At 66.7% G+C, this 43,392-nt stretch carries 41 protein-coding genes and 3 pseudogenes; 25 read left to right on the top strand and 19 right to left on the bottom strand.

Annotated features, from left to right (window positions below; all coding sequences use genetic code 11):
• Positions 1 to 242: 242 nt before the first annotated feature.
• The 4 genes from BUB20358_RS28600 (at position 243) to BUB20358_RS20395 (ending at position 2,237) form a co-directional block, all read left to right on the top strand.
• Positions 243 to 374, top strand: a complete 132-nt coding sequence (locus BUB20358_RS28600) for a hypothetical protein (protein ID WP_258230475.1) — start codon at positions 243 to 245, stop codon at positions 372 to 374.
• 427 nt (positions 375 to 801) lie between these two features.
• The gene (locus tag BUB20358_RS20405; RefSeq protein WP_006767394.1) at positions 802 to 1,275 is read left to right on the top strand and encodes a universal stress protein; all 474 of its coding nucleotides are present in this window, start codon (positions 802 to 804) and stop codon (positions 1,273 to 1,275) included.
• Between the two features lie 71 nt (positions 1,276 to 1,346).
• Positions 1,347 to 1,622 carry a DUF1488 family protein gene (locus tag BUB20358_RS20400; RefSeq protein ID WP_035975875.1) on the top strand — a complete coding sequence of 92 codons (276 nt, stop codon included), beginning with the start codon at positions 1,347 to 1,349 and terminating at the stop codon, positions 1,620 to 1,622.
• A gap of 180 nt (positions 1,623 to 1,802) precedes the next feature.
• On the top strand, positions 1,803 to 2,237 hold the full coding sequence (locus tag BUB20358_RS20395) for an Hsp20/alpha crystallin family protein (RefSeq protein WP_035975873.1): 435 nt from the start codon (positions 1,803 to 1,805) through the stop codon (positions 2,235 to 2,237).
• Positions 2,238 to 2,334: 97 nt separating this feature from the next.
• Here BUB20358_RS20395 and BUB20358_RS20390 read toward each other — a convergent pair whose 3' ends face one another.
• On the bottom strand, positions 2,335 to 3,000 hold the full coding sequence (locus BUB20358_RS20390; RefSeq protein ID WP_006767392.1) for a nitroreductase family protein: 666 nt from the start codon (positions 2,998 to 3,000) through the stop codon (positions 2,335 to 2,337).
• 229 nt (positions 3,001 to 3,229) lie between these two features.
• Between BUB20358_RS20390 and BUB20358_RS20385 the strand changes: the two genes are divergently transcribed.
• On the top strand, positions 3,230 to 3,880 hold the full coding sequence (locus BUB20358_RS20385) for a BON domain-containing protein (protein ID WP_035975871.1): 651 nt from the start codon (positions 3,230 to 3,232) through the stop codon (positions 3,878 to 3,880).
• 53 nt (positions 3,881 to 3,933) lie between these two features.
• Positions 3,934 to 4,173 carry a hypothetical protein gene (locus BUB20358_RS20380; protein WP_035976218.1) on the top strand — a complete coding sequence of 80 codons (240 nt, stop codon included), beginning with the start codon at positions 3,934 to 3,936 and terminating at the stop codon, positions 4,171 to 4,173.
• A gap of 97 nt (positions 4,174 to 4,270) precedes the next feature.
• Here BUB20358_RS20380 and BUB20358_RS20375 read toward each other — a convergent pair whose 3' ends face one another.
• From BUB20358_RS20375 to BUB20358_RS20355, 5 genes are all read right to left on the bottom strand, one after another.
• Positions 4,271 to 6,037 carry a SulP family inorganic anion transporter gene (locus BUB20358_RS20375; RefSeq protein WP_045552371.1) on the bottom strand — a complete coding sequence of 589 codons (1,767 nt, stop codon included), beginning with the start codon at positions 6,035 to 6,037 and terminating at the stop codon, positions 4,271 to 4,273.
• A gap of 192 nt (positions 6,038 to 6,229) precedes the next feature.
• The gene (locus BUB20358_RS20370; protein WP_035975869.1) at positions 6,230 to 6,469 is read right to left on the bottom strand and encodes a hypothetical protein; all 240 of its coding nucleotides are present in this window, start codon (positions 6,467 to 6,469) and stop codon (positions 6,230 to 6,232) included.
• A 138-nt stretch (positions 6,470 to 6,607) separates the two neighbouring features.
• Positions 6,608 to 7,639, bottom strand: a complete 1,032-nt coding sequence (locus BUB20358_RS20365; protein ID WP_035975867.1) for an LOG family protein — start codon at positions 7,637 to 7,639, stop codon at positions 6,608 to 6,610.
• 20 nt (positions 7,640 to 7,659) lie between these two features.
• Positions 7,660 to 7,992 (bottom strand): c-type cytochrome, encoded by a 333-nt coding sequence (locus tag BUB20358_RS20360; protein ID WP_035975865.1) that lies wholly within the window; start codon positions 7,990 to 7,992, stop codon positions 7,660 to 7,662.
• A 50-nt stretch (positions 7,993 to 8,042) separates the two neighbouring features.
• Complete coding sequence (locus tag BUB20358_RS20355; protein WP_035975863.1) at positions 8,043 to 9,044, bottom strand: Acg family FMN-binding oxidoreductase; 1,002 nt, start codon at positions 9,042 to 9,044, stop codon at positions 8,043 to 8,045.
• 167 nt (positions 9,045 to 9,211) lie between these two features.
• Between BUB20358_RS20355 and BUB20358_RS20350 the strand changes: the two genes are divergently transcribed.
• A complete protein-coding gene (locus tag BUB20358_RS20350) occupies positions 9,212 to 10,201 on the top strand; it encodes a zinc-dependent alcohol dehydrogenase family protein (RefSeq protein WP_006767386.1) in 990 nt (329 codons plus the stop codon).
• 27 nt (positions 10,202 to 10,228) lie between these two features.
• Here BUB20358_RS20350 and fnr read toward each other — a convergent pair whose 3' ends face one another.
• Entirely contained in the window at positions 10,229 to 11,002 is a 774-nt protein-coding gene (gene fnr, locus BUB20358_RS20345) for a fumarate/nitrate reduction transcriptional regulator Fnr (protein ID WP_006767385.1), read from the bottom strand.
• 435 nt (positions 11,003 to 11,437) lie between these two features.
• On the opposite strand from fnr, the gene BUB20358_RS20340 reads away from it, so the two are divergent.
• Positions 11,438 to 11,980 (top strand): OsmC family protein, encoded by a 543-nt coding sequence (locus BUB20358_RS20340; protein ID WP_006767384.1) that lies wholly within the window; start codon positions 11,438 to 11,440, stop codon positions 11,978 to 11,980.
• 91 nt (positions 11,981 to 12,071) lie between these two features.
• Here the strand turns inward: BUB20358_RS20340 and BUB20358_RS20335 are convergent, their stop codons facing one another.
• Complete coding sequence (locus BUB20358_RS20335; protein ID WP_006767383.1) at positions 12,072 to 12,719, bottom strand: response regulator; 648 nt, start codon at positions 12,717 to 12,719, stop codon at positions 12,072 to 12,074.
• Complete coding sequence (locus BUB20358_RS20330) at positions 12,716 to 14,707, bottom strand: sensor histidine kinase (RefSeq protein WP_006767382.1); 1,992 nt, start codon at positions 14,705 to 14,707, stop codon at positions 12,716 to 12,718. The genes BUB20358_RS20335 and BUB20358_RS20330 overlap by 4 nt, the downstream gene beginning before the upstream one ends.
• Positions 14,708 to 14,965: 258 nt before the next feature.
• Between BUB20358_RS20330 and BUB20358_RS20325 the strand changes: the two genes are divergently transcribed.
• Positions 14,966 to 15,436 (top strand): universal stress protein, encoded by a 471-nt coding sequence (locus BUB20358_RS20325; RefSeq protein ID WP_035975858.1) that lies wholly within the window; start codon positions 14,966 to 14,968, stop codon positions 15,434 to 15,436.
• Between the two features lie 58 nt (positions 15,437 to 15,494).
• Here the strand turns inward: BUB20358_RS20325 and BUB20358_RS20320 are convergent, their stop codons facing one another.
• The 4 genes from BUB20358_RS20320 to BUB20358_RS20305 form a co-directional block, all read right to left on the bottom strand.
• Positions 15,495 to 16,328 (bottom strand): universal stress protein, encoded by an 834-nt coding sequence (locus tag BUB20358_RS20320; RefSeq protein WP_006767380.1) that lies wholly within the window; start codon positions 16,326 to 16,328, stop codon positions 15,495 to 15,497.
• On the bottom strand, positions 16,325 to 16,828 hold the full coding sequence (locus tag BUB20358_RS20315; RefSeq protein ID WP_035975856.1) for a universal stress protein: 504 nt from the start codon (positions 16,826 to 16,828) through the stop codon (positions 16,325 to 16,327). Before BUB20358_RS20315 ends, BUB20358_RS20320 begins: the two co-directional genes overlap by 4 nt.
• Positions 16,829 to 16,898: 70 nt before the next feature.
• Entirely contained in the window at positions 16,899 to 18,098 is a 1,200-nt protein-coding gene (locus BUB20358_RS20310; protein WP_006767378.1) for an acetate/propionate family kinase, read from the bottom strand.
• 3 nt (positions 18,099 to 18,101) lie between these two features.
• Complete coding sequence (locus BUB20358_RS20305; RefSeq protein ID WP_006767377.1) at positions 18,102 to 18,941, bottom strand: universal stress protein; 840 nt, start codon at positions 18,939 to 18,941, stop codon at positions 18,102 to 18,104.
• A gap of 186 nt (positions 18,942 to 19,127) precedes the next feature.
• Here BUB20358_RS20305 and BUB20358_RS20300 point away from each other — a divergent pair, with 186 nt between their 5' ends.
• From BUB20358_RS20300 to BUB20358_RS20280, 5 genes are read left to right on the top strand one after another with little or no spacing between them, the layout of a single operon-like run.
• Positions 19,128 to 19,667 (top strand): hypothetical protein, encoded by a 540-nt coding sequence (locus tag BUB20358_RS20300; RefSeq protein WP_035976213.1) that lies wholly within the window; start codon positions 19,128 to 19,130, stop codon positions 19,665 to 19,667.
• Positions 19,657 to 20,403: a beta-ketoacyl-ACP reductase gene (locus tag BUB20358_RS20295; RefSeq protein WP_035975853.1), complete on the top strand. Its 747-nt coding sequence runs from the start codon at positions 19,657 to 19,659 to the stop codon at positions 20,401 to 20,403. Before BUB20358_RS20300 ends, BUB20358_RS20295 begins: the two co-directional genes overlap by 11 nt.
• Positions 20,400 to 22,214 carry a PHA/PHB synthase family protein gene (locus tag BUB20358_RS20290; protein ID WP_035975849.1) on the top strand — a complete coding sequence of 605 codons (1,815 nt, stop codon included), beginning with the start codon at positions 20,400 to 20,402 and terminating at the stop codon, positions 22,212 to 22,214. The genes BUB20358_RS20295 and BUB20358_RS20290 overlap by 4 nt, the downstream gene beginning before the upstream one ends.
• Positions 22,211 to 23,254 carry a bifunctional enoyl-CoA hydratase/phosphate acetyltransferase gene (locus BUB20358_RS20285; protein ID WP_035975846.1) on the top strand — a complete coding sequence of 348 codons (1,044 nt, stop codon included), beginning with the start codon at positions 22,211 to 22,213 and terminating at the stop codon, positions 23,252 to 23,254. The genes BUB20358_RS20290 and BUB20358_RS20285 overlap by 4 nt, the downstream gene beginning before the upstream one ends.
• Complete coding sequence (locus BUB20358_RS20280; protein ID WP_006767372.1) at positions 23,251 to 24,291, top strand: zinc-dependent alcohol dehydrogenase family protein; 1,041 nt, start codon at positions 23,251 to 23,253, stop codon at positions 24,289 to 24,291. The genes BUB20358_RS20285 and BUB20358_RS20280 overlap by 4 nt, the downstream gene beginning before the upstream one ends.
• Positions 24,292 to 24,428: 137 nt before the next feature.
• Here the strand turns inward: BUB20358_RS20280 and BUB20358_RS20275 are convergent, their stop codons facing one another.
• Positions 24,429 to 25,895, bottom strand: coding sequence for an MBL fold metallo-hydrolase RNA specificity domain-containing protein (locus BUB20358_RS20275; RefSeq protein WP_006767371.1), 1,467 nt, complete (start codon positions 25,893 to 25,895; stop codon positions 24,429 to 24,431).
• A 92-nt stretch (positions 25,896 to 25,987) separates the two neighbouring features.
• On the bottom strand, positions 25,988 to 26,176 hold the full coding sequence (locus tag BUB20358_RS20270; protein ID WP_035976212.1) for a DUF2964 family protein: 189 nt from the start codon (positions 26,174 to 26,176) through the stop codon (positions 25,988 to 25,990).
• Between the two features lie 298 nt (positions 26,177 to 26,474).
• Between BUB20358_RS20270 and BUB20358_RS20265 the strand changes: the two genes are divergently transcribed.
• From BUB20358_RS20265 to ftsH, 3 genes are read left to right on the top strand one after another with little or no spacing between them, the layout of a single operon-like run.
• A complete protein-coding gene (locus BUB20358_RS20265) occupies positions 26,475 to 27,122 on the top strand; it encodes a BON domain-containing protein (RefSeq protein WP_035976210.1) in 648 nt (215 codons plus the stop codon).
• Between the two features lie 39 nt (positions 27,123 to 27,161).
• On the top strand, positions 27,162 to 27,671 hold the full coding sequence (locus tag BUB20358_RS20260) for a BCAM0308 family protein (protein ID WP_006767369.1): 510 nt from the start codon (positions 27,162 to 27,164) through the stop codon (positions 27,669 to 27,671).
• A gap of 33 nt (positions 27,672 to 27,704) precedes the next feature.
• The gene (gene ftsH, locus BUB20358_RS20255; RefSeq protein WP_035975845.1) at positions 27,705 to 29,612 is read left to right on the top strand and encodes an ATP-dependent zinc metalloprotease FtsH; all 1,908 of its coding nucleotides are present in this window, start codon (positions 27,705 to 27,707) and stop codon (positions 29,610 to 29,612) included.
• Positions 29,613 to 29,677: 65 nt separating this feature from the next.
• Here ftsH and BUB20358_RS20250 read toward each other — a convergent pair whose 3' ends face one another.
• Positions 29,678 to 31,471 (bottom strand): adenosylcobalamin-dependent ribonucleoside-diphosphate reductase, encoded by a 1,794-nt coding sequence (locus BUB20358_RS20250; RefSeq protein WP_035975844.1) that lies wholly within the window; start codon positions 31,469 to 31,471, stop codon positions 29,678 to 29,680.
• 183 nt (positions 31,472 to 31,654) lie between these two features.
• On the opposite strand from BUB20358_RS20250, the gene BUB20358_RS20245 reads away from it, so the two are divergent.
• The 3 genes from BUB20358_RS20245 (at position 31,655) to BUB20358_RS20235 (ending at position 34,772) form a co-directional block, all read left to right on the top strand.
• A complete protein-coding gene (locus BUB20358_RS20245; RefSeq protein ID WP_006767366.1) occupies positions 31,655 to 32,590 on the top strand; it encodes a 1-phosphofructokinase family hexose kinase in 936 nt (311 codons plus the stop codon).
• 119 nt (positions 32,591 to 32,709) lie between these two features.
• Positions 32,710 to 33,510, top strand: a complete 801-nt coding sequence (locus BUB20358_RS20240) for a polysaccharide deacetylase family protein (protein ID WP_006767365.1) — start codon at positions 32,710 to 32,712, stop codon at positions 33,508 to 33,510.
• Positions 33,507 to 34,772, top strand: a complete 1,266-nt coding sequence (locus BUB20358_RS20235) for a putative glycoside hydrolase (RefSeq protein WP_035975843.1) — start codon at positions 33,507 to 33,509, stop codon at positions 34,770 to 34,772. The genes BUB20358_RS20240 and BUB20358_RS20235 overlap by 4 nt, the downstream gene beginning before the upstream one ends.
• Before the next feature lie 25 nt (positions 34,773 to 34,797).
• Here BUB20358_RS20235 and BUB20358_RS20230 read toward each other — a convergent pair whose 3' ends face one another.
• Entirely contained in the window at positions 34,798 to 35,310 is a 513-nt protein-coding gene (locus BUB20358_RS20230; protein ID WP_045552369.1) for a lecithin retinol acyltransferase family protein, read from the bottom strand.
• 217 nt (positions 35,311 to 35,527) lie between these two features.
• Entirely contained in the window at positions 35,528 to 35,833 is a 306-nt protein-coding gene (locus BUB20358_RS20225; RefSeq protein ID WP_174905107.1) for a hypothetical protein, read from the bottom strand.
• Between the two features lie 29 nt (positions 35,834 to 35,862).
• Here BUB20358_RS20225 and BUB20358_RS20220 point away from each other — a divergent pair, with 29 nt between their 5' ends.
• The 5 genes and pseudogenes from BUB20358_RS20220 to BUB20358_RS20200 all read left to right on the top strand — a co-directional run.
• The gene (locus BUB20358_RS20220) at positions 35,863 to 37,086 is read left to right on the top strand and encodes a hypothetical protein (protein WP_223473333.1); all 1,224 of its coding nucleotides are present in this window, start codon (positions 35,863 to 35,865) and stop codon (positions 37,084 to 37,086) included.
• The gene (locus BUB20358_RS20215; RefSeq protein ID WP_123806777.1) at positions 37,083 to 37,553 is read left to right on the top strand and encodes a PM0498 family protein; all 471 of its coding nucleotides are present in this window, start codon (positions 37,083 to 37,085) and stop codon (positions 37,551 to 37,553) included. The genes BUB20358_RS20220 and BUB20358_RS20215 overlap by 4 nt, the downstream gene beginning before the upstream one ends.
• Before the next feature lie 139 nt (positions 37,554 to 37,692).
• Positions 37,693 to 37,995 carry an Imm45 family immunity protein gene (gene imm45 / locus BUB20358_RS20210; RefSeq protein WP_217456714.1) on the top strand — a complete coding sequence of 101 codons (303 nt, stop codon included), beginning with the start codon at positions 37,693 to 37,695 and terminating at the stop codon, positions 37,993 to 37,995.
• 75 nt (positions 37,996 to 38,070) lie between these two features.
• Positions 38,071 to 38,820 (top strand): annotated as a pseudogene (locus tag BUB20358_RS28465) (POTRA domain-containing protein); the annotation flags it as partial.
• A pseudogene (locus BUB20358_RS20200) lies at positions 38,781 to 41,897 on the top strand (hemagglutinin repeat-containing protein); the annotation flags it as partial. The pseudogenes BUB20358_RS28465 and BUB20358_RS20200, both read left to right, overlap by 40 nt.
• Positions 41,898 to 43,072: 1,175 nt before the next feature.
• On the opposite strand, the pseudogene BUB20358_RS28070 reads toward BUB20358_RS20200, so the two are convergent.
• Positions 43,073 to 43,392 (bottom strand): annotated as a pseudogene (locus BUB20358_RS28070) (hypothetical protein); the annotation flags it as partial.

Raw genomic sequence — 43,392 nt, 5'->3', positions numbered from 1 at the left:
ATGTCTCCCGTTCCGTTGACGTCAACATGCTACGTGAACATAGATCAGTTAACAACGGAACGGGACACTAGCTCCGTATTAACGGAGGACGCTGCGCTCGTGTCGAGACTTGGTCATGCCGGCATGCCGTTACCTTTCGTGTCGTCAGTTGGACGGACGTCGTCCCCGATAGCCAGGTGCCTCGACCGGGGGCCTGTCAGGAATTTCGCGTTTAAGGCATAACATGCTCTCAAGGAGCGTTTATGCCTCGCAAACCGAAAGCCCAGCCGGTGGACCTGCCGGCGATACCGGCCGAACTGCTTGAGCAGTTTGGCAACGGACCGATGACAGCAGAAGCGATCAATGCCGCGACGCTGGTCCTCTCTCCTTCATGATCTCGCAGCGGCGCGGGTACGCTATTTCCGAATGCGACGCACGACTCGTTGAACGTCTGGGCGATCGCCAGAGCTGCCCGAAGGATGCTTTCCGGAGTCCCAGACAAAACCAAAAATCCCCGAAAGGCCGCCAAGCCAGCGGAACGATGAAGTACCTCGCCAGTGAACTGCCGCTGGTCACTTCCTCAGCTTGACGTTCGCCGCCCGCATTAGCGCAATCACTGGACACGATCAGCACACGAACGGACACCATTAGCAGTATCTAAGAACTTCAACGTCGACAGTGCCGCGTCGTTCGTCGTCGCTCACCTCCACCGCTTTGCGGTCGCGAACCATTGACGTCGGTCAACGCCCGTTTCCGACAAGCGGCAATGATGAAGACTCATCCCGGTGACGCAAGCGCGTCGCTTACAGCAGCGAGGTCGGCATGTACACGAACATCATGGTTGCCGTAGACGGCAGTCCTTCATCGAATCGGGCACTCGACGAGGGTTTGAAGATGGCGCAGTTATGCGGCGCCCGCCTGTTCGCCGTGTTCGTCGTCGACAAATCGATCCTGTTCGCATATGGCGGCCACATGGAGCCCGAAGCGCTGCTCGATGAAATCCGGCGTCACGGCGCGGCGCTTCTGCGAAGCGCCCGACGCACCATTTCGCACGCGGCGGTGAACGGCGACACGGAACTCGTCGAGACCGAAATCGGCGAGGAACTCGTCGAACGCCTGCGCCGCTATGTTGTCGATCGCTCGATCGATCTCGCCGTGATCGGCACTCACGGAAGACGCGGCGTCCGGCGGCTGCTGCTCGGCAGCGTCGCCGAGCGTTTCCTGCGCGAGTCGACCTGCCCGGTTCTCCTCGTGCGCAGCGACGATGCTGGTCTTCGCGCGGCTGCGGCGGCGTAGCGCCGGCGGGCGACGCGACAGGCGACAGGCCGGAAAGCGATCCCGGCTCACGTGTCGATGAGGTGACCATCATGCAGATATCTTTCCCTGCGGAGCTGCCGGCGTACTGCGGCCTCAATCCGTCCCTCCGCTTTCCGGCGCTGGTGAATGGCACGCGCGTGCGGTGCACGATCACCGCGGAAGCGCTGGAGGACCACTTTCATGCGGCGTCCTCGCGAGAACAGGATCTCGTCAACGCCTTTTGCCGCCACCGCCCGGCGATCGAGCGCGCGGCGCGCTGTCTGCTCGAGGAGGTCGGCGGGCGGCCGGTCCTGCTGCACAGCGGATACTTCCGCTTCTGCACGTGATAGCGGGCGGCCGTTGATGCGTATCAACGCCGCGCCGCGACGTACGAATACGCTGAATGCGGCAGGATCGTTCGGCCGTCCGGCGGTACACGCTGCCGTGCCGCTTCGATCCGCATCACGGCTCTGCGCAGGCGGGACGGCAGCGTAGAGCGCACGTCAACCGTTCGAGGAGTGCACATCATGAGCCAAGTCACGCGTTACGATCCATTTTCGATCGAGCCCGTTTCCGACCTGTTCCAGGGATTGTTCCGGCCGCTGCGCGGGATGGCGATCGCAAACGAGCCCGACCTTGCGTCGATGAAGATCGATGTCACCGAGAGCGACGGCGCGTATAACGTGAACGCCGAACTGCCCGGCGTCGCGAAGGACGACATCGATATCCAGATCGCCGGTCGGACCGTGTCGATCAATGCGAAAGTCGAGCGCGCCAACGAGCAGAAGGATGGCGAGCGTGTGATCCGGCGTGAGCGGTACAGCGGCGCGGTCAGCCGCTCGTTCTCGTTCGCGCGAGAGATCGACGATGCCGGCGCGACGGCGACGTACCAGGACGGCATCCTGTCGCTGACGCTGCCGAAGAAGGTGCCGATCGGGCAGACCAAGGTGGCGATTCGTTGACAGGCTGACTGCCGGCGGCGATCCATGTGTCGCCGCCCGAAACGGCACGCGCGCGCTCGCGCGCCGTTTCAGGCTGGAGCGCACCGCGCCGCGTCGCTCACGCATCCGGGATGGTGGCGTTGGCCCGATAGCCGACGGTTTGCGCGAGGATCGGCAGTTCGTCCTCGTTTAGCCGGAGCGCATCGGCAAGCGCGCGGTGATTGATCCAGCCACGTACGACCGTTCCGAGTCCGACCGCTGCGCAGTACAGCGACACATTTTGGGCGATCGCGCCCGCCGCGATGGCGGAGAACACGTCGCGCTGCTGCGGCGGCATTTCGAGTGTTACGGCAGTGCGCACGACGTAGACGAGGTCCACCGGCGCACTGCCGACGAAGTCCTGATAGCCGGTCAGATTTCGCGCATCGGCGGCGTGCTTGAGCACGAGCCGATGCGTGGGCGCGTCATATCGATAAACGCCGCACGACAGCGCGACATGGATATCGATTTCATTGAATGCATGCGCAGACGGCGCCGTACGGCCGCCGCTCGCCGGCCGATTCACGCCGTCCGCGGCCCACAGCATCGTCGCGAGCATATCGAGCGGCAGCGGCGTGGCGGCGAATTCGCGCGAACTCATCCGTGCCGACAGGGCGGCGAGCAACGAGATGCGTGCGTCGAGACTCGGAGCGGGCAGGTCGATGCTCGCCGGCGACTCGCCGATTGGCGGCCGCGGCTGCGCCGCAGGCGCAGCCGAATATTTCAGCAGTTGTCGCTGGTTCATCTGGATCTCCTTGAGGTCGCGCCGTGCATGCGTCGAACGTCGCGTATCGACGGACCCACGATAAGGCGCTCGACGCACGGGCGCTTGACCTTCGTCAAGCGATACGTCGAGGCATGGACGCGTGCCGCGCGAAGCTGCCGTTGACCTGCATCAGCGAACCGGCGCCGCACGTGTGCAAATCTGGCTGCGTGCGGCCCACGGGCGGGCCGTCGTCACTGGAGTGCAGACGATGAAAACCGACAAGCAGTTGAAGCAGGAAGTTCAGGAGGAGTTGGAGTCGGATCCGGCGATCGACTCGACGCGCATCGGTGTCGAAGTGTCCGACCGGATCGTGACGCTTTCGGGCCATCCGCCCAGCTATGCGGAGAAGCTGGCGATCGAGCGTGCGGCGAATCGTGTGGCCGGCGTCAGGGCGGTCGTGGTCGACATGACCGTGCATCTGCCCAACGACGACGTGCGCACCGACGAGGACATCGCGCATGCCGTGCGCTCGGTCCTGCACTGGACGGTCGGCCTGCACGAAGATGCGGTCAAGGTGCAGGTCGAACACGGCTGGATCACGTTGTCCGGCAAGGTCGATTGGGCATACCAGAGCCATCTTGCCGTCCGCGCGATTTCGCAGATGCGCAGCGTGACGGGCGTGACGAATCACATCAGCGTGCAAGGCGCGGTCGGATCGGCGGACATCGGCGCGAACATCCGTCGCGCGATCATGCGGCACGCGGAGCGTGAAGCGAAGCACATCGGCATCGACGTGCGTGACGGCACGGTGCGGCTGTCGGGCAAGGTCGGGTCGTTCTCCGAGCGCAAGGCAGTGCGCGGCGCCGCCTGGTCGGCGCGCGGCGTGCGGGCAGTCGTCGACGATCTGGTCGTCGAGTGAGCGGTGAACCGCGGCGGACGTCGATGTCCGTGCAACCGAAGGAGGTCGATCAAATGGCGCTTTCAGGCGAGCTTCACGACGCCGACTGGACGGTGGCGGTCGAAACCGTCGCGGCAGAAGCGGGCGGCTATCGTTGCCGCGTACATGTGACGCTTACGGCGCCGAACGGCGCGTGCGAGCGCACGTTCGCGCACAGCAGGACGCATGCGACCGAGCACGAGGCCGCGCTCGAAGGGCTCCGTGCCGGCATGACGTGGATCGAAATGAAGAGATCGGACACGTTCACGATCTGAACTGCCGCGTGACAGGCGCGGATCGCATCGAAGGCGACGCGGTGCCGTCGCACGATGCGGCCCGCGCCAATCCGTACGCATCGCGGCTTTGACGCGCTCACCGGTCCGCTCGATCGCGCGCATGGCGCGCGGCTTCTTGCGGCATCGGACGACCGACCGGGCGTCCGGGCGGGCTTTTCCGCTGCACGTGATGGGCGACGGCATCGGTCACGGTCGGAAAGAAGCTGGCCGGCCCGAAAGCGTCGAACAGTCCGTACGCGCGCAGCCGGTCCTTCACCGGCCCCTTCATCTCCGCAAAATTCAGTGCGATCCCGCGTTCGGCGAGTTCGTTGCGAAGCGCTACGAGGCGATCGGCGGCGCTCACGTCGATATCGGTGACGGGTTCCGCCGCAACGACGACGCGTACGACGGGCCGCGCCGCCTGCGCGAGCGCGGCGTGCAGATGCTCGCAGAAGATTTCGACGTTCGCATAGAAGAGCGGCGCGTCCCAGCGAAACAGCACGAGCCCCGGCGTCTGCACCGCGTCCGGATGCCGCGCGATGTCGTGATAGCCGCGCACGCCGGCCAGCCGGCCGAGCACGGCATCGTACGGATGCCACGCCCGCCACACGAACGACAGCAGCGACAGCGCGCTCGCAAGCAGGATGCCGGGCACGACGCCGATGCCGACGACGCCCGCGAAGCACAGCACCGAGATCAGGCATTCGCTGCGCCGCATCCGGTACAGTCGCACGACGCTGCGCACTTCGGCGATGCCGAAGGCGGCGTACATCACGACCGCGGCCAGCGCCGCGCGCGGAACGAGCGTCAGCAGCATCGGCGCGGCCACGAGCAGTAACGCGATGCATGCGGCCGCGACCAGATTCGTGAGCTGGCTCTGCGCGCCTGCCGCGATCGCGACAGGCGTGCGCGACGCGCTGCTGCTGACCGCACAGCCCTGCATCGCGCCGGCCAGCAGGTTTGCCGTGCCGAGCGCAACGAGTTCCTGGTTGCGATCGGGTGTGTCTCCCGCACGTGTGGAAAGCGCACGCGACAGCATGCTGATGTCGGCGAACGACACGAGCGCGACGGCCACTGCACCGGACGCGAGCGCAGTCAGGTCGGCGAGCGACACGCGCGGCAGATGCGGTGCGGGCGCACCGGCCGGCAACGCGCCGACGGTTGCGATGCCCTGCAACGGCAACAGCTGCGCGAGCGCGGTCGCAGCGACGACGGCGATCAGCACGCCGGGCCAACGCGGGACCGTTCGCTTCATCAGCGCGATGCCGGCAAGCACGCTCACGCCGAGCAGGGCGGCGTGAGCCGAGAACCGGTGCCCGGCGAGCGCTTGCAGGATCTGCGGAATGCTCGAGAACACGTCGGTGCCGTAGACGGACATCCCGAACAGCTCGGGCACCCGGCCGATCGCGAGCGCAATCGCGATGCCGTTCAGGTAGCCGTATTGAATCGGACGCGACAGCAGGTCGGTGACGAAGCCGAGCCGCAGCGCGCCGAGCAGGATGCAAATCGCTCCGGACGACAGCGCGAGCGCGCCGGCGAGCGTGACGGCACGTTGCGGATCGTGACCCGCAAGCGGCGCGATGGCGCCGGCGATCAGCGCGGCGAGCGCGGAATCGGGACCGAGCACGAGGATCCGGCTCGGCCCGAACAGCGCATACGCGAGCAGCGCGGCGATCGATGCATAGAGCCCGGTGACGGCCGGCAGTCCGGCCGCCTCTGCGTAGCTCATTCCGACCGGAACCAGTACGGCCGACAGCGCGATGCCCGCATACAGGTCGCGTGCGAGCCACGCGCGCCGGTACTGTGCGATGAGCGCAATGCCGGGGAGCAGGCGTGCGACGCGGGCGGAAAGGGGCCGGCTCATCGTGGTTTCATCCGGCATCGGCGCAGACGCGATCGTATCGGCACGTGCCGTTGTGCCGAGAAGTGGCGCGACGTGACGGGCAACGACGGAGCCACGAAACGGCCAGCCCCGGCGATCCATTGCATCAGCCGGCGATGCAAGCGCCGCCGCACGGCATGCGCGGTCGATAGCATCGCGCAGCGGCACCCAGCGTCACGCCGCATCGAGCGCCGAAAGCTGCAGTGCCCGTGCGAAGCGGGCGAGCGTCGCGATCGAGCCGGTCACGCTTTCGTAGCGCTCGCGCCCGATCTGACCGTCGAGTATCACGAGCATGCCGGCTTCCCGGGCAAGTGCGACGAGCGCCTGCGTGTCGAGGGCGGCGGCGCCGGGTTCGCTCGCGCGACGGGCGGCGCCGGTGTCCGATCCCGAACGAGGGGTGGCAGCGTATGACATGGCGTGTCTCCTGACGGCTGCGGCCGGTCTGCGATGCAGCCGGCGTCTACGGTTTCAGTATCGTCGCCGCGTCCGGACGATTCAATCAGCGAGTCCCGAAGCTGCGGTAGGAATCGCGCAAACGGCGTCGGCGGATTCCTACAGGGCGCGCGGCTTCGATGAGGGGCGCCGGCGTATCGTCCGCTGCGCACGGCGCTGCGCATACCAGCATCCGATCGCGCGCCAGATGTCGGCTGCGGACTCGCAATAGGTGAACAGCGCGAGGTCGCGCCGGTCGATCATCCCTTCGTCGGCGAGGAACGCGAAGTCGACCGCCCGACGCCAATACGCCTCGCCGACGAGGATCACCGGCAGCGGCGCGATCTTTCGCGTCTGCAGCAGCGTGAGTACCTCGAACAGCTCGTCGAACGTCCCGTATCCGCCGGGAAAGAAGACGGCGGCTTTCGCGCGCTCGAGCAGGTGCAGCTTGCGGATCGCGAAGTAATGAAACCGGAAGCAGAGCTTCGGTGTGATGTACGGATTGGGCGCCTGCTCGCGCGGCAGCTCGATATTGAAGCCGATGCTCGGCGCGCCGCGCTCGTATGCGCCGCGGTTCGCCGCTTCCATGATGCCGGGCCCGCCGCCGGTGACGACTGCGAGCCGCGCGTCGCGCGTGTGCCGGTCCGCATGCGCGACGATGCGTCCGAACTCGCGCGCGACGCGGTAATACGCGCTTTGCTCGACGAGCCGGCGGGCGGCTGCGACCGCACGGCGTCGCGCCGCATCGTGCGGCCGTTGCGCAAGCAAGCGGTTCGCATCGCCCAGCCGTGCATTCGCGATCGCCGGCGCGACGATGCGCGTACTGCCGTAGATCACGACCGCATGACAGATGCCCGCGTTCTGCAGCCGTTCTTCCGCCTTCCAGTAGTCGAGCTGCAGCCTGATGCCGCGCATGCTCGAACGCTGCAGAAGGAACGCGTCGTCGTCGGCAGGCGCGCAGCGGCGGCGCGTAGTCGCTGCGCGCCGCGCAGCGCACGCACGATGCGCGCCGGTGCCGTTGCCGGCGGCGTCGCCCGAACGCGCGTGCGCCCGTTCGACGCGGGCCGGTGCGACCGTTGCGTCGGCTGCGCTGCGCAGCTCGGCGCCGCCCGGACCGTCGACGGCCCGCGCGCGCTTCGCTATGGTCGGCATGAGTGGACGATGTGCCCCGATCACTGACTCAGCACCCATTGCACGAGCCGATGCGCATCGTCGGCGGACAGCGGGCCGCCGCGCTCGACGGCGGCCGGCATCGGTGTGTCTCCCCAGTGTGCCGGGCCGCCGACGCGCAGCTTGCGCTCGAGTTCGTCGGCAGCGCTCGGCACGCCGCGGTATCGCTGCGCAATCTGATGAAACGACGGGCCGAGGAACGGCATGTCGGACGTGTGACAGAACATGCAGTGCTGCGCGTCGACGAGCTCCGTCGGCTCGGGCACCGTCGCCTGTGCGGAGGCGATGCCGGCAGCGGCGATCGTGCAGAAGGGGAGGAAACGGACGACTTTCATGTTTTTCTTCCTTGTTCGGGCGACGGCGGCGAACCCGTCGCCGCGTGCGCTCACGAAATCACGTCGTCGAGCGGGCGACGGGGCGAATGCGCGGTATGCGGCCCGCGTCCGACGCGCAGCAGCAGCTGGGGCTCGCCGCGAAGGCCGAGCATGTGGCACAGATGTGCGCGCAGTCCGGGCGTTTCGATCGGCTGATTCAGGTAGGACGCGGTGTAGCCGGCACGCGTCGCGACGAGCAGGATCCGCTCCAGCGCCTGCCCTGTCGCGAGCCACGCATCGCGGTGGTCGCGTACGGTCGAAAGGCAGACGATCAACGGCGATGCGCCGACGAGCTGGTGATGCAGCGCGGCCAGCCCGTTGCCGAGATCGAACGTGCGTACCGCCATCGTGACGATCGGCGCGGCGAAATCCAGCAGCACCGGCACGCCTGCCGCGAATGCCGGCATCCCGTCGACGCGCCGGCGCGGATCGATCCAGCTCGCGAGCTCGCGCCGGAAGCGCGGGTCCGCGAACTGCTGTCGGTCGGCCTCCGCGACCAGCTCGGCGACCCGAGCGCGATGCGCGATCGAATCGACGCACACCACATCGACGCCTTCGGCGACGCCCGCCGCGATCAGCTCGCGCTGCAGCTCGCCGGGCACCGCGGTCGATTCGAACGGCGCACGCGTCGTCACGCGCTTCGGAATCGCATCGAACAGCGTGCCGAGAAACGGGTCAGAATAGCCGTCGTTGCAGATGCGCACGAGCGCAAGCAGATCGGGATCGATATCGGAAGGAAACGTGCTGATCGTGTGCGCGAGTCCCGCGTGATCGAGCGCGACGCGCAGGTTCAGCAATGCTGCGCCGCAACTGATGATCAGCTCGCGGTCGAACGGATCGACCACCGGCAACGCGCGCACACGGTCCGCGCAGACGGCGATCGTATTGCCGTCGACGATGAACCGCCACGGCTGCGAGTTATGGCTGGACGGCGCCAGCACCGCGTAACGCAGCAGCGACTTCAACTGCTCGTCGGGATGGGCGCTTGCGGCAAGCGGGGTAGCGGACATCATGCGGACATCTCCTGGTAGCCGGCCGGCGGCATGCGATTTCATCGTGTCAGCAACCGCGCGGCGGCCGTTGACTCACGTCAAGCACGGGCGACAGGGCGGCATGCACGCCGCGCACCGGCGGCTACGCTTGGAGAACGAAACGCGAACGATCGCACCCGGAGGCCGGCATGCTTGCGATGACGTTTGACGGCACGACGCCGACCCTGCGCGCGACGCAGGTTCCCGACCCGCAGCCCGCGCCGGGCCAGCTGTCGATCGACGTGCTCGCATGCGGCGTATGCCGGACCGATCTTCACGTGATCGACGGCGATCTCGCGTACCCGAAGTTGCCGCTGATTCCGGGGCACGAAATCGTCGGCACCGTGCGAACGCTCGGAGCAGGCGTGACCGGCTTCTCCATCGGCGACCGGGTGGGCGTGCCATGGCTCGGATCGACGTGCGGTCGTTGCGCGTATTGCGCATCGGGCCGCGAGAATCTGTGCGACCGCCCGGCATTCACCGGCTATACGATCGATGGCGGCTATGCGGAACGGGTCGTCGCCGACCATCGGTATTGCGTGCCGCTGCCGCCGCGCTATTCGGCGCTGGAAGCCGCGCCGCTGCTGTGTGCGGGACTGATCGGCCATCGCACGTTGCGAATGGCAGGCGATGCGCGGCGAATCGGCATTTACGGCTTCGGCGCGGCCGCGCATCTCGTTGCACAGGTCGCGCATCTCGAAGGCCGCAAGGTGTTCGCGCTGACGAAGCCGGGCGATACGGCGGCTCAGCAGCTTGCGCGCTCGTTGGGCGCGACGTGGGCCGGCGGCAGCAACGAGACGCCGCCGGAGCCGCTCGATGCGGCGCTGATTTTTGCGCCGGTCGGCGCGCTGGTGCCGGCGGCGCTGCGTGCGGTCGAAAAAGGCGGGATCGTCGTGTGCGGCGGGATCCACATGACGGACATTCCGGCTTTCCCGTACGCGTGGCTGTGGGGCGAGCGCCGCATCGCGTCGGTCGCGAACCTGACGCGCGCGGATGCCCGCGAGTTCATGCGGATCGCCGATGCGATGCCGCTGAAGGTCGAAGCCGTGCGCTATGCGCTGACCGATGCGAACCGCGCGCTCGACGATCTGCGCATGGGGCGCGTGTCGGGAGCGGCGGTGCTGAGCGTGCGCGCTTGACGTCCGGCACGCACGCGCGGACTCGCGTCAGATGCGGCGGAGTCCATCCGGGTCGACGATGCTGATCTGCTTGCCGTGCGCCGCGACCAGCCCGTTGCGCTGAAACTTCGACAGCATGCGGCTGACCGTCTCGAGCTTCATCCCGAGGTATTCGCCGATTTCGTCGCGCGTCATCCGCAGCACGAACTCGGCGGCGGAGTAGCCGCGCGCCTTGAAGCGCGCGGAGAAATTCAGCAGAAACGCGGCCACGCGCTGTTCGGCGCTCATCGTGCCGAGCAGCAGCATCAGCGCGGATTCGCGGACGATCTCGCCGCTCATCAGCTGATACACGTGATGCTGCAGCGTGCGCACTTCGCGGCACATCTGCTCGAGCTGCCCGAACGGAATGATGCAGACCGTGCTGTCTTCGAGCGCGATCGCGTCGCCGTTGTGCCGTCCGGTGTGAACGCCATCCAGTCCCAGCGATTCCCCGACGATCTGAAAGCCGGTGATCTGCTCGTCGCCGTCGCGATGCATCATGACGGTCTTGAACGATCCCGTTCTCACTGCGTAGATGCTGTTGAACGTATCGCCGGCGCGGTAGAGCGTTTCACCGCGCTTGATGTGCCGGGTCGTGCAGATCATCGCGTCGACGCGCGCGAAGTCCTCAGTCGAAAGATTCGTCGGCAGGCACACCGTGCGCAATGCGCACGACGAACAGCGGGACGCCGCACGCTTGGGCTGGTCCGTCCGCTCGACCGGATGCAACGGGATGAACGGACGCGACGGGATGGTTGGCGAAACATCGGCATGGCTCTGCATGATCGGCTCCAATTCACAGGGCGGCGCATCGCTTTAGCGCAGGATCGCGCGGGCCGCCGTACCGGCGGCCTGGACATCTGCCGCCTTCCTTGACAGGGAACCACGCCGGGCGGGTCGGGAGGCCGATATGCCGGTCTCGACCGTGATGCAGCCTTTGCTCCGCGTGGCACACGTACTTGTTTTTCTTGATACGGAGTATGGATGCCGGATGGCGTGAAGAAAATCAGCGGGAATTGAAGATGCGGTAGGGGACGCGGAAGTGCTGTAGGACGTTTCCTACAGCGATGCGGCAACGTGTCGCGACCGGCGCGGCGTGCGGTAGCGCGATATCTGCGCAGTCCGCGCAGTCCGCGCCAACGGGCCGGCGATGGATGCGACCGCGGTCTCGTTGACGTCGCTCAACGGCCGCACCGTCGCGTCGAACTATCTTCGACGATGCGGGCACGGCTTCGCTGCACCGGATGCCGGCAGCTACGCTGCGTTTGTCATACGATCGGCTTCGGCCGCGGGAGGGAACGGAAAATGGACGAAGGACGCGTGACGGTCGATGTGATTCAGGTCGAGCGATTTCGTTTTCGGGTCGAATTTCCGGAAACCGGAGCACTGCCGATCGTCACCGACGAACAGCAGCCGCTCGGCGACGGCGGCGCACCGAATCCCGTTCGGCTGCTCGGTGCGGCGGTGGCCAACTGCCTCGCGGCGAGTTTTCTGTATTCGCTGCAGAAATATCGGAACGATCCGCATCCCGTCACCGCGCACATCGAGATCGGGCTGATCCGCAATGCGGCGGACCGGCTGCGGGTGGGCAGCATGCGCGTCGAGCTGCGGGCCGGGAAGAAGTGGGCCGAACTGTCGCACGCGGCTCGTGCGCTCGACCAGTTCGAGGCCTTTTGCACCGTGACCGAAAGCGTCCGCCACGGCATTCCGGTGACGGTGAGCGTTACGGATATCGCCGGCCTGCCGTTCGACGGTGCATGATGGGTGCGATCGCCATGCGCGTGCCGTTCGTTCGCGATCCTTTCGCGGCCGCGCGTACACCGCTAGACGGCGGCCCGTGCGGCTCGCGCCGTCAGAGATCGTCCGGATCGTCGAACAGCTTGTGGCGCATCGCGTAGCGCACGAGCGCCGTGTCGTTCGGCATCTGCATTTTTTCGAGTATCCGCGTTTTGTACGTGCTGACGGTCTTCACGCTCACACACAGCGCCTGAGCGATTTCCGAGATCGACTGCCCGCTCGTCACGCGCCGGAACACGTCGAACTCGCGATCGGACAGGCGCTGATGCGGCATCAGATCGGTCGGCTCGTTCAGACTCTGCGCGAACTGCTCGGCCATCGCGAGACTCACATAGACGCCGCCCGCGGCGATCTTGGTCAGCGCCGCGACCAGTTCCGCACTCGCGCTTTCCTTGGTCATGTATCCGGATGCGCCCGCCCGGAACGCGCGAACCGCGTACTGCTGTTCCGCATGCATCGTCAGCACGAGGATATGCAGTGCCGGCTTCTCGTCCTTGATCTGCTTGATCAGCTCGACACCGTTTCGGCCGGGCATCGACAGGTCGAGCACCAGCACGTCGGCGTCCGTGTCGCGCACGAGCGCGATCGTGGACGCACTGTCGCGCGCTTCGCCGGCTACGTCGAAGCCACGTGCGTTCTGCAGGATGTGCCGCAGGCCGTCCCGGACGAGGGCGTGGTCGTCGGCGATGAGTACCTTGGTCATGACAGCACGTCTCCTTGGCAGATCGCATGAAGCGGTAGCGTGACGGTAATCGTGAAGCCCTCACCAGGCCGGTTGTCGATCGTCACCGTGCCGTCGAGCATGTGCGCGCGCTCTCGGATGCCGATCAGCCCGAATGACGGGCGATCGGGCGCGTCGTGCGTGTCCTGCGGCACGCCGTGCCCGTTGTCGGCGATGCGCAGCGTGCAATAGCCGTCGTCGAGCTTCAGCACGAGCTTCACGTGCGTCGCGTCCGCATGTCTGGCGACATTGTTCAGCGCCTCCTGAACGATTCGGAACAGCGTGGTGGCGCCTGCATTGGTGAAAACCGTATCCACGGGTGCGATGTCCTTGTCGACCGTGATCCGGTAGCGGTGCGTGAAATCGTTCGCGAGCCACTCGATCGCCGGCACGAGGCCGAGGTCGTCGAGCATCACGGGCCGCAGGTCGGCTGCGATGCGCCGCACCGACGCGACGGTCGAATCGATCAGCCGGTGCATGCCGCCGAGCTGCTCGCGTACGCCGCTGTTCGGTGCGACGACGCCCGACAGCCCGAGTTCGACGGCCGAAAGATCCATCTTGAGCGCGGTGAGTTGCTGCCCGAGATCGTCATGCAGTTCGCGGGCGATCCGGGTTTTCTCCTCCTCGCGCACGTTCTGCAGGTTGGCGGACAGCTCGCGCAATTCCTCGCGCGACTGCTTCAGCGCATTGTCGGCCCGGACCCGCTCGGTGACGTCGCGCAACATGACCGTATACAGCTTCGCGGTGCCATCGCGAATCTGCGATATCGACGCTTCGATCGGAAATTCGGTGCCGTCGCCGCGCAGGCCGAACAGCACGCGCTGCCGCCCCATCTGTCGGTCGGACACGCCGGTCACGCCGAATTGCTCGACGTGCTTCGCATGCGCGGCGCGAAAGCGTTCCGGAATGAAGCGCGACAGCGGCGCGCCGATCGCTTCCATCGCCGACACGCCGAACACGCGTTCGGCCGCCGGGTTGAAGATCACGATGGTCTGACTTTCATCCACCGTAATGATGGCTTCCATCGACGAGCGGATGATTCCCATCATCCGGGCTTCGGTCGGCTGACCGTCCGCCGACGGGGCCGCGACGGGCGTGCGCATCGCGGCCTGCCGCACCAGCGCCGCCAACGCGCATGACAGCGCGATGCCGGTCAGCAGAGCGGCAATTGCCGATGTCGGCACGTCGGGGCGCAGCGCGCGATAGCGCAGCGACAGCGCGGTGCCGCCGAAGATCAGCGAATCGGTCCGCTCGAACGTTTCTTCCGACACGGCGGAGTCCGCGCCGCCGAACCCGCCCGCATAGACCGGCGCCGCGGGACGGTTGGCCGCGATCTCGACGTGCAGCCGGTCGAGAATCGCCGGATCGACGAGGCGGTCGGGATCGAGGGCAGCGTACACGTACGCGGTCGCGATTTTTTGCGACGGTGCTCGCGATACATTGTTTTCAGCGGCCGCTTCAATGGGCAAATAGAGCACGAGTCCCGAGCGGGCGCCGGTCACATCGGTGCTGTCCGGCATTGCGCTGGCCGCCAGCGCGACCTTGCCGGTGTCGGTTGCCCGCTGCAGCGCGCTGCGCGTCGCCTGATCGTCGGCGATCGCATTCGCGCGGATTGCGCCTAAACGGCGGACCGGCGACTGGAGGCCGTCCAGATCGAGACTCGCGACATATTCGCGCCACGCATCTGCGGACGGCTCCGCAGTCGATGCGGAAGCGAAGCCGCGCGCGCCGCGCACTATCGCCGCGGCATTGAGGAGGCTGCGCCGTGCGCTGGCCGTCGCGAGCGTGGCGCGTTGCGCGAATTGCGCGCGCGCGTCCGCCTGCGTGTCGTTTCGCAGGAGTCGGGCGGCGGCGAACGACGCGCAGAGCCCGAGCGCCAGCGTCGCGAGCGCCGCGACGGCCGCGCGTCGTGCAGACCGCGCCTGGCCGGAAGCCGGTGCGGCCTTCGAAGAGGGCGCATTGACTGTCATTGCCGTTCATCCTGACGGACATCCCAGCGGCGCGCCGATGGCGGGCCGAATGCGAGGCGTGAGGGGCGACGCTGATCGGAAGCTGCGATCTCGTGCGCGATTGTGCGCCGCTTTGCCGGTTTTCGCCAATCGGGACCGACGCCTACCCGCCGGCGGTCCGTCGCCGCACGTGCACGCTTGACCGACGTCAACGCGGCCAGCCGGCCCGGGTCCAGACTGGTTTCGCGACGGATCAACGCAATGCAAACGGGAGGCGCGATGTACGAACGAATCTTTGCAGCGCTCGACGACAGCCGCGGCGCGCGACTGGCGCTCGACGAGGCCATTTCACTGGCGCGTGCGTCAGGCGGTACGGTGATCGCCGTTTGCGTCGTGTCCGACTGGCCGCGGCTGACGAGCGTCGACAGCGGCTACATCGAGCAGCGCGACCCGGCCGGACTCGACGCGGACAAGGCCGCTATCGCGATCGCCGATGCGCAAGCCGCATTCGCGCTGTCCGGCGTGCGCGGCTCCGCGCAGACGATCGACGCGTGCGGCGAGGACACGTCGGTCGTCCTTGCGCGAGCGGCGGCCGAATGCGATGCGGACCTGATCGTGATGGGCACGCACGGTCGCCGTGGCGTGCGAAGGGCGCTGCTCGGCAGCGTGACCGAATCGCTGCTGCGTGACGCCGACCGGCCGGTGCTGGTCGTGCGCGACGGTCCGGACGCCTGTGCGGGCGGATTGTGAAAAAAGCATGGGGCGCCCGTAAGCGGCGCCCCGCGGCCGGCTGTCCGGCGAGACCGCTTCAGTGCGACAGCAGAACCGGCACCGTCATGGACTCGAGGATCGTGCGCGTCGCCCCGCCGAGCACGCGCTCGTGCATGCGCGCGTGGCTGTACAGGCCCATCACGAGAAGATCCGCGTGCAGGTCGGTGATCCGGTTCAGTAGCGTCACGCCGACGCCGGCAGCTGGATCGTGCGGCGTCGACGAGAACGCGGCGCGGATGCCGTGACGCTCGAGATACGCGGCGACATCGACGCCGGCGGGCGTCCTGTCGGGGTCGGGGTGCCCGTGAACGATCGTCTCGACATTCACGAACCGTGCACGCGCGAGCAGCGGCAGTGCGTCGCTCATCGCGCGTGCGGCTTCGCGTCCGCCGTCCCATGCGATCAGCACGTTTTCGCCGAATGTACGCAGGTCGCCGGCATACGGCACGACGATCGCCGGGCGTCCGCTGCCCATCACGACGTCCTCGACGAAATGGCGCGCAACGTGCGTCATGCGATCGTTGGGGTCCTCCTGGCCGAGCAGCAGCAGGTCGGCGTGACGCGCATGCTGGAGCGCCGCGTCGATCGCCACGCCGGACGGTGCCTGCCATTCGACCGTGCGTCCGGCCCGTTCCGCAGCCGCCAGGAATTTTTCCTCCGCCTCCTTGCGCCGCTGGTCGCACAGGCGCTCGTACACGGCGAGCTTCAGCGGCTCGTCCGGGCGACGCAGCGGCTCCAGCAGATCCTGGCAGACGACATAGAGGCCGATCAGGTGCGCGTTCCAGCGTCCCGCGAGATCGAGTGCGAGCGCGACGCGCGTCGCGCAGCGATCGCTGTCGTCGAGATGAACGAGCAGGGTCTTGTAGCTCATGACGATTCCTTTTCGGTTGATGCCGCAACGGTTTGGGCCGGCTGCTTCGCTGCGCAGCCCGCGGTGATCATCAGAACGGGACACGTCGCGTGACGCAGCACCCGTTCCGCCACGCTGCCGAGCACGACGCGCCGAAAGCCGCGCCGGCCGTGCGTGCCCATGACCAGCAGATCGGCGCCCATATCGTGCGCGACGCGCACGATCCGCTGTGCGACGTCTTCGCCGGCCGGCTCGACGTTGGCGATCTGCGGCGTGCCGCGCACGCCGCGCGCGGCCATCCGGCGCGCCGCGTCTTCGGTGACGCGCAGTCCTTCCTCGCGGAACGAATCGATCAGGATCGACGGGTCGTATCCGAACGTGTCGTAAGCCGGCACGAGGAAGTCGACGACGTAGACCGGCGTCAGTTGCGCACCCGCTTGCGCCGCCACGTCGAGTGCGGCATCGAGTGCCCGCGACGACGTTTCGCTGCCGTCGACCGCGACGAGAATGTTCGAGTACACGATGGTCCCCTTGAAATGATGGTGCACGCTTCCATCATCGGCGCGTGCACGCCGGTCGCGCTGATCTGGATCAAGCGCCGCTTTGGCCGCGAAGCAGGCGGAGCGCGGCGCGCGCCGCGATCCACGCTTCGTTGGCCGGTTCGACGACGACCGTGACCGCGCTCGACGCGGACGACACGACATGCGCGTCGGCCGCGTTCGCCGCGGCATCGACGTCGATGCCGAGCCACGCGAGCGACGTGCAGATCCGTTCGCGCAATACGGCCGAATGCTCGCCGATGCCCGCGGTGAACACCAGCATGTCGAGCCCGCCGAGCAGCGCGATCAGTGCGCCGGCTTCGCGCACGATCCGATGGACGTACAGCGCGAGCGCGTCGCGCGCCGGTTCGTCGCCGGCCGCTTCGCGTTCGAGCAGCACGCGCGGGTCGCCCGACGTGCCGGATATGCCTTTGAGGCCCGACTCGCGATACAGCATGCGACCGAGCGCGTCGCCCGACAGCTTCGCCGTATCGAGCAGATGCAGCACGACGCCGGGATCCAGCGTCCCGCAGCGCGTGTTCATCATCAGCCCGTCGAGCGCCGAGAAGCCCATCGTCGTTGCGACGCTGCGGCAGTCGCGCATCGCGCACAGGCTCGCGCCGCTGCCGAGGTGCGCGGCGATCACGCGGCCGTGCGCACGCGCGCCGAACGACTCGTCGAGCGCGACGGCGAGGTATTCGTACGACAGGCCGTGGAATCCGTATCGGCGCACGCCGTCGTCGAACCATGCGCGCGGCAGCGGCAGCAGCCGTTCGACGCGCGGCAGCGTGCGATGGAATGCGGTGTCGAACACGGCGACCTGCGCGACGTCGGGAAACGCATCGTGCAGCACGTCGATCGCGTCGACGCCGTGCGGCTGATGGAGCGGTGCGAGCGGCGTGAGCGTCCTGAGCCGATGCAGCACGTCGTCGTCGACGATGACCGGCTCCGCATATCGCGTGCCGCCGTGCACGATCCGGTGCGCGACCGCGCCGAGCGCGATGTGCGGCAGCGATGCACGGATCCACGCGACGATGCGTTCGAGCACCGTGCGATAGCGGTCGCCGTCGGCGGGCGGCAGCGTGCATGGCGGTCCGCCGTCGACGCACAGCACGATGCCGTCGCCGGTGTCGACCGCTTCGCCGCCGTGCAGCGGCCGGCGTGCGGGATCGCCGTGCGGCGGGTACGCGAAGAGCGCGAACTTCACGCTCGACGAGCCCGCGTTGACGACGAGTAGCGCGAGCGTACGCATCGTTCAGTGCGACATCAGGACCGGCAGTGTCATCGACGCGAGCACCGTGCGCGTCGCGCCGCCCATCAGCAGCTCGTGCCAGCGCGAATGCCCGTATGCGCCCATCACGAGCAGGTCCGAACCGGATTCGTACGCGCGCGACAGCAGCGTGTCGCCGACCGATGCGCCGGCGCCCGCACCGATATCGAGCACGTGTACGTCCGGTGCATGGCGCGCCAGCATCAGCGCGGCATCGGCGGCCGGCACGCGTGTCGCGGCGGCTTCCGAATCGCCGTTCGTCACGGCGATGACGGTCGTGCGCTTCGCACGTTCGAGAAACGGCAGCGCGTCGTGTGCGGCGCGCGTGGCTTCGCGGCTGCCGTCCCAGCCGACGGCGACGCGTTCGCCGACCGACGCGAACGTTCCCGCGTACGGCACGAACAGCACGGGCCGTCCCGCGGACAGCACGAGGTTCTCCGCAAACTGGTCGTCGATGTAGGTCTCGGGGTCGTTCGGATCGCTCTGGCCGGCGATCACGAGATCGGCGAGCCGCGCGGCGCGCGGTACCGCGACGTTCGCGCGGCCGTCCGTGCGAAGCCACGCCGACGGCACCTTCGCACGCGCGGTTTCCGCATGAAACAGGCGCTCGAGCGCCGCACGCCGCTCGTCGCGCCGCTCGCGCTGATCGCGGAAGTAGTCGGCGGACCCGGCCATCACGTAGAACGAGTGCGGTTCGGGCGTATAGATCGCGAACAGCCCGGTCAGATGCGCACCGAAGCGCCGGGCGACGCGCAGCGCGAACTCGAGGCGCGCATGCGCGCCGGTGCTCGTGTCCAGGTGCACGACTAGGCTTTTGTAGCTCATCGGAATCGCTCCATCGACGGGTCGTCCGTCAGTGCAGTTCAGTCTACGGAGCGTGCCCGGCGCGCGCTTGACTCAGATCAACGGGGCTCGCGCGCCGCCGCCGCACAGTGACACGGACGCGGCGCCGGGCTCGAGCCTGGCGCACGACGACGCCAGCCCGGTCACCGGATCGAACGAGGAATGACGATGAGCACCGACACTTTGACGAAGCCGAACGACGTCTGGCGCGCAGCCGGCGATATCGCATTGCGCATCCACGCGCTGAGCGCCGACTGGCGGCACGAATGGCATGCATTGGCCGGCCGGCGCATCGAGCGCGACCGCGACGCGATCCGCCGGCTGCAGCATGCGCTGGCGGAATCGGAGCACTGGCCGGCTTTCGGCGAAGCCGTTCAGCGCGCGATGCGCGACTATGCGATTGCGTCGGTCGCGATCTGGCAGGACGCGGCCGAGCTGGCGCTGCGCAGGCAATACGAAAGCGCCGGCGTGTGGCGCGCGTGGGCGCGCGAATACGGTGCGGGCATGCTGCCGCGCTATCAGACCGACTGGCTGCCCGATCTGAGCCGGCTTGCGCTGATCGACGGGGCCAGCATGCCGTGGCACGACTGGATGACGGCGGTCGAGCACGGGATCGCAGGCGACGTCGGCGGGACCGAATCGTCCGATGGCGCGCCGGTACGTCCGCACGGCAAGGACGCGGCGCGGGAGGTCGAGCATGTGCGCTGACCGTGTCGCGCTCGTCACGGGCGGAATGGGCGGCCTCGGCGCCGCGATCGGCCGTCGGCTGCATGAGGCGGGGATGACGGTCGTCGTCACGCACACCGAACGCAACGATCATGTCGCGACCTGGCTCACGCGCGAGCGCGAGGCCGGCCGGACCTTCCATGCATTCGAGGTCGACGTCGCCGACTACGCGTCCTGCGAGCAATGTGCGGCGCGCGTGCTCGCGCAGTTTGCGCGCGTCGACGTGCTCGTCAACAATGCCGGCATCACGCACGACGCGACGTTCGTGAAGATGACCAGGAGCATGTGGGACGCGGTGCTGCGCACGAATCTCGACAGCATGTTCAACATGACCAAGCACTTCGTGCCCGGCATGATCGGCGCCGGCTTCGGGCGGATCGTGAACATCGGGTCGGTGAACGGTGCGCGCGGCGCGTACGGGCAGACGAATTATGCGGCGGCGAAGGCCGGCATTCACGGTTTCACGAAGTCGCTCGCGCTCGAACTCGCGCGCTACGGCGTGACGGTGAATACGGTTTCGCCGGGCTATCTCGCGACGAAGATGCTCGAGTCGATCCCGACCGACGTACTCGACACGAAGATCCTGCCGCAGATCCCGCTCGGGCGCCTCGGCGATCCGGACGAAATCGCCACGCTGGTTTCGTTTCTGTGCTCCGACGCCGGTGCGTTCGCGACCGGTGCGGAGTTCGCGGTCAACGGCGGCATGCACATGCGATGAATGCGCCCCTGATCCGGCGGCCGCTCGCACACGCTCCGGCACGGCCGTCGGCCGCGGACGACCGCGGCGACGAGCGGTGCGACCGCCGACAGAGCGAGGCGACGCCGGCGGAACGGTGGGATCGCGACGCACGCGCGACCGTTGCCGCGATGACGTTCGGGTTGTCGCCGACGTCGGTCGCGCTCGCGACGCTCGACTGGGCCGCGCATCTGGCGGTGTCGCCGGGCAAGTGCTTCGCACTCGCGCTGCAAGCGTGCTCGATCGCGTCGCCGGAGACGACGGAGAGCCGCGCACCGGACGAGGCCGCCGAAAACGGCCTCGCGGTGCACGCGGGCGACGCCGATGCGCGCTTTGCCGCGCCGGCATGGACCGGATGGCCGTTTCGGCTGTATCGCGACGGCTTCCTGTCGGTTCAGCGCTGGTGGCGCGATGCGACGCGCGGCGTGCCGGGCGTCGAGCGGCACCACGAAGAGCTCGTCGGGTTCGTCGCGCGGCAATGGCTCGACGCATGTTCGCCGGGCAATTTCATCGCAACGAATCCGGTCGTGCTCGATGCGACGCTACGCAGCGGCGGCGCGAATCTCGCGGCCGGCATGCGCCACTGGCTCGACGACGCGAGCGCATTGCCCGGCCGCGTCGGCGGTTTGCCCGCGCGCGATGCGCGCGCGTATCTGCCGGGCCGCGACGTCGCGATCACGCCGGGCCGCGTGGTGTGGCGAAACGCGCTGTGCGAGCTGCTGCAATACGGTCCGACGACCGGCCGCGTCGCGCGCGAGCCGATCCTGATCGTCCCGTCGTGGATCATGAAGTACTACATCCTCGATCTGCAGCCGCACAACTCGCTGATCCGCTTCCTCGTCGATTCGGGTCATACCGTGTTCGTCGTGTCGTGGTGCAATCCGGGCGCCGATGCGCGCGATCTCGGGCTCGACGACTACCTGCGCGACGGCTGCATGACGGCGCTCGACGCGGTCCGGTCGATCTGCGGCGAAGCGGTTCACGCGGTCGGCTATTGCCTCGGCGGCACGCTGCTCGCGATCGGCGCGGCGGCGCTCGCGCGCGACGGACGGCAGAGCGCCGTGCTGCGGTCGATCACGCTGCTCGCGGCACAGACCGACTTCAGCGAGCCCGGCGAGCTCGGTCTGTTCATCGATGCAAGCGAATTGTCCGCGCTCGATGCGCTGATGTGGCGGCAGGGCTATCTGGACGGCGCGCAGATGTCGGCGGCATTTCAGCTGCTGAACGCGCGCGACCTGATCTGGTCGCGGCTGATGAGCGAATACCTGCTCGGCAAGCGCACGAAGCCGAACGACCTGATGTCGTGGAATGCGGACACCACGCGGCTGCCGTACCGGATGCATTCGGAGTACCTGACGCGGCTTTTTCTCGACAACGAGCTCGCGGCCGGCCGCTATTGCGTCGACGGCCGGCCGGTCGCGCTGTCGGACATCGACGTGCCGACGTTCGTGGTCGGCACCGAGCGCGACCACGTATCGCCGTGGCGCTCGGTCTACAAGCTGCATCTGCTCACGCACCATGCGCTGACTTTCCTGCTGGCCGCAGGCGGTCACAACGCGGGCATCGTGTCGGAGCCCGGTCACCCGGGGCGTCGTTACCGGTGTGCGACGCGCACGCCCGGCGCACCGTACCGCAGCCCGCACGACTTCGTGCGTGAAACGCCGGCCGTGGACGGATCGTGGTGGACGTGCTGGCGCGACTGGCTGCGCGAGCATTCGTCGGGCGACGTGCGCGCCCGCACGCCGGACGCGGGGCTCGCCGCGGCCCCCGGCTCTTACGTGATGCAGCCATGAACGCGAGCCGGCACCCGGACGACGCGGGCGGCGGCTCGCAGCTGCCCGGCCTGCTGCCGCGGGCGGGCAGCGTGCTGCCGGCGCTGATCGAGCGTGCGCGCAGCGCAGCGCCGCTCGCCGTCGCGGTCGTGCATCCGTGCGACGCGACGAGCGTCGCCGCGCTCGCCGCACTGGCCGCTTCGCCGCTGCGCACCGCGATCGAGCCGCTGATCGTCGCGCCGCGCGCAAAGGTAGCGCGCGCCGCAGACGCCGCCGGCGTCGATCTTGCCGCGTGGACGATCGAAGACGTGCCGCACAGTCACGCGGCGGCGGCCCGGGCGGTCGCGCTTGCCGCGGCCGGCCGCGTCGGCGCGCTGATGAAGGGCAGCCTGCATACCGACGAATTGATGTCCGCGGCGCTCGCCGCGGATTCGGGCCTGCGCACGGACAAGCGCATGTCGCACTGCTTCCTGATCGAAACGCCGGCGTATCCGCGGCCGTTCATCGTGACCGACGCGGCGGTGAACATCGCGCCGGATCTCGCGCAGAAGGCGGCGATCGTGTGCAACGCGATCGACGTCGCGCATGCGCTGGGCGTCGATTGCCCGCGCGTGGCCGTGCTGAGCGCGGTCGAGACCGTCAATCCGGCGATGCGCTCGACGCTCGATGCGGCGGCGCTCGCGAAGATGGCCGAGCGCGGCCAGATCGACGGCGCGATCGTCGACGGCCCGCTCGCGTTCGACAACGCGATCTCGAAGCGCGCGGCGCTCGACAAGGGCATCGATTCGCCGGTCGCGGGCCGCGCGGACATCCTGGTCGTGCCCGATATCGAGGCCGGCAACATGCTCGTGAAGCAGCTCGAGTATCTGGCCGGCGCAGCCAGCGCGGGCGTCGTCGGCGGCGCACGCGTGCCGATCGTGCTGACGAGCCGTGCCGACGGCGTCGCGGTCCGGATCGCTTCCTGCGCGCTGGCGGCGTTGCTCGCGCACGCACGGCTCACACCGCCGGCCGCGGCTCCGGCCGACCAACGTAGAACCTTTTCGATGGAGGAACAGGGATGAAAGCACTCGTGTACCACGGTCCGGGCCGCAAGGCGCTCGAACGCCGGCCGATGCCGGAACTGCAGGCGCCGACGGACGCGATCGTGCGTGTGACGCGCACGACGATCTGCGGCACCGATCTGCATATCCTGAAGGGCGACGTGCCGACATGCGAGCCGGGCCGCATTCTCGGCCACGAAGGCGTCGGCGTCGTCGAGCAGGTCGGCGCGGCGGTCGACGCACTGAAGCCAGGCGATCGCGTGCTGATTTCCTGCATTTCGTCGTGCGGCCGCTGCGACTATTGCCGGCGCGGACTGTATTCGCATTGCACGACCGGCGGGTGGATTCTCGGCCACCGGATCGACGGCACGCAGGCCGAATACGTCCGCATCCCGCATGCGCAGACGAGCCTGTACCGCATTCCCGCCGGCGCGGACGAGGATGCGCTGGTGATGCTGTCCGATATCCTGCCGACCGGTTTCGAATGCGGCGTGCTGAACGGCAAGGTGCAGCCGGGCTCTACGGTCGCGATCGTCGGCGCCGGTCCGATCGGCCTCGCGGCGCTGCTGACCGCACAGTTCTACTCGCCGGCACGGATCGTCATGATCGATCCGGACGGCAACCGTCTCGAAGTCGCGCGGCGGTTCGGCGCGACCGACTGTTTCGACGGCCGCGCCGAGGATCCCGTGGAGGCAGTGATGAAGCTGACCGACGGCATCGGCGTCGATTGCGCGATCGAGGCGGTCGGCATACCGGCGACGTTCGAAATGTGTACGTCGCTCGTCGCGCCGGGCGGCGTCGTCGCGAATGTCGGCGTGCACGGCGTGAAGGCGGATCTGCACCTCGAGAAGTTGTGGGATCGCAACATCTCGATCACGACGCGGCTCGTCGATACGGTGAGCACGCCGATGCTGCTGAAGACCGTGCGCGCCGGCCGCCTCGATCCGCAGCGCCTGATTACGCACCGGTTCTCGCTGGACGACGTCGAGCGCGCGTACGACACGTTCGGCCGCGCCGCGCAGACGCATGCGCTGAAGGTGATCATCGAGGTCGGCTGACGGCGGGCCGCGACCGGTGGGCAGCGGCACGCATTGACGGGTCGCTGCCGTGCGGCGTCGGCGGGCAGGGGGCGGCGGCGGCGATCAGGACGAAGCCTTCGGCATCGCCGCCGCCGCACCGGCGTCGTCGTCGCCTGTCAAGACGAAGTCGCCGGCGGTCGAGACGAAGCCGTTGCCGGCCAGGACGAAGCCGTCGCCGGTCGGGACGCGCCCGCGGACCGCTCGCGCAGATCGCCGGATTCCACCGCATCGAGATCGGCGCATTGCCCATAGACCGGCACTTCGCACGGCCAGTGCAGCCGCTCGGCGATTCGCCGCCGCAACGCATCGGCCGCGGCGGGTTCGCCGTGCGTGACGAAGGTCCGCTCCGGCGCACGCTGCATCGTGCCGAGCCATCGCAGCACCTCCTCGTAGTCGGCGTGTGCGGACAGCGTCGTGATCGATTCGACCTGCGCGCGCACGCGGACGTATTCGCCGTGGATCTTCACCGTCGGTTCGTGCGCGGCGAGCGCCGCGCCGCGCGTGCCGGCAGCCTGATAGCCGACCAGCGCGATCGTGTTGCGCGCATCGGGCGCGTAGCGGGTCAGGTGATGCAGCACGCGTCCGCCGGTCGCCATCCCGCTTCCGGCGATGACGACCATCGGCCCGTGGTGTTCGCCGATCGCCTTGGACTGGTCGACCGTGCGGGTCATCGTGGCCGCATGGCCGAGCGCGTCGGCTTCGGACAGCGTCAGCCGGTGTTCCAGGATGTGGCGGCGATAGATCTCCGTGACGTCCGTGGCCATCGGGCTGTCGAGAAAGACGGGCACGCGCGCCATGCGGCCGGCTGCTTTGAGTCGCGCGATGTAGTGCAGGATTTCCTGCGCACGGCCGACGGTGAAGCACGGCATCACGACGACTCCGCCGCGCGCGAACGTCTTGTCGAACAGCGCGGCCAGTTCGTTCTCCGGATCCGTGTCGGGATGCAGCCGGTCGCCGTACGTCGATTCGACGACCAGATAATCCGCATGAACGGGCGGCAGCGGCTGCTGCATGATCGGGTCGCGATAACGGCCGAGGTCGCCCGAGAACGCGAGCACCTTGCGATCCCAGTGCACGACGACGCTCGCCGCGCCGAGAATATGCCCGGCCGGCAGCAGACGGCACGACAGGCCGCCGGCGAGCGCCGTGCACTCGTCGAACGCGACCGGCGTGAGCAGATGCAGCGCGCGCTGCGCGTCGTCGACCGTATAGAGCGGTTCGGCCGGGTGATGCTTCGAGTAACCGTGCCGGTTCGCGAAGTCGGCTTCTTCCTCCTGCAGCCGTGCGCTGTCGCGCAGCATGATGTCGCACAGTTCGGCGGTGGCGGCGGTGCAATACACCGGCCCGCGGTAGCCGTCGCGCGCGAGCACCGGCAGATAGCCGCTATGGTCGATATGCGCGTGCGTGAGCACGACCGCGTCCAGCGTGCCGGGCGCGAACGGTAACGGACTCCGGTTGCGCAGCCGCAGGTTCTTCGTTCCCTGAAACAGCCCGCAATCGATCAGAACGCGGCGGCTGCCGTGCTCGAGCAGGTACTTCGAACCGGTCACGGTTTCGGTCGCACCGAGAAAAGTCAGTTTCATGAAGGCCTCGCGGGAAGTCGGGCGGTAACGGGTCGATTGGATGGAACCGAACGCCGGGCGTCACGATGGCGATGGCCACGCGGCAGCGCGCGTCACGGGCGGTCGCCCGGCGCCGGATTGAGCAGCACGACGAACGCGAGGATGCTCGAGATCAGCGTGGCGATCGAATATCTGAAGACCCGCTCGTCGAACAGCATCCCGTGCACGATGCCGACCAGCGACGCAATCGCGAGAAATACGCTCAGCGTCGCGAGAACGATTCGGTATTGCTTTCGGATCATGGCGGTCTCCCGGAAGACGCCGGTTGCGTTGCGCCGCGAAGCGTTCACGCGGCCGCGGTTGTTCGGCATCCGCAGCCATGATCGCGTGGCGCGCCGCGGCGCGGTTGATCTGTATCAACGGACGAATCGACGTGTTGCCGCGTGCTGCGGCGTGTCGCGCGGGCGGCCGGTGTCACGGCGAGCCGCCCGTCGATTGATCCTCGTCAAGCCGCCGGCGCGCCGATGCGCGATGCTGGGTCCGGCACGGCGCGAAACCGGCCGCGCGAATCGCGGCCGACGCGGCCGACGGGAGAACGACATGAAGTCCGACGCAGCACTCAAGCAGGAAGTCGAGCAGTCGCTGTTCTGGAATCCGGGGATCGATGCGCGCCAGATCGACGTTACCGTACGCGACGGCGTCGTCACGCTGCGCGGCACGGTCGACAGCTGGGCGCAGAAACTCGAGGCGCAGAAGACCGCGCTGCATATCGCGGACGCGCGCGCGCTGGTGCTCGAGCTGCACGTCGCACCGCCGGATAACGCGTGCGCGGATCAGGAGCTCGCGATCGCGATCACGTTCGCGCTCGGCTGGCAGCAGGCGTTGCGCGATCAGAAGATCCGTGTCGAGGTCGAGCACGGCTGCGTGACGCTCGACGGCGAAGTCGATCATGCGTCGCAAAGCCGGGCGGCCGAAGCGATGGTCAGCCGGATGATCGGCGTGGTCGGTGTGGCGAATCGCCTCCGTGTGCGAGACGATCGTACGGTGCCGGACGTCGGCGCGCGGATTGCGGACGCGCTGGCGCGCCGCGCGCGACGTGAATCGGCCGGCATTTCGATCGACGCGAACGACGGCGTCGTCACGTTGACCGGCACGGTCGCGTCGCCGGCGGAACGACGCGCCGTCTGTGGTGCGGCGGCGTCGGCCGCGGGCGTTCGCGAAGTCGTCGATCGCCTCAATCTGGCCTGACGGCCCGCCTACGGGTTCCACCACGATGGAGAAACAGCGATGAACCGTTCGAATCACGGCTCCAGCCGACACTATCTGCGCCGCGACAAGCGCATGCAGCCGCATACGACCGACAGCTATCGCGAGCCGAAGCGGCCGAAGGCCGGCAGGCGCTGCGACGGGTGTGGTGCGGTCTGCGACGCCGGTCGCTGGACGTGGTACGCGACGCCGCGCGAACGGCGGCAGCTCGAATGCCCGGCCTGCAAGCGCGTACGCGAGCAGGCGCCGGCGGGCGAACTGGTATTGCACGGCGCGTACCTGCACGCGCACCGGACGACGATCCTCGACCTGATCGAGCGTCAGGCCGCGCTGGAGATGAGCGAGCACGCGCTCGAGCGCATCATGGAAATCGACAAATCGGGCGATGCGCTGATCGTTCGCACGACTGGCACGCACATGGTGCGGCGCCTCGGCGACGCGCTGCTGCATGCGCATCACGGCGATCTCACGCTGAACTACCGCGACGGCGACGACGTGCTCCGTGCGCAGTGGAAACGGGACGACGCGTGAGCGAACGGCGCTTCGCGCCGCACGGTGAATGCAATGAACGAACGATTCGACTACACCGGACTGCTGATCCCGATCGCGTTCGCGGTACTGATCGCGTTTCAACTGATGACGTTCCGGCCACCCGCGACGTCGATTTCGTACAGCGACTTTCACCGGCTCGTCGACGCCCGGCTGGTCGACGATCTGGACGTCGGCCAGTCGTCGATCTCGGGCGTACTGCGGATGCCGGCAGCCGGCGCGGCGCTGCCGGCATCCGACGCAGCGGCCGTCGCGAAGGCCGGACCGCCGTGGCGCTTTACGACGAATCGCGTCGCCGACGACCGCCTCGTGTCCGCGCTGACGGCAGCCGGGATCCGCTATCGCGGGACGCCGGACGCGGGATGGATCGACACGCTCGCGACGTGGGCGTTTCCGCTGCTGGGCTTCGTGGTGGTCTGGAGCTTCCTGATGCGCAGGCCGGGCGCGATGCGCAATCTGAACGGCATGGGCAAAAGCCAGGCGCGCGTGTACGTGCAGCAGAAGACCGGCATCACGTTCGACGACATCGCCGGCATCGACGAAGCGAAGGCCGAGCTGCAGCAGATCGTCGCGTTCCTGCGAAATCCTGAGCGCTATCAGCGGCTCGGCGGCAAGATTCCGAAGGGCGTGCTGATCGTCGGTGCGCCCGGCACCGGCAAGACGCTGCTCGCCCGCGCGGTGGCCGGCGAGGCAGCCGTGCCGTTCTTCACGATCAGCGGATCGGCCTTCGTCGAGATGTTCGTTGGCGTCGGCGCGGCACGCGTGCGCGATCTGTTCGAGCAGGCGCAGCAGAAGGCGCCGTGCATCGTGTTCATCGACGAACTCGACGCGCTCGGCAAGGCGCGCGGCATCGGCCTGATGTCCGGCAACGACGAGCGCGAGCAGACGCTCAATCAATTGCTGGTCGAAATGGACGGCTTTCAGGCCAATTCCGGCGTGATCATCATGGCGGCGACCAACCGGCCGGAAATTCTGGATCCGGCGCTGCTGCGCCCCGGGCGCTTCGACCGGCACATCGCGATCGACCGGCCGGACCTGAACGGCCGCCGGCAGATCCTTGCCGTGCATACGAAGCGCGTGAAGCTGGCGCCCGAAGTCGACCTGTCCGAGCTGGCGTCGCGCACGCCGGGCTTCGTCGGCGCAGACCTCGCGAACATCGTCAACGAGGCCGCGTTGCGCGCGGCCGAACTCGGCAAGCCGGCGATCGAAATGGCCGACTTCGACGAAGCGATCGACCGCGCGATGGCCGGCATGGAGCGCAAGAGCCGTGTGATGAACGAGCAGGAGAAGCGGATCATCGCGTATCACGAGTCCGGACATGCGCTCGTCGCGCAGAGCCGTGCGCACTGCGATCCGGTGAAGAAGGTGTCGATCATTCCGCGCGGCATCGCGGCGCTCGGCTATACGCAGCAGGTGCCGACCGAAGATCGCTACGTGCTGCGCAGAAGCGAGCTGCTCGACCGGCTCGACGTACTGCTCGGCGGCCGCGTGGCCGAGGAAATCGCGTTCGGCGACGTGTCGACCGGCGCGCAGAACGACCTCGAACGCGCGACCGCGCTCGCGCGGCACATGGTCATGCAGTACGGGATGAGCGACCGGCTCGGCCTCGCGACGTTCGACGACGCGGCGCCGCAAGGCGGCCCGCCCGCGGTATGGACGCCGGGCGACGGCCGCTGCAGCGAACATACGGCGCGACTGATCGACGAAGAAGTGCGCACGCTGCTCGGCGATGCGCACGCGCGGGTCGCGGCGACGCTCGGCGAGCAGCGCGATGCGCTTGAACGCATCGCGCAGTGCCTGCTGCAACGCGAATCGATCGACCACGATCAGCTCGTCGCGCTGATTGCGCCGCCGCGTGACGCAAGCGGCGAGGTTGCGGCGGCGCAAGCCGAGCACGAGGCGACGCCTGCGACGCACGTGTGATCGCGTGCCGCCCCGGCGGCAGCGAATGGATCGCGCGTTCGGCAAGAACGCGCGATCGGCTTCGTTCAGCAGCCGACGCAGACCGGGCGGTTGCGCCGCCGTGCCGCATCGTCGACGACAACCGACGCGAGCTGCGGGTCGGGCCGGAAGATCGTGATTCCCTTGAGCCGTTCGCGCCACGCGAGAAAGAACAGTTCGTCGACCTGCGACAGCGAGCACTGGCGACGCATCGCCACGGTCTTTGAAATGCCGGCGTCGACGCACGGCTGCAACGCGGCGAGCATCGCGACGTGATCGGCCGGTGCGATGTCCGCGGCGGTCGCGAAATAATCGGGGAGCCCGACGCCGTCGCCGTGCAGTTCGCGAAACAGCCGATAAGCGTGATTCTCCACGCGAAACGCGCGTACGTTCCCGTCCGCGGTGCGGACCGTCCGATGCTGCACCCAGCCGAGCGCCGGCTCGATGCCGTTCGAACAGTTGTCGCAGAAGGCGAGGCTCACGCTGCCGGCCGGCGCGAACGACAGCAGATGACTGTTGCGCAGCCCATGCCGCGCGATCGCGTGATGGACCTTCAGCGGCAGCGGCATCCGATGTGCGGGACCGGCGAGATAGGCGGACGGCTCGAACGCCGGAAATGCGCCGCGCTCGGCGGCGAGCCGTGCCGACGCCGAGAACGCATGTTCGCGCATCGTCAGCACGATCGAGCGCGCAACCGCACGCGCATCCGCGCTGTCGTAGCGCAGCCGCAGCATCGTCAATGCGTCGCCGAGGCCGGTGACGCCGACGCCGATGCGCCGCGTGCGGCGCGCTTCGCGCTCGTGCGCGGCGAGTGGCCAGTTCGTCAGGTCGAGTACGTTATCGAGCATGCGGACCTGGATGCGTACGGCGTCGGCCAGCGTGTCGAAGTCGAAGGCCGGCTCGCCGCCGCAGCCGAACGGGCGGCGCACGAAGCGCGACAGGTCGATCGGGCCGAGCACGCAGCTGCCGTACGGCGGCAACGGCTGTTCGCCGCACGGGTTGGTCGCGTCGATCCGCTCGTGGTCGCGCAGCGGGTTCGCGTCGTTGATCGTGTCGAGGAACAGCAGCCCGGGCTCCGCGCTGTCGCGTGCCGCAGTGACGATCCGATGCCATAGCGCGCGTGCGGAGACGATTGCATGCAGATGCTGCCCGTCGGCACGCTCGGACGATGCGGCCGATGCGGCGTAGCGCGGGCTCGGATGAACCAGCGCCCACGGCCGGTCGTACGCGACCGCTTCCATGAACGCGTCGGTGATGCCCACCGACACGTTGAACGTCGTCCAGCGCAGCCGGCGGTTCTTGGCGGCGACGAACGCCGCGAGATCCGGATGATCGCAGCGCAGCACCGCCATTTGCGCGCCGCGGCGCGGCCCCGAAAACGGCAGCGTGCCGCACATCGCATCGAAGCGGTCGATGGCCGCGCACACGCCGCTTTCCGCCGCGCGGCGTGCGTCGTATGCGCTCTCGGGCGGCACCGGCGAGAAGTCGTAGCCGATGCCGCCGCCCATCAGCAGCGTGCGCCGCGCGTCGTCGAGCGCGGCGGCGAGTACGGCATCGACGGTCTCGATCGACGCGCCGGGCGGAATCGCGAGCGGATGGACGAAGCAGTTGACCATCGTGCCGCCGGTGCCGGCGCCCGCGTTCGCGAGAATGCGGCCGGCACCGATCGCGCCGCGCTGCAGATTCGCCAGGAACGCGTGTTCAATCCGTGTCCGGCCGGCCGCCGGCTCGGCAAGCGACAGCGCGCGGGCGACGCGCCGGAAGATGTCCACGCGCGATGTTTCGCCGGGCCGCGCATAGCGGTCGGCAAACACGGTGTTGCAAAGCAGCTGGTCGTCCATGGCGACGCTCCGCGACGGCGATTGACTCACTGTACGGGCCGGCGCGCGCGCGTCGTTGATCGAGCGCAACCGGGCGCGGCCGCGGCATGGGTTGACGCGCGTCAACGTCGCACGCACGGTCGCACGTAACGTGGAGTCTGGTGCCGCAAGCGGCGCGGCACGCTCTGCGAACGACTACGCATCATGTCCGATATCGTTACCGTCACGTTGAATCCCGCCGTCGATGTCGCGACGTCGGTCGAGCGCATCGTCGACACGCACAAGCTGCGATGCGCGCCGCCGCGGCGCGACCCCGGCGGCGGCGGAATCAACGTCGCACGGACGATTCACCGGCTCGGCGGCGACTGCATCGCGATATACGTCGCGGGCGGGGCGACCGGGCGCGCACTGGCACAGTTGCTCGAAGCCGAACGTCTGCCCACCGGGCGCATCCCGATCGCCGGCGAAACCCGCGAGAACATTTGCGTGACCGAGACCGCGACCGGGCGCGAATACCGTTTCCTGATGCCCGGCCCGGCCGTTACCGCGGCAGAGTGGCACGCCTGCGCGACACGCATCGAAACGATGCGGCCTGCGCCGCGCTATCTGGTGCTGAGCGGCAGCCTGCCGCCCGGCGTGCCGGCGAATGCGTATGCGACGCTCGCGCGCGTCGCATCGCAAAACGGCACGCGGGTGGTCGTCGATGCTGCGGGCGCAGCGCTGAGCGCGGCGCTCGACGTCGGCGTGCATCTCGTGAAGCCGAGCCTCGGCGAGCTGAGCGCACTCGCGGGCGAGCCGCTCGACGAAGCATCGGCATGCCGCAAGGCGCGCGAACTCGTGTCGGCCGGCCGCGCGGACATCGTCGCCGTGACGCTCGGCGCGGCCGGCGCGTGGGTCGTGTCGCGTGATTGCACGGTGCGCCTGCCGGGTCGTGCGGCCGCGGTATGCAGCACGGTGGGCGCCGGCGACAGCTTCGTCGGCGCAATGGTGTGGGCGCTCGCACGCGAGCTACCGTTCGGCGACGCATGCCGTTATGCGCTCGCGGCGTCCGCCGCGTCGGTCGAATTTCCCGGAACGGCGCTGTGCACGCGCGATGCCGTCGAGCGGATTTACGCGGAGCTCGCCGCGCGCGCAGCGTGACGCTCGCCCGGGCGTTCGATTGCGAGTGCCGATTCCGTCATGCCGGTCGCGCTTGACCTGCGTCAACGCCTGTCCGGCGCGATCGAGAACGATAGGTCGGCCGTTTGCCGAGGTGTCCGATGGCTTTCCGCGCGATCCTGATTTCATTGCTGCTGGCGGCGTGCACGTCGGCCGCGTCGTCGTCCGTTTCATCGGCCGACGACGTCGCCCCTGTGCGGCAGCGCGTGCTGATTCTCGTCTACCACCGCTTTGCCGAGCAGCGCGTCGACTCGATGACCGTTCGTGTTCACACGTTCATCGAGCAGTTGCGTGTGATCGACGCGCACGGCTACCGGATCGTGCCGCTTGCGGACGTGGTGCGCTGGCATCGCGGGCGGACCGACGCGGTGCCGGCCCGCGCGGTCGCAATCACGGTGGACGACGGCCATCGATCCGTCTATCGCGTACTGCGCCCGTTGCTGATCGCGCATCGGATGCCCGTCACGCTGTTCGTCTATCCGTCGGCGATATCGAATGCGAGCTATGCGATGACGTGGGACCAGGTGCGTGCGCTGGTCGGCTCCGCGAACGTCGACGTCGAATCCCATACGTACTGGCATCCGAACTTCGACGTCGAGCGGGCGCACCGGTCGCCGGACGATTTCAGGCGCTTCGCGTCCGATCAGCTGGCCCGCTCGCGCGCGCGGCTCGAGTCGGAAACCGGCAAGCCGGTTCGCCTGCTCGCGTGGCCGTTCGGCATCCATGACGCTGAAGTGGAACGCATCGCCGCACAGCAAGGCTATGTCGCGGCGTTCACGCTCGGCGCGCGCGCCGTCCGGCGTACGGACCGCGCGATGGCGTTGCCGCGCTACCTGATGACGGACGCATGCGACGCGCGGTGCATGGCGCGCATGCTGGACGCCGCGGAGGCCGAGCGATGATCGGCCGTACCATTGCCGGCGTCGTGTTGTCGCTCTGCAGTCTTGCGGCCCGCGCTGCGCCGGTCGCGATCACGGTGGTCGATGCAGCGACCGGCCGTCCGGTGGCGGGCGCGATCGGCTATGCAGCGGGTGCCGGCCGGATCGCGGACGGCGCCGGCAGGTTCGGGTTCGAGCGCGAAGCCGGCGAATCCGGCGAAGCACGCGTGAGCGTGCGCGCGCCCGGGTATCGGCGCGCGGAAGCCGCGCTGACGACGACCGAGACCGCTCGAACGATTCGTCTGACACCGCTGCGCCCCAAAGCGGTCTACTTGTCCGTTTACGGCATTACCGACCGCACGCTGCGGGAGGCGGCGCTGTCGCTGCACGGCAGGACGGCGATCAATGCGCTGGTCATCGACGTGAAGGGCGACCGCGGCGCGACGCCGTACCGCAGCGCGGCGCGCGAGCGGGCAGGCGCGTCGGTCGGGCCGCCGTACGCGGCGTCGCGGGCCGCGACGCTCACGGACCTGATCGGCAGCCTTCGTGCGCGCGGCCTGTATCTGATCGCCCGCATCGTCGTGTTCAAGGACGACCCGCTGGCCGCCGCGCATCCCGACTGGGCGGTACGCGACGCGGCCGGCGCGGTCTGGCGCGATCGCGAGCATCAGCGCTGGATCGATCCGACCGTGCGCGCTGCGTGGACGCATCACTACGACATGGCGGAAGAAGCGGCCCGAATGGGGTTCGACGAGATCCAGTTCGACTATCTGCGCTTTCCGGACGCGAACGGGCTGCGCTTCGCCGAACCCAACACCGAAGCCAATCGCGTCGCGGCCATCACCGGGTTTCTGACCGGTGCGCGCGAGCGTCTGCGACCCTACAACCTGTACGTGTCGGTCGACATCTTCGGCTACGTATGCTGGAACGCCGACGACACCGCAATCGGCCAGCGGCTCGATGCGCTCGGCGACGTCGTCGATTATCTGTCGCCGATGCTGTATCCGTCGGGCTTCACATGGGGGTTGCCGGGCTGCCGTCAACCGACCGAGCGGCCCGGCGAGATCGTGTCGCGCTCGCTCGCCGAGGCGATGCGCCGGACCGGAATGCCCGGGGTCCGCTTCCGACCGTGGCTGCAGGCGTTCCGCGATTACGCATTCGATCGCCGGCCATTCGATGCCGACGAGATCCGCGCACAGGTCGACGCGGCCGACGCCGCCGGCACCGACGGATGGATGCTGTGGAATCCGCGCAATCGCTACGATCCCGCCGCGTTGCCTCGGTGAGCAGCCGGCGATGCGGCCGGCTTCGTCAAGCAGCGCGGCGCAGCGACCGTTCGCGCGCTCGCGACCAGCATGCCGCGCGAGCCGCCTGCCATTTGCCGGCCATTGCGCACGCAACCAGCATCGCGACGACGGCAATGCCGTGAGCTGGGTTGCGCACGCACGCCGCGACCTGCTCGCTTTGCCCGACGCCGAACAGGCACCACCGGCAGAAATGCTCGCAATTGTTCGTGAGGAGCCGGTAACGGCGCTCGCCGACGCGCGACAGCGCACGCTGCGCCACTTCCATCCCCGTGTATGCGGTGCGCGCGTGCCGGACCACTGCGAGTTCGGATCCTGCACGAAAGTCGTCGACGGACACGACTTCGACCGGGCCGGCACCGAACTGCCGCGACAGGCCCGCGTAGTGGATCACGCTGCCGTTGCCGACGTAAATGCCGTGATGGACGTAGCCGGTACGTCGCGTGACGAGATGGGCGCCGACCGGCAGTTCGCATTGACGCTCGATGCCGGCATAGTGCGCTGCGCTCGGCTGGTTCATTGTCTGCTCCTGACGATGCGGGAAACGGTCGCGCCGTGACACGCTTTCAGTATCGGCAGCGAACGCGTGCGCCGCAATCAGCGTGACCTGAGCTTGATGTCCGGCTTTGCGGCCGTCCTGTCGGAAATATCCGACGCGACGTGCAATATCGGCTGACAGACTGCGCGAGCGTCGCCGCGCGTGCGTGGTGCGCATCCGGAGGCGGCGTGGCGGGCGCTCATGACGCTCGGTCGTGCGGTTGCTGTCTGTCGCGGCGCGCACGCTTGACCTGAGTCAACGCGAAACCGGCGTTCGGCGCGACGCTGGTGTCGCCGTCCGGACGCACGCGCGATGTCGGGTGTTGCGTCCCGCCGTGCGATCCCGCGGCGGCATGGTACGGATTCGTGTGCAACCGGGAGAATGAAATGGCGATGCGAATGACAGGGTGGTTGTTGTCGGCAGCCTGGTTCCTGAGCGTTGGCGCGGGCGCGTTCGCGCAATCGCCGCCTGAACCGGCGACGCAGAACGGCGTCGAGTACGTCACCGGCGGAATCGGCGACGACGAAGAGCGGCGTGAGTGCGGGCACTGTCACAATTACGGATACCGCCAACCAGAAGCAGGATCTCGCCAGCCTGAACCGCGATACATCGAACACGAACGGCACTGTCTCGAAGATGCCGGATCTGCAGAATCTGTTGGGCAATCAGGCCGACATGATGAACGCAGCCAGCGCGGCTGGCGAAGCGGTTGCCACCCAGATCGGACGGTACGCGGACAGTAAACGCGACGCTGCGAACAAAGCGGCCGAACAAGCCGCAAAGGACGGCAATCCGGAACTCGCGGCCCAGTATCGTCAGGAAGCGGCAAGCTGGGACGAAGGCGGCACGAACCGAGTCGCGCTTCACACTGCGGGTGGTGCGATGATCGCGGGTCTGGGCGGCGGCAATGCGCTGGCGGGGGCGGCTGGCGCCGGACTGTCCGCCGCATTGGCCGGCAAGTTGAACAGCGTCGCAGACTCGATCGCAAGCGCGACCGGCGATACGAATGCCGGGATGACGGCAGGCAACATTCTGTCGAATGTGCTTGCAACAAGTGCGGGAGCGCTGGTGGGCGGGAACTCGGGAGCATTTGCGGCAGCAAACGTCGACCTGTATAACCGTGATCACAGCAACGGTCAGGGCAAGGGTGGCACGGGCAGTCAGTTCCTTGATAAGAGCGCAAATTTTGTCGCCGGAGCATGGAATGGCCTGGTGAGCGTTGGCGAAGTGGTCGTAAACACGCCGAACGGTGGACCTTTCGCATCGCCCGGCGACCCCGGCTATATCTCTGCCGACAAATTCCGGCTGCCGTATATTCAAGGTGATCAGCTGGGACCTGATATCGAGCTTCTCGCCGCTATGCTTGCAACCAGAAAGGTTGGCAAAGGCGGTGCAACCGAGGCCGAAGCAGTCGCAGCCGGAGATGCGGCAGCGCTGAAAAAGACGATCGACGCAACCAAGTATCAAGGAGAGATGCTAGGGGCAAATGGCACACAGACCGCAAGCAAATCCATTTGGAGAGGTAGCGGTCAGGAAAGAATTGATGTGGAAAATCCTGCTCCCGGCGTGCGCCCGGGACAGATTCACTATCAAGATGCCAACGGCACCAAGTACTATTATGATCCTAACTCGCAAGTGTTTTTCGATCAAAAAACTGGCGAACTGGCCCCGAAGAGTGTGCAAAATTTGATGAAGGATTCGTCCTTCTCGAAGGCAATTGATAAGGCGCTAACCGGTTATCTTGGAGCGAAGCGATGAACGCCATGAATGACAAGATGCACCTTCTCCTTCAACGGAAGTCGGCGGTTGAAGTAGGCGTGCCAGATGGGCTCAAAGAAATTCTAAATACTGGATTCGTGCGAATTGGAGAGTGTATTTTATTTTCTTCTTTTTTTAAAGAAACGAGTCTGCCGTCCGATCAATTCTTGATTCGAGCTTATGGCGATTTGACAGGATATGAGTGCGCAGTCAACAAAATCCACGTTGAAGATTACTGCGAGGAAAATGTCCTCGGGAGTGCCATGGGGTTCGTCAGTTACTTCTCTGAGGTCTGGAGAGGGAAATTCGGGGACGAGGCAATCGTTATACTGACCTATGAGGAGGATGAGGATTTTGGTGAGGTATGCACGTTTCGATTTCATTTAAATCGCGTCGGGCAGAAATTTATCGATCCAAGCGAGATAAATAAATATCCAGAGGCCATATTGATGAGCAGCGTTTTGTGAAAATCAATGGCCGCATTGCTGAATGGTAAAATTGAACTCTATACGCAGGATCTCTAGTTGATGCTCGGCGCGGTAGGCAATGTCAAGAGCGCCATGATCTCTTCGGTCTGAGGGTGAAATGACAAAATGGAAAGACCTTTTGGAATACACCGACACCGTGATTTCGCGAGGGGCACTCCTCAAGTTTCCGGCTGGTCAATCGATTGAGAACGAGGTCGTCATGATGGTTTGTGAAGCGCCTGATAAGTCGGGGCGCTTTGGATTGATGGCCATCACGGGGTATAAGGCCGGCATCAACTGCTACGTCATATTTCCAGCGGAAGCCGCGCAAATGCAGCTGTCGGCGAGCTGGCTAATTGCAAACTGGACCATGTGGGTCTGGCCAGATGGGCATGTGCAAGATGTGAAAATTCGTGCGCCCCTCGAAGCCCAGGAGCTGTAGTTGTAATCGACAGAGGCAATTGACGCCAAGCGCAACTTGAGTCCCTCGCAAAAATAAAAGAATTAAACCTCAACTATGAAAATAGCCAAACGGCTGGCGACTGTGCCGTTCGCCGCCTTGATGTCGGTCGCCGTGCAGGCTCAACAAGTTCCGTCGCCGGCTGACCAAGCCGCCGCCGCGCGCGCGAATGCGGAACAGGACCGCCAGGCGCAGCAGCGCGACGCTGCGGTGCATGCGCCTGCCGTGCGCTCCGACCTTCCGCGCGTCGAGGCGTATCCCGCCATTCCGGCCGAAACGCCGTGCTTTCGGATCGACCGGTTTGCGCTCGACGTGCCGAGCTCGTTGCCCGACGCGGTGAAAATTCAAGGCGCGTCCGCGCTGCCGCTCGATCGCTTCGCTTTCGCACGCGAATGGCTCGACCGTTACGCGGGCGCGTGCGTCGGCAAGCAAGGCATTGACGTGTTGGTCAAGGGCCTGTCGCAAGCGATCCCGGCGCGCGGGTATGTCACCACGCGCGTGCTCTTGCCCGAGCAAGATCTGTCGAGCGGCACCCTCAAGTTTTCGCTGATTCCGGGCGTAATCCGCCATGTGCGCTTCGCCGACGAAAAACTCCGCGGCACGTGGAAGACTGCCTTTCCGACCGGCGACGGCGAACTGCTGAACCTGCGCGATCTCGAACAGGGCCTGGAGCAGATGAAGCGCATATCGAGCCAGGACGTATCGATGCAGATCGTTCCGGCCGACGTGCCCGGCGAAAGCGACGTCGTGCCCGACGTGAAGCGCGGCAACGCCTGGGCGACGGCTTCTATGAACAGCAGCTCGTCCGCAATCAGATCACGGCGCTGACCGGCAAGGCGGTGTTGGGTCCGTACACCGACATCCAGTCGATGTACGAGTCGCTGCTCGCGTCGGGCGCGGCGCTGTCGAAGTCGCTGAATCTGCCGCTCGGGATGAGCCTGTCGCCGGAACAGGTTTCGCAGCTGACGAGCAACGTGATCCTGATGGAAACGCGCGTGGTCGGCGGCCAGTCGGTGCTGGTCCCGGTCGTGTACCTCGCGAAGGCGAGCCAGGAGAACTGGAACGGTCCGTTGATCGCGGCGAACGACATCGACCTGAAGAACGCGCAATCCTTCACGAACAGCGGGACGATGACGGCTGCCGATACGCTGTCGATCGACGGCAAGCAGATCGACAACGCGTTTGGTGCGCTGCAAAGCGGCGGGCTGACGAAGCTCACGACGACGGGCAATATCGATCTGACCTCGGCCAACGTGAAGGCCGGCAGCCTGCTCGTCAACGCCGGCGGCGATCTGATTCTCGATACGGCATCGAAAACGGTCAAGCAGGTCAGCGACACGGGCGCCACGCGCGTCACGACGACGCTTGGGCCGACCGCGAAGCTGGATGTCGCAGGCAATGCATCGATCGTCACCGGCGGCAACTTCCAGCAGAACGCGGGCAATCTGTCGGTCGGCGGCAATCTCGGGATGAACGTCGGCGGCAACTGGGATCTCGGTGCGGTGCAGACAGGCGAGCACAAAATCGTGCAGCGTGCGAACGGCGTGTCGAACACCGACATCAACAAGGTCACCGGTAGTTCGGTGACGGTCGGCGGGCAATCGAATGTCGTCGTGGGTGGTGATCTGACGGCAAAGGGCGCACAGATCGACCTCGGCCAGGGCGGGACGCTTGCTGCCAAGGGCAACGTAACGCTCGGCGCGGCGAGTGCGACGTCGACGGTGAACAGCAACAGTTCGGGCAGCGACAGTCACGGCAGCTATGCGGAGACGCTGCACACGTCCGACCAAGCACTCACCGGCACGACGCTCAAGGGTGGCGACACGGTCAATATCGTGTCGGGCAAGGACATTACGCTCTCCGGCAGCGCGATCAGCCTCGACAAGGGCAACGCGAACCTGCTGGCGGCCGGCGATGTGAATGTCGGTGCGGCAAGCGAGACGCACGAGCTGAATTCGCACGAAACGCACAGCCATAGCAATGTGGTGAGTGGGGCGAAGGTTGCGAGCGGGATTGACCAGACGATGACGCTCAACCGTGGCAGTCTGGTGTCGGCCGACGGTGTGAACGTTGTCAGCGGCAAGGACATCAATATTCAGGGCAGCACGATCGTCGGCACGAACGACGTTGCACTCGCGGCCGTGCGTAACGTGACGGTTACGACGTCGCAGGACACCTTGCAGTCGTCGAGCTACTACAGCAAGAAGGAGTCGGGGCTGATGTCCGGCGGTGGCCTGTCGGTGTCAGTGGGCAGCAGTTCGTTGAAGACGACCAGCCAGACGACCGAGGTGTCGAACAACGCCAGCACGATCGGTTCGCTGAAGGGCAACCTGAGCATCACGGCTGGCAACGATCTGCACGTGACTGGCAGCGACCTGATCGCAGCGAAGAATCTCAGCGGGACAGGCGCGAATGTGATGATCGACGCGGCGCAGGACAAGAACCATCGCGGTGAAACGCAGGAAGTCTCCAAGAGCGGCCTGACGCTGGCACGGAAGGCACCGGTGATCGACGCGGTATCGAACGCCGTTGGTCAATCGCGTGCGTCCAGCAATAGCCAGGATGGTCGCGCGGCAGCGTTGCGCGGGATGGCCGCGGCGAGCGCGGCATGGGACGCGAACATGGCTGCGGGCGACGTGGTCCGGGCGCTGGGGGCGGGCGAGACCCCTCAGTTCAAGGTCGAAGTGAGCGTCGGCAGCAGTCACAGCAAGAGCGCGTTCTCGGAAGACGGCGTGACGAATCGCGGCTCGAATGTGAACGCAGGCGGGACGGTGGCGTTTGCGGCGACCGGCAACAGTCAGGCTGGCAGCGGCAATGTGACGATCGCCGGCTCGAACGTGAACGCGAACGATGTGATCTTGGCGGCTAAAAATCAGGTCAATATTGTCAATACGACCGATACGGATTCGACGCGCAGCACGAACGAGTCGAAGAGCGCGAGCGTGGGGGTGTCCGTCGGCACGGGCGGGTTCGGCGTTTCCGCGGCGATGTCGAAGGCCAACGGCGACGGCAATAGCGATCTGGCCACGCAGAACAACAGCCATGTAAGCGCAGCAAGCAATGTAACGATCATCTCGGGCGGCGATACGAACATTACCGGCTCGAACGTGAAGGGCAATCAGGTGAATGCCGACGTGGGCGGGAATCTGAACATCGTCAGCGTGCACGATACGCTGACGAGCGCGGCGCATCAGTCGAGTTCGGGCGGTGGCTTCAGCATCAGTCAGGGCGGCGCCAGTGCGAACTTCAGCCAGAGCAAGGGCAATGCGTCCGGAAGCTATGCGGGCGTCAATGAGCAGGCCGGGATTCACGCAGGCGATGGCGGTTTCAATATCAACGTCGCCGGCAATACCGACCTGAAGGGCGGGCTGATCGCGAGCGACGCGGATCCGTCGAAGAATTCGCTGACGACAGGCTCGCTGTCCTTCTCGGACATCCAGAACCAGTCGCACTACGATGCGAGCTCGAGCGGCTTCAGTGCGGGTGCGACGACCGGCGACGGCGGGATGAACTACAGCACGCACGGGAGCACGTCGGGCAAGAATGCGGGGGGCGCCGCGCCCATGCTTGGGCAGAACGACAGCGGCAGTGATAGCGCGACGACGAAGAGTGGTGTGAGTGCGGGGAGCGTTACGATTACGGATTCGGCAAATCAGAAACGGGACCTGGCGAGCTTGAACCGCGATACGACGAACACGAACGGCACGGTCGCCAAACTTCCCGACATGCAGAACCTGCTGGCCAACCAGTCGGACATGATGGCTGCGGCCAGTGCGGCGGGTGAAGCGGTGTCGCGCCGGATCGGGGACTATGCCGACGAGATGAAACGGCAAGCCGAGAAGAATGGTGACCAGACAGGTGTCGACGCATGGAAGGAAGGCGGAGCGAACCGCGCACTGATGCAAGGCGCGGGCGCGGCGCTGGTGACGGGGTTGGCGGGCGGCAACGCGGCCGGTGGCGCAGCTGGCGCGGCGATTGCGTCGATCGCGTCGGGTAAGCTGAATGAACTGAGCAGCGCGATCGCAGGCAGCGATCCGACCGGGAACGCCAATATGAATCAGGCGCTGGGGAACATCGTGGCGAATGCGCTTGCGACGGGGGCCGGCGGTGTCGTGGGTGGTGAATCGGGGGCGTTCTCGGGGTACAACGCGGATCGATTCAACCGGCAGTTGCACGAGGACAGCAAGGCGAAGGAACTGACTCTGGCGAAGAAGCTGGCATCGGAAAGCGACGGGAAATACACGGTGCAGCAGATTCAGGATCAGATGGCGCAAATGGATCTGGTGATGAGCGATGGAGGGGTGTTGCCGGGCAATGTTCGAGTAGCGTCGGGAGAGATGCCGCAGGACGGGACGGAGTGGACGCGGTACGGCGTGAACAAGGCGGGTCAGACGGTGTGGACGCAATCGTTGGGTCCGGGCGATCCTGATTTGCAGGCGTATATTGTGAAGGGAGCGCAGGGTAGCGGGTTCTCGTATCAGGCGACGACGACGGGCAAGAATCCGGGCCTGGTCCGTGCACCGGACTTTGTGAACTTCCAGATTGATTATTTCGTGGGCAGTGTGTGGGGAACGTTTACGCGGGATGGAAATGCGTTCTTCGGAACTGGTGTCAATATGGCGCTTCCCAATCCAGTTCAGGCATCAGCAAGTATTACTGCCGGCTGGCTCAATCGAACGAGCGTCGCTCCTGGCCAGACAAATAACTTTGCTGGAGGCTATGCCGGTGGCATGACTGGTGCTTACGGCATATTTGGCACAGGCATCATGAATTCGCCGGGTAATGGAACTGCGACCATTATTGGTGTTGGTGGTGGGGTTAGCGCCGGGAAGAACACTAACGTTGGTGGTGTCGGTGGCGGGTACAGTAATGATCAAGGTAAGACAGGGATTAGGTGGTAAATATGGTTGGAATTCCAGGCTCGGCTCCTAAAACACGTGGGCAAAAGATAGTTGGGGTTATTGCCTTCACCGCGCTGATTGGCTTCATCGTGTACGTGGTGTTGAAGAACATCTTTTTTAGCTGAACGACTGAGCCCGGCGTATGCCGGGCTCGGTGTTTAGGCCTGTTTCGAAGGAGGTCGACGGCGATGTCGTCGTTCAGCGGCGAGTTGCTGCTCGTCACGGATGCGATCCAGAATCTCCTGTTCGGTCATCTCGCGATTGGCGATGCGGTAGTGGTGATCGGAGGAGATGGTCAATTGCTGGGAGCGGTAATTGACGGAGAGGAGCACATGGTTGCCGGGCACAAAGCCGGCGGTGGCGAGCAGGCGATCGACGGCGCTCTGCCACGGGAAGGCTGGGCTGACCTTACCCCGCCGAGTACACCATTCGTAATTTAGTGGGCTCGCCGGTTTTCGGTTGATGCAGTTGCCGGAAT

It is taken from the genome of Burkholderia dolosa, assembly GCF_902499135.1.
GTDB classification, from domain to species: domain Bacteria; phylum Pseudomonadota; class Gammaproteobacteria; order Burkholderiales; family Burkholderiaceae; genus Burkholderia; species Burkholderia dolosa.
This window is presented reverse-complemented; position numbering and strand designations above follow the sequence as displayed.

What these genes read in the sequence shown, in the direction of transcription:
- BUB20358_RS28600 (WP_258230475.1), top strand. Translation starts at nt 243, where the DNA reads ATGCCTCGCAAACCGAAAGCCCAGCCGGTGGACCTGCCGGCGATACCG.
- BUB20358_RS20405 (WP_006767394.1), top strand. Translation starts at nt 802, where the DNA reads ATGTACACGAACATCATGGTTGCCGTAGACGGCAGTCCTTCATCGAAT.
- BUB20358_RS20400 (WP_035975875.1), top strand. Translation starts at nt 1,347, where the DNA reads ATGCAGATATCTTTCCCTGCGGAGCTGCCGGCGTACTGCGGCCTCAAT.
- BUB20358_RS20395 (WP_035975873.1), top strand. Translation starts at nt 1,803, where the DNA reads ATGAGCCAAGTCACGCGTTACGATCCATTTTCGATCGAGCCCGTTTCC.
- BUB20358_RS20390 (WP_006767392.1), bottom strand. Translation starts at nt 3,000, where the DNA reads ATGAACCAGCGACAACTGCTGAAATATTCGGCTGCGCCTGCGGCGCAG.
- BUB20358_RS20385 (WP_035975871.1), top strand. Translation starts at nt 3,230, where the DNA reads ATGAAAACCGACAAGCAGTTGAAGCAGGAAGTTCAGGAGGAGTTGGAG.
- BUB20358_RS20380 (WP_035976218.1), top strand. Translation starts at nt 3,934, where the DNA reads ATGGCGCTTTCAGGCGAGCTTCACGACGCCGACTGGACGGTGGCGGTC.
- BUB20358_RS20375 (WP_045552371.1), bottom strand. Translation starts at nt 6,037, where the DNA reads ATGAGCCGGCCCCTTTCCGCCCGCGTCGCACGCCTGCTCCCCGGCATT.
- BUB20358_RS20370 (WP_035975869.1), bottom strand. Translation starts at nt 6,469, where the DNA reads ATGTCATACGCTGCCACCCCTCGTTCGGGATCGGACACCGGCGCCGCC.
- BUB20358_RS20365 (WP_035975867.1), bottom strand. Translation starts at nt 7,639, where the DNA reads ATGCCGACCATAGCGAAGCGCGCGCGGGCCGTCGACGGTCCGGGCGGC.
- BUB20358_RS20360 (WP_035975865.1), bottom strand. Translation starts at nt 7,992, where the DNA reads ATGAAAGTCGTCCGTTTCCTCCCCTTCTGCACGATCGCCGCTGCCGGC.
- BUB20358_RS20355 (WP_035975863.1), bottom strand. Translation starts at nt 9,044, where the DNA reads ATGATGTCCGCTACCCCGCTTGCCGCAAGCGCCCATCCCGACGAGCAG.
- BUB20358_RS20350 (WP_006767386.1), top strand. Translation starts at nt 9,212, where the DNA reads ATGCTTGCGATGACGTTTGACGGCACGACGCCGACCCTGCGCGCGACG.
- fnr (WP_006767385.1), bottom strand. Translation starts at nt 11,002, where the DNA reads ATGCAGAGCCATGCCGATGTTTCGCCAACCATCCCGTCGCGTCCGTTC.
- BUB20358_RS20340 (WP_006767384.1), top strand. Translation starts at nt 11,438, where the DNA reads ATGCGGGCACGGCTTCGCTGCACCGGATGCCGGCAGCTACGCTGCGTT.
- BUB20358_RS20335 (WP_006767383.1), bottom strand. Translation starts at nt 12,719, where the DNA reads ATGACCAAGGTACTCATCGCCGACGACCACGCCCTCGTCCGGGACGGC.
- BUB20358_RS20330 (WP_006767382.1), bottom strand. Translation starts at nt 14,707, where the DNA reads ATGACAGTCAATGCGCCCTCTTCGAAGGCCGCACCGGCTTCCGGCCAG.
- BUB20358_RS20325 (WP_035975858.1), top strand. Translation starts at nt 14,966, where the DNA reads ATGTACGAACGAATCTTTGCAGCGCTCGACGACAGCCGCGGCGCGCGA.
- BUB20358_RS20320 (WP_006767380.1), bottom strand. Translation starts at nt 16,328, where the DNA reads ATGAGCTACAAGACCCTGCTCGTTCATCTCGACGACAGCGATCGCTGC.
- BUB20358_RS20310 (WP_006767378.1), bottom strand. Translation starts at nt 18,098, where the DNA reads ATGCGTACGCTCGCGCTACTCGTCGTCAACGCGGGCTCGTCGAGCGTG.
- BUB20358_RS20305 (WP_006767377.1), bottom strand. Translation starts at nt 18,941, where the DNA reads ATGAGCTACAAAAGCCTAGTCGTGCACCTGGACACGAGCACCGGCGCG.
- BUB20358_RS20300 (WP_035976213.1), top strand. Translation starts at nt 19,128, where the DNA reads ATGAGCACCGACACTTTGACGAAGCCGAACGACGTCTGGCGCGCAGCC.
- BUB20358_RS20295 (WP_035975853.1), top strand. Translation starts at nt 19,657, where the DNA reads ATGTGCGCTGACCGTGTCGCGCTCGTCACGGGCGGAATGGGCGGCCTC.
- BUB20358_RS20290 (WP_035975849.1), top strand. Translation starts at nt 20,400, where the DNA reads ATGAATGCGCCCCTGATCCGGCGGCCGCTCGCACACGCTCCGGCACGG.
- BUB20358_RS20285 (WP_035975846.1), top strand. Translation starts at nt 22,211, where the DNA reads ATGAACGCGAGCCGGCACCCGGACGACGCGGGCGGCGGCTCGCAGCTG.
- BUB20358_RS20280 (WP_006767372.1), top strand. Translation starts at nt 23,251, where the DNA reads ATGAAAGCACTCGTGTACCACGGTCCGGGCCGCAAGGCGCTCGAACGC.
- BUB20358_RS20275 (WP_006767371.1), bottom strand. Translation starts at nt 25,895, where the DNA reads ATGAAACTGACTTTTCTCGGTGCGACCGAAACCGTGACCGGTTCGAAG.
- BUB20358_RS20270 (WP_035976212.1), bottom strand. Translation starts at nt 26,176, where the DNA reads ATGATCCGAAAGCAATACCGAATCGTTCTCGCGACGCTGAGCGTATTT.
- BUB20358_RS20265 (WP_035976210.1), top strand. Translation starts at nt 26,475, where the DNA reads ATGAAGTCCGACGCAGCACTCAAGCAGGAAGTCGAGCAGTCGCTGTTC.
- BUB20358_RS20260 (WP_006767369.1), top strand. Translation starts at nt 27,162, where the DNA reads ATGAACCGTTCGAATCACGGCTCCAGCCGACACTATCTGCGCCGCGAC.
- ftsH (WP_035975845.1), top strand. Translation starts at nt 27,705, where the DNA reads ATGAACGAACGATTCGACTACACCGGACTGCTGATCCCGATCGCGTTC.
- BUB20358_RS20250 (WP_035975844.1), bottom strand. Translation starts at nt 31,471, where the DNA reads ATGGACGACCAGCTGCTTTGCAACACCGTGTTTGCCGACCGCTATGCG.
- BUB20358_RS20245 (WP_006767366.1), top strand. Translation starts at nt 31,655, where the DNA reads ATGTCCGATATCGTTACCGTCACGTTGAATCCCGCCGTCGATGTCGCG.
- BUB20358_RS20240 (WP_006767365.1), top strand. Translation starts at nt 32,710, where the DNA reads ATGGCTTTCCGCGCGATCCTGATTTCATTGCTGCTGGCGGCGTGCACG.
- BUB20358_RS20235 (WP_035975843.1), top strand. Translation starts at nt 33,507, where the DNA reads ATGATCGGCCGTACCATTGCCGGCGTCGTGTTGTCGCTCTGCAGTCTT.
- BUB20358_RS20230 (WP_045552369.1), bottom strand. Translation starts at nt 35,310, where the DNA reads ATGAACCAGCCGAGCGCAGCGCACTATGCCGGCATCGAGCGTCAATGC.
- BUB20358_RS20215 (WP_123806777.1), top strand. Translation starts at nt 37,083, where the DNA reads ATGAACGCCATGAATGACAAGATGCACCTTCTCCTTCAACGGAAGTCG.